At 39.6% G+C, this 57,671-nt stretch carries 49 protein-coding genes (2 of these 49 only partly in view); 26 read left to right on the top strand and 23 right to left on the bottom strand.

The window, feature by feature from the left end:
- Positions 1–783 carry the 3' portion of an insulinase family protein gene (locus WA256_RS05960; RefSeq protein WP_335989720.1) on the top strand. It extends 2,103 nt beyond the left edge of the window, so 783 of the gene's 2,886 nt are visible here — the last part of the coding sequence; the start codon falls outside the window, past its left edge; its stop codon occupies positions 781–783.
- A 49-nt stretch (positions 784–832) separates the two neighbouring features.
- Here WA256_RS05960 and WA256_RS05955 read toward each other — a convergent pair whose 3' ends face one another.
- Positions 833–2,215 (bottom strand): Na+/H+ antiporter NhaC family protein, encoded by a 1,383-nt coding sequence (locus WA256_RS05955; RefSeq protein WP_335989718.1) that lies wholly within the window; start codon positions 2,213–2,215, stop codon positions 833–835.
- Between the two features lie 285 nt (positions 2,216–2,500).
- Between WA256_RS05955 and WA256_RS05950 the strand changes: the two genes are divergently transcribed.
- Together WA256_RS05950 and WA256_RS05945 are read left to right on the top strand one after the other, a co-directional pair.
- Entirely contained in the window at positions 2,501–2,905 is a 405-nt protein-coding gene (locus WA256_RS05950; protein ID WP_269408214.1) for an NUDIX hydrolase, read from the top strand.
- 3 nt (positions 2,906–2,908) lie between these two features.
- The gene (locus tag WA256_RS05945; RefSeq protein WP_335989715.1) at positions 2,909–3,400 is read left to right on the top strand and encodes a GNAT family N-acetyltransferase; all 492 of its coding nucleotides are present in this window, start codon (positions 2,909–2,911) and stop codon (positions 3,398–3,400) included.
- Here WA256_RS05945 and WA256_RS05940 read toward each other — a convergent pair.
- The 3 genes from WA256_RS05940 to WA256_RS05930 are packed head-to-tail and all read right to left on the bottom strand — an operon-like array spanning position 3,383 to position 6,884.
- A complete protein-coding gene (locus WA256_RS05940; protein ID WP_335989714.1) occupies positions 3,383–3,994 on the bottom strand; it encodes a PqiC family protein in 612 nt (203 codons plus the stop codon). The genes WA256_RS05945 and WA256_RS05940 overlap by 18 nt on opposite strands.
- On the bottom strand, positions 3,994–5,649 hold the full coding sequence (gene pqiB / locus WA256_RS05935; protein WP_251602308.1) for an intermembrane transport protein PqiB: 1,656 nt from the start codon (positions 5,647–5,649) through the stop codon (positions 3,994–3,996). Before pqiB ends, WA256_RS05940 begins: the two co-directional genes overlap by 1 nt.
- Entirely contained in the window at positions 5,646–6,884 is a 1,239-nt protein-coding gene (locus WA256_RS05930) for a PqiA/YebS family transporter subunit (RefSeq protein ID WP_335989711.1), read from the bottom strand. The genes pqiB and WA256_RS05930 overlap by 4 nt, the downstream gene beginning before the upstream one ends.
- Positions 6,885–7,024: 140 nt before the next feature.
- On the opposite strand from WA256_RS05930, the gene WA256_RS05925 reads away from it, so the two are divergent.
- Positions 7,025–7,801 carry a transporter substrate-binding domain-containing protein gene (locus WA256_RS05925; RefSeq protein WP_063529896.1) on the top strand — a complete coding sequence of 259 codons (777 nt, stop codon included), beginning with the start codon at positions 7,025–7,027 and terminating at the stop codon, positions 7,799–7,801.
- Here the strand turns inward: WA256_RS05925 and WA256_RS05920 are convergent.
- Positions 7,790–8,590 (bottom strand): thioesterase family protein, encoded by an 801-nt coding sequence (locus tag WA256_RS05920; protein ID WP_063529897.1) that lies wholly within the window; start codon positions 8,588–8,590, stop codon positions 7,790–7,792. The two genes, WA256_RS05925 and WA256_RS05920, sit on opposite strands and share 12 nt — an antisense overlap.
- A gap of 239 nt (positions 8,591–8,829) precedes the next feature.
- Between WA256_RS05920 and dnaK the strand changes: the two genes are divergently transcribed.
- Both dnaK and dnaJ read left to right on the top strand, forming a co-directional pair.
- Positions 8,830–10,752: a molecular chaperone DnaK gene (dnaK, locus tag WA256_RS05915; protein WP_055021216.1), complete on the top strand. Its 1,923-nt coding sequence runs from the start codon at positions 8,830–8,832 to the stop codon at positions 10,750–10,752.
- Positions 10,753–10,985: 233 nt separating this feature from the next.
- Positions 10,986–12,125, top strand: a complete 1,140-nt coding sequence (gene dnaJ, locus WA256_RS05910) for a molecular chaperone DnaJ (RefSeq protein ID WP_054563084.1) — start codon at positions 10,986–10,988, stop codon at positions 12,123–12,125.
- Positions 12,126–12,199: 74 nt separating this feature from the next.
- On the opposite strand, the gene WA256_RS05905 is transcribed toward dnaJ, so the two are convergent.
- The 3 genes from WA256_RS05905 to WA256_RS05895 all read right to left on the bottom strand — a co-directional run bounded on the left by WA256_RS05905 (position 12,200) and on the right by WA256_RS05895 (position 13,884).
- Positions 12,200–13,330 carry an HlyD family secretion protein gene (locus WA256_RS05905; protein ID WP_335989702.1) on the bottom strand — a complete coding sequence of 377 codons (1,131 nt, stop codon included), beginning with the start codon at positions 13,328–13,330 and terminating at the stop codon, positions 12,200–12,202.
- A 3-nt stretch (positions 13,331–13,333) separates the two neighbouring features.
- Positions 13,334–13,678 carry a DUF3302 domain-containing protein gene (locus WA256_RS05900; protein ID WP_054552213.1) on the bottom strand — a complete coding sequence of 115 codons (345 nt, stop codon included), beginning with the start codon at positions 13,676–13,678 and terminating at the stop codon, positions 13,334–13,336.
- A 77-nt stretch (positions 13,679–13,755) separates the two neighbouring features.
- The gene (locus WA256_RS05895; protein ID WP_335989697.1) at positions 13,756–13,884 is read right to left on the bottom strand and encodes a hypothetical protein; all 129 of its coding nucleotides are present in this window, start codon (positions 13,882–13,884) and stop codon (positions 13,756–13,758) included.
- Positions 13,885–14,126: 242 nt separating this feature from the next.
- Here WA256_RS05895 and ybaK point away from each other — a divergent pair, with 242 nt between their 5' ends.
- Positions 14,127–14,588: a Cys-tRNA(Pro) deacylase gene (gene ybaK, locus WA256_RS05890; RefSeq protein WP_062565479.1), complete on the top strand. Its 462-nt coding sequence runs from the start codon at positions 14,127–14,129 to the stop codon at positions 14,586–14,588.
- On the opposite strand, the gene WA256_RS05885 is transcribed toward ybaK, so the two are convergent.
- The 3 genes from WA256_RS05885 to WA256_RS05875 all read right to left on the bottom strand — a co-directional run bounded on the left by WA256_RS05885 (position 14,585) and on the right by WA256_RS05875 (position 16,740).
- Positions 14,585–15,841 carry a Y-family DNA polymerase gene (locus tag WA256_RS05885; protein ID WP_335989693.1) on the bottom strand — a complete coding sequence of 419 codons (1,257 nt, stop codon included), beginning with the start codon at positions 15,839–15,841 and terminating at the stop codon, positions 14,585–14,587. The genes ybaK and WA256_RS05885 overlap by 4 nt on opposite strands.
- Positions 15,829–16,242 carry a LexA family protein gene (locus WA256_RS05880; RefSeq protein WP_054552219.1) on the bottom strand — a complete coding sequence of 138 codons (414 nt, stop codon included), beginning with the start codon at positions 16,240–16,242 and terminating at the stop codon, positions 15,829–15,831. The genes WA256_RS05885 and WA256_RS05880 overlap by 13 nt, the downstream gene beginning before the upstream one ends.
- A gap of 63 nt (positions 16,243–16,305) precedes the next feature.
- Positions 16,306–16,740, bottom strand: a complete 435-nt coding sequence (locus WA256_RS05875; protein ID WP_054563088.1) for a MarR family winged helix-turn-helix transcriptional regulator — start codon at positions 16,738–16,740, stop codon at positions 16,306–16,308.
- Positions 16,741–16,852: 112 nt separating this feature from the next.
- Here WA256_RS05875 and WA256_RS05870 point away from each other — a divergent pair, with 112 nt between their 5' ends.
- The 5 genes from WA256_RS05870 to WA256_RS05850 all read left to right on the top strand — a co-directional run bounded on the left by WA256_RS05870 (position 16,853) and on the right by WA256_RS05850 (position 22,428).
- A complete protein-coding gene (locus WA256_RS05870; protein WP_335989687.1) occupies positions 16,853–17,626 on the top strand; it encodes a siderophore-interacting protein in 774 nt (257 codons plus the stop codon).
- A gap of 67 nt (positions 17,627–17,693) precedes the next feature.
- A complete protein-coding gene (locus WA256_RS05865; RefSeq protein WP_335989684.1) occupies positions 17,694–18,689 on the top strand; it encodes an LLM class flavin-dependent oxidoreductase in 996 nt (331 codons plus the stop codon).
- A gap of 175 nt (positions 18,690–18,864) precedes the next feature.
- On the top strand, positions 18,865–19,821 hold the full coding sequence (locus tag WA256_RS05860) for a patatin-like phospholipase family protein (protein WP_062565476.1): 957 nt from the start codon (positions 18,865–18,867) through the stop codon (positions 19,819–19,821).
- Positions 19,822–19,941: 120 nt separating this feature from the next.
- The gene (locus tag WA256_RS05855) at positions 19,942–21,351 is read left to right on the top strand and encodes an alanine/glycine:cation symporter family protein (protein ID WP_335989682.1); all 1,410 of its coding nucleotides are present in this window, start codon (positions 19,942–19,944) and stop codon (positions 21,349–21,351) included.
- 27 nt (positions 21,352–21,378) lie between these two features.
- Positions 21,379–22,428: a patatin-like phospholipase family protein gene (locus tag WA256_RS05850; RefSeq protein WP_335989681.1), complete on the top strand. Its 1,050-nt coding sequence runs from the start codon at positions 21,379–21,381 to the stop codon at positions 22,426–22,428.
- Positions 22,429–22,439: 11 nt separating this feature from the next.
- Here WA256_RS05850 and WA256_RS05845 read toward each other — a convergent pair whose 3' ends face one another.
- From WA256_RS05845 to WA256_RS05835, 3 genes are all read right to left on the bottom strand, one after another.
- On the bottom strand, positions 22,440–23,999 hold the full coding sequence (locus WA256_RS05845) for a methyl-accepting chemotaxis protein (RefSeq protein ID WP_335989679.1): 1,560 nt from the start codon (positions 23,997–23,999) through the stop codon (positions 22,440–22,442).
- Positions 24,000–24,254: 255 nt separating this feature from the next.
- A complete protein-coding gene (locus WA256_RS21040; protein WP_442961420.1) occupies positions 24,255–24,572 on the bottom strand; it encodes a hypothetical protein in 318 nt (105 codons plus the stop codon).
- A 370-nt stretch (positions 24,573–24,942) separates the two neighbouring features.
- Positions 24,943–25,506: a YSC84-related protein gene (locus WA256_RS05835; protein ID WP_054563096.1), complete on the bottom strand. Its 564-nt coding sequence runs from the start codon at positions 25,504–25,506 to the stop codon at positions 24,943–24,945.
- Positions 25,507–25,640: 134 nt separating this feature from the next.
- On the opposite strand from WA256_RS05835, the gene WA256_RS05830 reads away from it, so the two are divergent.
- Positions 25,641–26,852, top strand: coding sequence for a tyrosine-type recombinase/integrase (locus tag WA256_RS05830; RefSeq protein ID WP_063530343.1), 1,212 nt, complete (start codon positions 25,641–25,643; stop codon positions 26,850–26,852).
- Positions 26,852–28,039: a cation:proton antiporter gene (locus WA256_RS05825; RefSeq protein ID WP_335989673.1), complete on the top strand. Its 1,188-nt coding sequence runs from the start codon at positions 26,852–26,854 to the stop codon at positions 28,037–28,039. Before WA256_RS05830 ends, WA256_RS05825 begins: the two co-directional genes overlap by 1 nt.
- Positions 28,040–28,075: 36 nt before the next feature.
- Here WA256_RS05825 and ydiJ read toward each other — a convergent pair whose 3' ends face one another.
- A complete protein-coding gene (gene ydiJ, locus WA256_RS05820) occupies positions 28,076–31,120 on the bottom strand; it encodes a D-2-hydroxyglutarate dehydrogenase YdiJ (protein ID WP_335989671.1) in 3,045 nt (1,014 codons plus the stop codon).
- Between the two features lie 147 nt (positions 31,121–31,267).
- Here ydiJ and WA256_RS05815 point away from each other — a divergent pair, with 147 nt between their 5' ends.
- Positions 31,268–31,477, top strand: coding sequence for a PGPGW domain-containing protein (locus WA256_RS05815; RefSeq protein ID WP_054553331.1), 210 nt, complete (start codon positions 31,268–31,270; stop codon positions 31,475–31,477).
- Positions 31,478–31,571: 94 nt separating this feature from the next.
- Here WA256_RS05815 and ppsA read toward each other — a convergent pair whose 3' ends face one another.
- Positions 31,572–33,947, bottom strand: a complete 2,376-nt coding sequence (ppsA, locus tag WA256_RS05810; protein WP_250660682.1) for a phosphoenolpyruvate synthase — start codon at positions 33,945–33,947, stop codon at positions 31,572–31,574.
- A gap of 152 nt (positions 33,948–34,099) precedes the next feature.
- Between ppsA and ppsR the strand changes: the two genes are divergently transcribed.
- Positions 34,100–34,909 (top strand): posphoenolpyruvate synthetase regulatory kinase/phosphorylase PpsR, encoded by an 810-nt coding sequence (gene ppsR, locus WA256_RS05805; RefSeq protein ID WP_335989667.1) that lies wholly within the window; start codon positions 34,100–34,102, stop codon positions 34,907–34,909.
- A gap of 62 nt (positions 34,910–34,971) precedes the next feature.
- Here ppsR and WA256_RS05800 read toward each other — a convergent pair whose 3' ends face one another.
- Entirely contained in the window at positions 34,972–36,321 is a 1,350-nt protein-coding gene (locus WA256_RS05800; protein ID WP_062565467.1) for a class II 3-deoxy-7-phosphoheptulonate synthase, read from the bottom strand.
- Positions 36,322–36,754: 433 nt separating this feature from the next.
- Here WA256_RS05800 and WA256_RS05795 point away from each other — a divergent pair, with 433 nt between their 5' ends.
- A complete protein-coding gene (locus tag WA256_RS05795) occupies positions 36,755–37,630 on the top strand; it encodes a DNA replication terminus site-binding protein (RefSeq protein ID WP_062565466.1) in 876 nt (291 codons plus the stop codon).
- A gap of 58 nt (positions 37,631–37,688) precedes the next feature.
- On the opposite strand, the gene WA256_RS05790 is transcribed toward WA256_RS05795, so the two are convergent.
- Positions 37,689–38,903 (bottom strand): hypothetical protein, encoded by a 1,215-nt coding sequence (locus WA256_RS05790; RefSeq protein ID WP_054563104.1) that lies wholly within the window; start codon positions 38,901–38,903, stop codon positions 37,689–37,691.
- Between the two features lie 769 nt (positions 38,904–39,672).
- On the opposite strand from WA256_RS05790, the gene WA256_RS05785 reads away from it, so the two are divergent.
- The 4 genes from WA256_RS05785 to rmuC all read left to right on the top strand — a co-directional run bounded on the left by WA256_RS05785 (position 39,673) and on the right by rmuC (position 47,143).
- Positions 39,673–40,911 (top strand): AAA family ATPase, encoded by a 1,239-nt coding sequence (locus WA256_RS05785; RefSeq protein ID WP_175081417.1) that lies wholly within the window; start codon positions 39,673–39,675, stop codon positions 40,909–40,911.
- A 14-nt stretch (positions 40,912–40,925) separates the two neighbouring features.
- Positions 40,926–41,888, top strand: a complete 963-nt coding sequence (locus WA256_RS05780; protein WP_062565464.1) for a hypothetical protein — start codon at positions 40,926–40,928, stop codon at positions 41,886–41,888.
- Positions 41,889–42,303: 415 nt separating this feature from the next.
- Complete coding sequence (locus WA256_RS05775; RefSeq protein ID WP_335989659.1) at positions 42,304–45,447, top strand: DEAD/DEAH box helicase; 3,144 nt, start codon at positions 42,304–42,306, stop codon at positions 45,445–45,447.
- A gap of 229 nt (positions 45,448–45,676) precedes the next feature.
- Entirely contained in the window at positions 45,677–47,143 is a 1,467-nt protein-coding gene (rmuC, locus tag WA256_RS05770) for a DNA recombination protein RmuC (protein WP_269408229.1), read from the top strand.
- Positions 47,144–47,223: 80 nt separating this feature from the next.
- Here rmuC and WA256_RS05765 read toward each other — a convergent pair whose 3' ends face one another.
- On the bottom strand, positions 47,224–47,928 hold the full coding sequence (locus tag WA256_RS05765; protein ID WP_335989657.1) for a hypothetical protein: 705 nt from the start codon (positions 47,926–47,928) through the stop codon (positions 47,224–47,226).
- 126 nt (positions 47,929–48,054) lie between these two features.
- Between WA256_RS05765 and WA256_RS05760 the strand changes: the two genes are divergently transcribed.
- On the top strand, positions 48,055–48,630 hold the full coding sequence (locus WA256_RS05760) for a DJ-1/PfpI family protein (RefSeq protein WP_335989655.1): 576 nt from the start codon (positions 48,055–48,057) through the stop codon (positions 48,628–48,630).
- Here the strand turns inward: WA256_RS05760 and WA256_RS05755 are convergent.
- Complete coding sequence (locus WA256_RS05755; RefSeq protein WP_063527529.1) at positions 48,625–49,506, bottom strand: LysR family transcriptional regulator; 882 nt, start codon at positions 49,504–49,506, stop codon at positions 48,625–48,627. The two genes, WA256_RS05760 and WA256_RS05755, sit on opposite strands and share 6 nt — an antisense overlap.
- Positions 49,507–49,603: 97 nt before the next feature.
- Between WA256_RS05755 and tmpT the strand changes: the two genes are divergently transcribed.
- The 3 genes from tmpT (at position 49,604) to WA256_RS05740 (ending at position 53,574) form a co-directional block, all read left to right on the top strand.
- Positions 49,604–50,236, top strand: a complete 633-nt coding sequence (tmpT, locus tag WA256_RS05750) for a thiopurine S-methyltransferase (protein WP_063530204.1) — start codon at positions 49,604–49,606, stop codon at positions 50,234–50,236.
- 112 nt (positions 50,237–50,348) lie between these two features.
- On the top strand, positions 50,349–51,149 hold the full coding sequence (locus WA256_RS05745; protein WP_063530203.1) for a DODA-type extradiol aromatic ring-opening family dioxygenase: 801 nt from the start codon (positions 50,349–50,351) through the stop codon (positions 51,147–51,149).
- Between the two features lie 94 nt (positions 51,150–51,243).
- Positions 51,244–53,574, top strand: coding sequence for a S9 family peptidase (locus tag WA256_RS05740; protein ID WP_335989651.1), 2,331 nt, complete (start codon positions 51,244–51,246; stop codon positions 53,572–53,574).
- A gap of 158 nt (positions 53,575–53,732) precedes the next feature.
- Here the strand turns inward: WA256_RS05740 and WA256_RS05735 are convergent, their stop codons facing one another.
- The 3 genes from WA256_RS05735 to WA256_RS05725 all read right to left on the bottom strand — a co-directional run bounded on the left by WA256_RS05735 (position 53,733) and on the right by WA256_RS05725 (position 56,966).
- Positions 53,733–54,809: a hypothetical protein gene (locus WA256_RS05735; RefSeq protein WP_335989649.1), complete on the bottom strand. Its 1,077-nt coding sequence runs from the start codon at positions 54,807–54,809 to the stop codon at positions 53,733–53,735.
- Positions 54,810–55,036: 227 nt separating this feature from the next.
- Positions 55,037–56,047, bottom strand: coding sequence for an alpha/beta hydrolase family protein (locus tag WA256_RS05730; RefSeq protein WP_335989648.1), 1,011 nt, complete (start codon positions 56,045–56,047; stop codon positions 55,037–55,039).
- 70 nt (positions 56,048–56,117) lie between these two features.
- Positions 56,118–56,966, bottom strand: coding sequence for a LysR family transcriptional regulator (locus WA256_RS05725; RefSeq protein WP_335989646.1), 849 nt, complete (start codon positions 56,964–56,966; stop codon positions 56,118–56,120).
- A 119-nt stretch (positions 56,967–57,085) separates the two neighbouring features.
- On the opposite strand from WA256_RS05725, the gene WA256_RS05720 reads away from it, so the two are divergent.
- Positions 57,086–57,671, top strand: the 5' portion of a protein-coding gene (locus WA256_RS05720) for an FMN-dependent NADH-azoreductase (RefSeq protein ID WP_335989644.1). It continues 77 nt past the right edge of the window; the window shows 586 of its 663 coding nt (coding positions 1–586); the start codon lies at positions 57,086–57,088; the stop codon falls past the right edge of the window.

Below are 57,671 nucleotides of genomic sequence, written 5' to 3'. Positions count from 1 at the left end.
CTACGCGTATTCACGTTTGGTAACTATAACCAAAACGATGTTGAATCTATTGCGAGTAAGCTAACTGCAATTTTACCTAAAGGTCATAAAGCGACTGAGTTTGCCAGAAGCAAAGCCTGGTTACCTCAGCCTGGTGAACGTATTGTACTGCAAAAAGATATTGATGTAGCGGATGTAGCAATTATTGATATGGTTGTTCACCCAACCCCAGGTTATAAGCAAAAAGCACAGGCACAAATTTTACAAAGTCACTTTAGAACCGTAGCGTTTGATAAGTTACGTACAGAAGAGCAGTTAGCTTATGCGGTTGGTGCTCTAGCACGTCCTATCGAAGACTACTCAGCATTGGGTCTTTATATTCAAACACCGGTTAAAGGCCCTAAAGAAATGCAAGCGCGTTTTGATGAGTTCAAAAAGCAATACGCTGTTGAGCTTGATAACATGACAGAAGAAACATTTGCACAACTTAAAAATGCAACGCTTGTGTCTTTAAAAGAGCAACCTAAGAATTTAAGTGATGAAATGTCACCGCTCATTTCTGATTGGTACCGTGAAAACTTCAACTTTGACTCTAAAGAAAAGCTTATCGCTGAAGTTGAAAAAGTGACATTGGCTGATCTGAAAGATTACTACAAGAAAACCATGCTCAATAGTGAAGCTGCACGTTTAAATATTCAAATGCGTGGTAGTAAGTTTGCAGATAAGCCATTTGCTGATCTGAAAGACCAAACAAAAGTTGAAAACTTAGAGAGTTATTACAAAGGCATTAAATTCCAAAAGTAACCTAATAGTTGATAAACAAAAGCCCAAGCAATTGCTTGGGCTTTTTAATTTATGCGATAAGCAAAAATCCTATAAATGCAGCCGTTGCAGCAAGTAAGGTATAAGGCAGTTGCGTGATAGCATGGCTGACTAAATCACACCCTGAGCCTTGTGCAGCAAGTACCGTGGAGTCAGAATAAAAACAGGCTTGACTACCAAACGATGACGCCGACAACAAAGCACCAATCACTAAAGGAATATTGGCATCAATTGCGTAAGCCAGTGGCATTACTATAGGAATAGTTACTGCGAAAATCCCCCAGCTTGAACCCGTTGCAAAAGCAAGGACTGCCATTGCTAAAAACACCACGGCAGGTAAGTACTGTGCTGTCATATAAGGGCTTAATGTATTAATGACATATTGCGGAAGCATTAATTGGTCACACACATCTTTAAATATAAATGCAGCAACCACAGTCCCAATAGCGGGGATCATGCTTTTAAAACCATCGAGCATACGCTCAACGAGTTCTGACAATGTCATTAACTTTTGTAACATGTAAAAAGGTAAAACAACGGCAAAGGTTGCAAGCAACCCTTTAAATACGTCAATGTCAAAGTAAACAGTAAACGCAACAAGTAAAACTATCGGCACTAAAAAGTTATAGAGTTTACCGTTTGATGCTGCTGTTTCAAAGTTTTCTTCCGCTGCTTTCACTGCGTATTCATCTGCTGTTTGAATATCTGTGTATTGGCTATTCGTGATCTCGATTTGATTATTCATGGCACGTAGTTGTGCTTTTTTCATCGGACCAAAAGCAGGGATCACATTTAAGCTAACCAGTAATACCACAATGACTGCAAACCAAGCGTATAACATATAAGGGATTGCTTGAATGTAGACGGCAATACCTTGGCCTTCTGGTGCAACATTATTATCAACTAACAAGCCGCCAAAAAAAACGGCCCATGTAGAGAGTGGTACAAGCACACAGATAGGCGCAGCCGTTGAGTCAACAACATAAGCGAGCATTTCACGGCTAATTTTAAACTTATCGGTGATACGTTTCATGGTTTCACCGACGGTTAACGCATTTAAGTAATCATCAATAAAAATAATCACACCTAGCACAAAGGTCATCACTAACGATGAGCGCTGGCCTTTGGCAAACTTTAACGCTAATTCGGCGAAAGCACTTGCCCCCCCGGTTCTTACTAATAAAGCGATTAATGCACCAAATCCACCACAGACTAAAATTAGCCAGGCAATGGTTTCGTCTTGCATTACTTTTAATGAAATATCAGCAAAATTGGCTAACACAGCGGCTGGACCTAGCATGGCTAAACCAAACAAAGCACCAATTAGTAAAGATAAAATAGGGCGGCGTAAAAATACGGCCAAAACCACCACCAATACTGGCGGCAGTAAACTTAACGCAGAAGGTTCTTGCATTATATTTTTCACACAGTTAAGCAATGCGAGATTGCTTACAGAAATCAAAAGTCTATAGACTCAAGTAACTGCTTTACGCGAACACACTTTTATGGACCCATTAGGGAAAGTGCCTGCGTTGGCTGGCGCCAGACAGTATAGAGGGTATACTGCTTTTGTTTTGCCCAAAACATCGCAAGAAAAATAATCCTGAATATTAATTTAGTCAATAACAATTTTTTTTGCGATGATAATTATTTTACACTCATCAATAACGTCACTTTTTATTAATTGAGCAAAGGGATTATGGCATTTTCAGATACTTACAGACTCAGTAGCCATGCGGTTATCACCAACAACCAAGGTCAGGTGTTATTACTAAAAGCTGATTACGGTCAAAAAAGTTGGGGGTTACCTGGCGGCGCTTTAGATAAAGGTGAAACCATTCATCAAGCGTTACTTCGCGAATGCCAAGAAGAACTTAATTGTGACGTAGAAATAGCTTATTTAAGTGGTGTTTATTATCACACAGCGTTTAACTCTCATGCGTTTATTTTCCGTGCTCATATGGCTGAGGACGCTGAGATAATGTTGAGCGATGAGCACACAGAGTTCGGCTACTTCGATTTAGATGAGTTATCTAAAGTACAAAAAGAGCGTGTTCTTGATTGCCTTAATTTCACCAATGATGTCGTTAGTAAGGTGTTTTAATAAATGTTAGATATATATTTACGTGCCGGACAGCCTGATGATGCCGCGTTTATCGTAGAGCTTTTAAATCAAGCAACATTCTTAGAACATATCGGTAATAAAAATATTAATACGCCCGTACAAGCTGAGCATTATATTCAACAAACCTTTATAAATAGCCACCAGCAATTGGGCTTTGGCAGTTATATTGTTTGTTTAGCTGATGATACACCGGTTGGAATGGTGGGGCTCTTTCAGCGCGATGCGTTAGCTATCCCCGATTTAGGATTTGCCTTGTTAGCTAAATATGAAGGCAAGGGTATCATTACAGCTGCTGCTCGGTTATTGATGGCCAAAAAACACGTATTAGAGCTTGGTGTGCTTGCTGCAATAACCTCGCAAACAAATATTGGTTCACAGAAGGTGTTACAGAAACTTGGTTTTGAGTTTATAGGCGATGTCATCATTAACGATAACAATCAGCCTCTAAAACTCTTATTAAAGAGCAAGCTTTGATACTTCGTTTGCAACTTGTTTGTTAACCTTCAGCCAGGTTGACTCAAGTGTTGCAACAAGCCCTTCGTAATCACTGTCTTGTAATGGCGTAAGCTCATTGAAGTAATTGACTGCTTTTAACTTTCGGCCCGACTCAGGGTTTGTATAGTACAAACGCCAAAGCCCGGCAATGTTGGCATTGCCTTGCTCATCGCCGTTGAAGTGATGTAGCTCATATTCTAATTCATAGAAACTTTGCTGATCTAAATCAGTTATCACCGGCAAGCCCTTTATTACCATCCAATTATCAAGCTCAGTGTAAAGCTTTTGATGGGCACTGGCGGTTAACATTAAATCAGGTGATTCGCTCCATAAATGGTAGTTAGCAGCATTGACTCGGTTGTTGTCGAGAACCATAGCAATGCCACGATTATTAAGCGCACCACGTAGCTGTACGGTGTTAATTCTGAGCTGAGCTTGCGTATTTTCTGCTAAGCGTTGCATCGCAGTAATTGGCTGCGAAAATTGATAATACTCAATGGTTGAGAACGAAGTCTGACTGCAGGCCGAAAGTAACAGCACTGATGCCACTGAAGCACAGAGTTTATAGTTCATTATTGTTTCCTCGGCGTTGGGTCTGCTGGTAGCTCTTTATCAAAGATCAACATATTAGGTTGCTGGTTTAAGCCTCGTGTGAATGGCTGTAGCTCTTCACTTAAACGTTTAAATTCAGATAAAGTTGTTTGCAACTGCTGGTGGAATGTTGAACCTTGCTCATAACTTGCCATGGTCTTTTCAAATTGTTTCATGGTTTTATCGAACTGTTGCATGCTCTTAGTCATTTCTGCAAAGTTGCGATTAATATCACCCGGTAAGTCTTGCGTATCTTGTTTATTTAGTAGCTCTCTCATGTCATGAGCAAGCGCTTGGTACTCGGCAAAGGTGGTCTGCATTTGTGCCAAGCTATCTTCAATTTTAAGGTTATTTACTTTATTTAATACATCAGAGACTTGGTCGGCTATGACTGTAATACCGCTTGATACACTCGGGAATACAGTGTACTCGGCTATTGTCTTTAATTCGGCAGGCTCTGCATTATCGTAAATATCTAAGTCAACGTACACGGCGCCAGTGAGTAAGTTACCCGGCTTTAAAGAAGCACGAAGACCATTTTTGATCCAGCCATTTAAACTCGAATGCCAAAACTCGCGTGCTGCTGTACTGTCGTGGTAGAGGCGCCCATACTCAATCTTTATCAGGGCAGGTACTGCGGTGTTATCAGTTCTAAAGTGTGCAGGCTTACCGTCTATTATGACACTTGCAGGTGCTTCAACTACACTACCGATACGCATACCTCGGTATTCTACAGGAGCGCCAGCGCGTAAGCCGCGAATTGATTGCTCAAAGTCGATTAAGTAGTAGTCAAAATCATAAAAGCGTTCTTCTAAGGCGGCTTTGTAGCTATTACTTAAAGAAAAACTATGGCCGTTACTGGCAACTTCACCGGGCGCTTGTTGCTCAGGAATACCAACAGAAATACCGCCTTTGAGCAATTTACTTAACGAGCCTGTATTAACATTAATACCATCTGCAGAGAGGTCTATTTCGATGCCTGAGTTTACCCAGAAAATAGAGTTTAAGGTGATCAAGTTTTGATATGGCTCATTTATAAAAATGCCATATTTCATCGCTTGGTTCTTCCAATCAAAGGTGGCGGTTTCTATTTGGCCTATTTTGTAATCTTTAAAGTAAATACCGGTACTCACATCAAGCACTTCTGCGTTATAACTTAACAGTGTGAAGCGCCCACCTTTTACATCTTTACCAATTAAAGCCGGTTCATCTTGTAGCTCAAATCTTTCGGCTAGCTTTTTACTCTCACCCGGTGCAAATTCTAAATACACACCAGATAGAAGGGTACTCATGCCGCTTATGCCGGTATCGTCAATCCGTGGTTTTACAACCCAAATTTTCGCATCATCTGTGAGTAAATCGTCGTAATGTTTATCGATTTGCGCCCGTGCGATAACGCTATTTTGTTTATCTGATAAACGAACATGGTCGATTTGGCCAATCTTCACGCTACGAACTTTTATCTCTGTTTTACCAGCCACAATACCTTCTGCATGAGGCATTTTGATGAAGATGGTGGTGCCTTTATTTGCTTGATACTGGTACAACATCCATGCGCCAATTAATAAGGCAATAACTGGAATGATCCAGATGGCCGATATATTTGGCGCTGTTTTTATTTTAGCGGTTTCGCTCATGCCAAGGTCTCTTGTTTCGCAGTACTTAAGTTATCTGGGTTATCCCACAATAAACGGGGATCAAACGCATGGGCTGCCAACATCTGGCAAATAACCATGGTTGTAAAAAATATTGTGCCAATGCCAGGTGTTACTGACATTAAGTTTCCGAGTTGCACTAAGGCTACTAGAATCGCCACAACAAATACATCGATCATTGACCATTTACCAATAAATTCAGTCAATTGATAGATACGCGTATAGCTTTTAGTTTGTCTGTTTGCTGGCCTCATCACCATAAAGCATAAAAAACTTAATATTAGCGCTTTGGCAAGGGGAACAACCACACTCGCTAAAAAGATGATCATTGCGATAGGGTACGAACCACTATTCCATAAAATCATTACCCCACCAATAATAGTCGATGGATTTTCATCGCCAAGGCTTGTGGTGTACATAATAGGATAGACATTAGCAGGAATATAACAGGCCACTGAGGTTAATAACCATGCTGCGGCTTTTTGCACACTAAAAGGATTACGACTGTAAGTTTTAGAGTCGCAGCGTGAACAGATTTCGGTCGCACACAGTTGTCCACAAACATGACATGCTCTTAATCCTTGATCAATAGCACGCGTATTTGGCTGTGTTTGCTCTATATATTCTGGTTCTTTTAATTGTTTCCATAAGGTGTGCTTATTTAATTTTGCTGTGGCTGCCACATAACAGATAACAAAAGCGCTATAGGCCCAAAAGCTTACACCAAATTCAATATCGGCCATCGACATGATTTTAACCATACTGACCATCACGCCAATTAAAAAAATCTCAGACATGATCCAAGGTTCTAACGCAAAGGTGGTTTTTAACAGTCTTTTTCCCCATTGATATGGTAACGCTTTTAGTAAGCCTAAATGCAGAGGAATTATGAGTACTAATAAAAGAAGGGGCAGACCAATAATACTGGTGTCGATGAACAAACCTAAAAAGTCGTTGTCGTAATTAAAGAGAATACGAGCGGCATCGGGTAAGGTGATTGTTTGGGTAATACCACTACTGGTAAAAGACAGAAATGGGTAAAACATACTACTCAGTAGCATAACAATAGCACTTAAGCTTAGTGCGACCACCATACTATCTTGGTTAGCTTGCGATGCCGAAAGCTTTGTATTGCAATGAGGGCATATTGCCACTTGTTTTGCACTTAAGTGTGGGATCTCAATGACAAGATCGCAGCTAGGACAGGCTGTTTGCAAACTTAGGGTCTCTTAAACAAGAACTTAGTTAAGTTTGCATCAAATAGTGTATAAATTCAAATGCACCTTTGTTTAATATAAGCTAATATTTGTACAAAGCGATTACGCTTTTTAATACATTTAATTCTTTAAGGTGAGCAGTGAAGCAATTATTTATCCTTTTAATGTTGTTTGTTAGTGTTAAAGGTGAGTGTTTATCTGAGCCAAATACGCAAAAGCCTATAGTTGTTGCTGCAAGCGCCTCTTTGCCTCCTTACGTCATTCAAGACACTAACAGCGGTATTCAACTCGAAATATTGAAAGCTGCTTTCAAATCGCAAGGCATTTCTAATATCGATATCCATTACATGTCTAATAAGCGTGCTGAGCAGCAGCTTATGCAGGGCAAGGTAGATATTGCATTAAATTTTCCACCCGTACTCACGTCGCATGTTTATAAAAGTGACGAGCTACTGAGCTACCAAAATGTGGCGGTTAGCCTTGCCAATAAAGAGCTGAAAATTAATAGTATTTACGATTTAGCAGGTAAAAGCGTGCTTGCCTTTCAAAATGCGACGAATTTCATTGAAGCACCTTTTAAATCGGTTACCAATATTTTGCGTTCTTACGAAGAAGTAGTTAACCAAGAAGCACAAGTTGATCACCTTATGAAAGGCTGGGTCGATGTAATCATTTTAGAGCGCCGAGTGTTTTTATATTATTTAGAAAAATACAAACAAAGCGCTGAGGTAAAACCTTTTATTGTGCATGCAATCTTTAAAGAAGCACCAAGACCTGCGTTTTTTTACAGTAAAACTTTAAAAAACACCTTTAATTTGGGTCTTGGTGAGATCATTGAGTCAGGCCAGTACCAAGCAATTATTCGCCTTGATGGTACTGAGTACGCGCAACTTTCAGAGCCCGAGTTACGCGAATAACGCGACGGTTTGGCGGCTTAGCGCAATTAGCTTACCGTCTTCACTCCAAATGCAGCCATCTTCTAGCCCATAGCCATCCTTACTATGGTGTGTAACCGCTTCGTAGCCAATCCAAGCATCATGGGCAATTGCAGGCTCTTCTACAAATTCTATGTACCACGACATACTACTTGCTGGTGCAGGTTGCTTATACATTTGTAATAAGGTTGGTGGCCATGCATCTGTTAGGGCGATGATATGGGCTTCAGTCATTTGCTCTGGCACATGTTTGAATTTCATCCAGCCACCTAAATGTGAGGTATCTGCTCCAGAGAAAGGCATATTGCCGTCTTGTAAACACAATGCCACATGCTGGAAAAATGCCGGCATGACGCCTTCCTTATAAGGTAGAGTGAAACGCTCATCAACCGGTTTTAGCTGCATGGTCTTAGTGACATCTACACGAACATCGGACTGTCTCTGTGCACCAAAACAGGCTTGTGTTATAACACAAACATCGCCATTTTGAATCACTTTTGCTAGTACCTGCGCACTGTTTTTTCCTTCACGTAAGATTTCAACGTCGATTGAAAAATCATTGTCAGCGATTAAAGGGCCAACAAAGTTAGTGCTTAAAGATAATAAACGACGAGAGCTATCGATATGCTGACGTATAGCTTGATATAATAAAGCTGCAGATAATCCACCAAACGCTGTGCGGCCTTGGCACCAGTTTTCTGGAAACTGCATAACTTTTGTTTTGTCTTTGCCTAGTTCAGCTGCCATGGCGAGTAATTGTTCAAAATGCATAATTTTCCTTAACATTTATTGTTATGGTGTTTGTTATAGCATAGCTAAAGTCGTCAGACCAGTTTGTTTATCCTGCAAGCAGGCTGAGAAAACAGCGCTTTTTGTGGAAAAAACGCCCATTTCGAAAATATTTCAAAAAAAAGTAAATTTTTTTCATTTTTACAGTTGAATTCAGTTTCCTGCACCCCTATCTACTAGTCATCGAACGTTTTAACGAATTTTGAAGTTGGAGAAGATTCATGGGTAGAATTATTGGAATCGATTTAGGTACTACTAACTCTTGTGTAGCAGTACTAGACGGTGATAAAGCACGCGTTATCGAAAACGCGGAAGGCGATCGCACAACACCATCGATCATTGCATATACGCAAGACGGTGAAACATTAGTTGGTCAACCTGCAAAACGCCAAGCAGTAACTAACCCAACTAACACATTATTTGCAATCAAGCGTCTAATTGGTCGTCGTTTTGAAGACGAAGAAGTACAACGCGATATCGGTATCATGCCTTTTAAAATTGTAAAAGCTGATAACGGTGATGCATGGGTTGAAGCACGTGGCGAGAAACGTGCTGCACCACAAATTTCAGCAGAAGTGCTGAAAAAAATGAAGAAAACAGCAGAAGACTTCCTAGGTGAAGCGGTTACTGAAGCAGTAATCACAGTACCTGCATACTTCAATGACTCACAACGTCAAGCAACTAAAGATGCTGGTCGTATTGCTGGTCTTGAAGTTAAACGTATCATCAATGAGCCAACTGCCGCTGCACTTGCATACGGCATGGACAAAAATAAAGGTGAAAACGTTGTTGCAGTATATGACTTAGGTGGTGGTACTTTCGATATCTCTATCATCGAGATTGATGAAGTTGAAGGCGAGCACACGTTTGAAGTTCTAGCAACTAACGGTGACACTCACTTAGGTGGTGAAGACTTCGATAACCGTGTTATCAACTACTTAGTTGAAGAGTTTAAGAAAGATCAAGGTATCGACCTTAAAACTGATCCACTTGCAATGCAACGTGTTAAAGAAGCTGCTGAAAAAGCGAAGATTGAACTTTCTTCTGCTCAACAAACAGAAGTTAACTTACCGTACGTGACTGCTGACGCAACTGGTCCTAAGCACATGAACGTTAAAGTTACTCGTGCAAAACTTGAGTCACTTGTTGAAGACTTAGTAACTAAGTCAATCGAGCCACTTAAGCGCGCACTAGCTGATGCTGACTTATCAGTAAGCGACGTAAATGACATCATCCTTGTTGGTGGTCAAACACGTATGCCTTTAGTACAAAAAACAGTTGCTGAGTTCTTTGGTAAAGAGCCTCGTAAAGATGTGAACCCAGATGAAGCAGTTGCAGTAGGTGCAGCGATTCAAGGTGGTGTACTAGCTGGTGACGTTAAAGACGTACTACTACTTGACGTATCTCCGTTATCACTAGGTATCGAGACTATGGGTCAAGTAATGACAGCGCTAATTGAGAAAAACACGACGATTCCTACTAAGAAATCACAAGTTTTCTCAACAGCAGAAGACAACCAATCAGCGGTAACGATTCACGTACTACAAGGTGAGCGTAAGCGTGCAAGCGATAACAAATCACTAGGTCAATTTAACCTAGAAGGTATTCGCCCAGCACAACGTGGTACTCCACAAATCGAAGTAACATTCGACGTAGATGCGGACGGTATCTTACATGTATCTGCTAAAGATAAAGATACAGGTAAAGAGCAGAAGATCACAATCCAAGCTTCTTCAGGTCTAAGCGACGATGAAGTAGAAAAAATGGTTCGTGATGCTGAAGCGCACGCTGAAGAAGATAAGAAATTCGAAGAGCTAGTAGCAACTCGTAACCAAGCTGATGCAATGGTTCACGGTACACGTAAGCAAATCGAAGAAGCGGGTGATGCATTACCTGCAGAAGATAAAGAAGCAATCGAAGCTGCGCTTACAGAGCTAGAAGCGGCGATTAAAGGTGACAACAAAGAAGAGATTGAAGCGAAAACGCAAGCTCTTGCTGAGAAGTCACAAAAGCTAATGGAAATTGCACAAGCTAAAGCACAGCAACAACAAGGCGGTGCGGATGCAGGTGCTGAGCAATCTTCTGCAAAACAAGACGACGATGTTGTTGATGCAGAGTTCGAAGAAGTGAAAGACGACAAGTAATTGCTTGTTTCGCTTCTGCCTAACACAATAATGGCTGCTTTGTTTAGCCAATTAAGTTAGGATGAAATGATTGAGGCGCGCCAGCGATTTCGCTTGACGCGCCTTTTGCATGTATATAAACGGTAAATTGATAAGTTGCTAATCCTCTTAAATGGTTATGACCATAATACGATTTGTATCAGTCGATTTACCTTACGCAGTGTAGCTGCAGTAAAAAGAGTAGTGTGATAGATATGTCAAAAAGCGATTATTATGAAGTTCTCGGCGTGAGCAAAGATGCCAGCGAACGAGACATAAAAAAAGCGTATAAGCGCTTAGCGATGAAATATCATCCAGACCGTACCGCAGGCGATAAAGACCTTGAAGCTAAATTTAAGGAAGTAAAAGATGCCTACGAAGTACTAACTGATCCACAAAAGCGTCAAATGTATGATCAGTACGGCCATGCAGCCTTTGAACAAGGTGGTGGCGGTCATGGCGGTGGCTTCGGCGGCGGTCATGGTGATTTTGGTGATATTTTCGGTGATGTGTTTGGAGATATCTTTGGTGGTGGCGGTGGTCGTCGTCAATCGCGTCAACAACGTGGTTCGGACTTACGTTACAACATGGACTTAAGCCTTGAAGAGGCTGTTCGTGGTAAAGATGTCGAAATTAAAGTACCAACCTGGGTTAGCTGTAAGCCATGTGACGGTAGCGGTGCAAAAGCGGGTTCTAAACCAAAAACATGTACTACCTGTCATGGTGCAGGCCAAGTACAAATGCGCCAAGGTTTCTTCGCGGTTCAGCAAACTTGTCCTACGTGTCAGGGCACAGGTCAAATTATTTCTGATCCATGTGACAGCTGTCATGGTCAAGGTCGCGTAGAAAAAACTAAGACCTTATCAGTTAAGATCCCAGCAGGTGTTGATACAGGTGACCGTATTCGTCTATCGGGCGAAGGTGAAGCGGGCATGCATGGAGCACCAGCAGGTGATTTATACGTTCAGGTTTCTGTACGTGAACATCCGATTTTCCAACGTGATGGTAATAACCTGTATTGTGAAGTGCCTATTGGCTTCACAACAGCAGCACTGGGCGGTGAAATTGAAGTACCGACACTGGATGGCCGTGCAAAACTGAAGATCCCATCAGAAAGCCAAACGGGCAAGATGTTCCGTATGCGTGGTAAAGGCGTTAAGTCTGTACGTAGTGGCGCTCAAGGTGACTTGATCTGTAAAGTGGTTATTGAAACGCCGGTTAATCTTAATGATCGTCAACGTGAATTGCTTGAAGAACTTGAGCAAAGCATGGGTAAAGATGGCTCTAAAAACCGTCCAAAAGAAAAAGGTTTCTTTGACGGTGTTAAGAAGTTTTTCGATGACCTAACTAAGTAACTCTAGTTAAGTAACTTTAGTTAGAGAGTAAAAAAGGCGCTAGTAAGCGCCTTTTTTATTGGTAATTGCCTACTTTAGTGATCTAAGAATAGGTAGTTTTGCCAACTTTTCATTCTGATCAATACTTTACGCATTACTGATACGTGCTCGAAGTGTTCTGAATAAACAGCGACTTCTGTGCTTGTCCCCTGTGGTAGGTGATATTCACTCATGTCGTCTGTGATTTTTAAGGTGACAATTGCGCGGCCTTGGCGAGCAAAAAACTCAGTGCCCATCAGTGTGCCTTGTGCTTGTACTTGCCCTTCACCAATAGCAGGTAATACATCGAGTACTTCACCCGCAAAGGTTTTGCCAGGAATAGCTTTAAAGATAAAGTCTGCTTTGTAGCCTGGTTCGAGTCTTAATAGTGAATTTTGTCTAAATGCAGCGACGTAAACGGTATCTTCTTTGTGCACAAAGGTCATTACTGGGCGTAGTGGCATTGGTACTGCAATCATCCCAGGGCGTAATGTTAGTTGTGTAACATAGCCATCGGTAGGTGCATAAACGCTTGTGCTGTCTAAGTTAAATTGAGCTTGCTCTAAATTAGCGCGAGCTGCGGCAATTTTAGTTTGTTCGCCGTTTATTTCAGACTCAAATGCAAGTTTTTGACGTAACTCTTCGGCCTGTGCTGCTTCGTAACTTGCCTTTGCTGCTAAGTATACACCTAATTTATTATCAACTTGACCTTTTGAGTAAGCACCGCTTTTTGCGCCTTTTTCATAACGTTCGTATTCTTTTTTACTACGATCATATTCAGCTTTAGCCATTAGGGCACTGGCTTGTGCTGATTTATAGGCCGCTTCTAAACCGAGCACTGACTGTTTTGCATCTTGCAAAGCGGCAATCGCTTGATTTAGTTTGGCTCGATATAAGGTATCGTCTAGGCGAAACAATAAGTCACCTTTTTTAACAGGCTGATTTGGTTTTACTGCAACTTCTTCAACGGTACCGCGTACATTTGGCACAATAGGTGTTGTGACATAGGCACTGCTGGCCATATTTGAATGTGGGTGGTTATAGTTCATTAACAGGATCAAAGCGCCGATCAGCACTACACCACCAAGTACCGCGGTGGGTACCGTCCATTTATTAAGTGGGATTTTAAAAACTTTAAAGATACCAATGCACAATGCGGTATAAGTAAGTATTAATAACAAATCCATATTCTATTTCTCTTTATTATTCGATTGAGCATTTATTTGTGCTTGTAGTGCTGCCACTGTGGCTGTCAGGCTTGCTACTTTCTCTGCTAAGTCTTCCTGTTCCTTTTGGATCTGGTTAAAACCCCAACCGCGGTCATCACGCCATAATGTCGCCCAAACCCATAAAAATGGCCACAGCACGTGTAGGGTAAATAGGCTAACCCAGCCTGCATAATGGATGGCATCTTGATGAGGGTGATTACGCTTTTTGGCAATTTCGTAGGGAATATCGTGAATGGCAATAACACCATAAAATATTACTACCGTTACAAACACTAGCATGACCAGTGCAAAGTAGTCTAAAAACATGTACTTTCCTTTGTTTAACTTATAATCAATTTAATAATACGTGAAATTTCCCTAATTCCTAGTCGGTATTTTCAGATTTAGTTCAGCACAACGTAGTAGTCGGTATCAGCAAGACAACGACATAAAGTCACATCCTCTGAAAATGTGGTGTTTTGTATTCGGCCTTTTTCTAAGCCAAGCGTATGGCATTTGCTTTGACAATCCATGTAGGCATTCCACGCGAGGTATTCGTTGCATACAATAGGGTGAGTATGATAAATAACTGTTTGGCTAGATAGAGCCCTGTGTGTCTAGACATGCTTGTTACCCTGCCCAGGATTCATTACTTTAGTGTAGTCGAATTAGGTCTATTTAGTGTGTTTTGTAGCGGTTTTTCTATTGCCTTATATTCCTTGTTCACGGTATGTTTTATAAAGTGACTGCTAATTCATTAGTTATAGGAAAATCAATGACGCCGGCTATAAACTTACTGAAGAAGAAAGGTATTAGCTTTGATGTGCTCAGCTATCAGCATGAGCCTTCGCAACAACAGTTTGGCCTTGAAGCGGTTGAAAAGCTTAAGCTACCAGCTGAGCAAGTATTTAAAACCTTAGTACTTGAAGATGCTGACCACCAGCTTTTGGTTGCTATTGTGCCAGTTAGCCAACAAGTTAACCTGAAAATGCTGGCAAAGGCGGCAAAGGTTAAAAAAGTACAAATGGCTCCACAACAAAAAGTTGAAAATACCACAGGTTATATTTTAGGTGGGGTGAGCCCGCTAGGTCAGAAAAAGCGCCTTAATACCTATGTGCATCAATCTGCAGATAGCTTTGACTTGATGTATGTTTCAGCTGGTAAGCGAGGCCTTGAGATTTCGTTGGCACCTAAGGATTTATGCAGTTTACTAAATGCTAAGCTGGCAGATTTTTAGCAATGTATTTTTGGTAGGTTATGCCAGCGGGTTGTGTAATGAGGTGATAAGTACGCGCGTTTCATATGCCAACGGGTTGTTGGAGTTTCGCTGGCTATGGCAAGGGTACCCACGCCATAACGGGTGTTAATGCTATCAAGACACTTCATCAGTTTTGGGTTATCGATAGGCGCTTGAAATAGATCAGGTTGCTGGAACATTTGGCTTGATAACTCAAGAGCACCTACACCACATTTATAAAATCGTACCCCAGGTTTATAGAGATGATCAAATACCTCGCTGATAGCATTGGCAAACACGCAACTATCGGCAGTGGCGACACTAAATTCATAAATATAGGACTTTTTATAATAGCCATCTTGGTGAGGAGAGCTGGCCACAAACATTAATAAACGTTGAGTCTGTGAGCCTTGCGCACGTAGTTTTCTTGCTACAATCACACAATGATTGATCAGTGCCGTTTTCAGCGCGGTGGCGTCAGTGATACGCTCTCCAAAACTACGGGTCGAAAAAATCTCTTTTTTGTCTTGGCGTACTTCATCCCAGGCTAAACAGCTTTTGCCACGTAGCTCGTTCACTGTACGCTCTAATACAATACTAAAAAGGCGTTTTATTTTTCGTGGGTCTTGCTCGGCTAAATCAAAGGCTGTATTAATATTCATTGCTTTGAGTTTTTTAGCTAAGCGTCGACCAACGCCCCAAACATCTTGTACGTCCATGGCTTTTAGAATGGCTACCCGTGAAGTTTCTGAGTCAATCACTGCAACGCCATCAAAGCCGGGGAGTTTTTTCGCTGCATGATTGGCGGCTTTGGCTAGGGTTGCTGTTGGGCCAAACCCAACCCCAACAGGTAGCTTTGTTTCGCGCCATACGGTACGGCGAATATCATGGCCATAACGATGCCAATCGTGAATAAGTTTTTTGAAACCAGTAAAGTTTAAAAATGATTCATCAATAGAGTATATGTGCTGATTATCGCAAAAGCGGCCAATCACGTTCATCATCCGCTCGCTTAAATCCGCATACAGCTCATAGTTAGATGAGCGGATCACCACTTGGTTATCTTCGAGTATTTTCTTTACTTGAAAATAAGGCTGAAATTTTGGAATAGCCAGCTTTCGTGCAATAGGGCACACGGCACAAATACAACCATCGTTGTTAGTAAGAACCACAACCGGTTTACTACGAATAGCCGGATCAAATACTTTTTCGGCGCTGGCATAAAAGGCCACCGCATCGACTAAGGCGTACATGCTAATAGCTCTTTACTACTGCGATGTAAGCGAATTGAGCGAGTGACCACGCCTTCTAATTGAAATTCATCAGATTGACGTAGTTGCACTGCGGGGTATTTAGGTGAGGCTGATAATAACTGTGCATTGTGTTTATCTAATAGCTTACAAACAAATAAACCATTTAGATTCGCGACAATGACATCGCCATTTTTAACGTCTTCGGCGCGATCAACCAGTAATAAGTCACCATCAAAAATCCCCACACCTTGCATTGATTCGCCAGAGGCAATACCAATAAATGTTGCATCAGGGTGTTTAATTAATAGCTGATCTAATGATAGACCTAGCTCTTTGTATTGTGCTGCCGGTGATTCAAAACCACATACGCCAGCTTCGATATAAATAGGAATAACACGCATAACAAAACCACTATACTGTACGTTTGTACAGTATAGTGGTTTGTGGTTATCTTGCCAATAAGATCACGGGGTGTTGTGATTGATATTTTCGATCATGGTTGTGGCAATAGCGATAAAATCACGTACTTGCTGATCAGTTAAACCGTGGCAAAGTTTGGCATCAACCTCTTGCTCTGCAACTTCTAAACGCGAGAACAGGGCGTTACCTTGATCAGTAAAGGATAAAATTAAACAGCGCTTATCGTTTTCGTCAGCACATTTAGAAACCAGTTCAAGCTTTATAAGCTCTTTTACTAAGCGTGCTATTTGTGCTTTATCACGACCGGTTTTGGCAACAATATCATTGGCAGTACAGTGCTGTGTTTCGGCAATAATATGTAAACAGCGTACATGCAGTGCGTTAAGACCAAGCTCGTTGGCGTTAATGGCTTCGCGTACAGTGACACGGTAACTTTGTGCCAATGTAAATAAAGCTGAAGAAAGAGAGGTTTGTGGCATGGTTCACCTAAGTTAAGCAAGTTTGCATTAGTTGACAAAGTCAATTAAAAGCGTATAGTTGACTATATCAACTATTGGGGCGTTGTGCAATTTAACCAGCTAGGAGACCAAGATGGCTAGAAAAGTTCGTCGTGCAAACGTATTAAGTACTACACGTATTTCCCCGCATCTACAAAGAATTGTTGTTGGCTCAGAGGAGTTTGCCGATTTTCCACAAGATGCAAAAGGTGCGTACGTAAAGGTATTACTCCCGCATGCCGGTGAATCTAAGGTTGAACTTGATTTACACGCTGAGCACCCAGTATTAATGCGCTCTTACACTATTCGCGATATCAACCCTGTTAACGGTGCAATTACCCTCGACTTTGTGGTTAACCAACATCAAGGCGTGGCAACTAACTGGGCACAAAATGCATGTGTAGGCGACGAGGTAGGTATAGCAGGCCCAGGCCCTAAAAAACTCACTGATTTTACGCAAACACATTATTTAATGCTGGCAGATTTAACTTCTGTAAATGCAATCAATGGCTACTTACAAGCCCTGCCACAAGATGCCACTGTCGATGTCATTATTCATGTTGCTGATAAAGCCGACATCATTGAGCTTGAGCAAATTAAAGCACACAGCCAACATAGTGTTGAATGGTTAGTTACAGATGAGCCAGAAACAGATCTACTCGACCAAATAACACGCTTATGTGCTGGCTATAACACGCAACCTATGGTGTTTATGGCGCTAGAAGCAAATTTGGTGAAGGCAATTCGCCGTTTAATTACAAGCAGTTTTGAAATTGACCGTGAACACATTGTTGCATCCGCCTATTGGAAGCGTGGTATTGATGCCGATGGCCTAAAGGTGGAAAAACAGCAACAAAGCCGTGCCTAATTAGCATTTGAAAAATAGCCATTCGCTCTCATTAACTAATTATAAAGAGTTAAACTTTGGAGAGCGAATGTCAGATCTTAGCAACACACCTTTTTCATTGCTTGAATTGAGCCCAATGAAAGAGCACGAAACCGTTTCGCAAACACTAGCAAATAGTGTTACCTATGCACAAACAGCCGACAAACTTGGTTTTAATCGGTTTTGGATGGCAGAGCATCACAATATGCGCGGTATCGTGTGTGCCGCAACTTCAGTACTGATAGGCCATATCGCAGGTAAAACTCAGAATATCCGTGTAGGTGCAGGCGGGGTGATGTTACCTAACCACCCACCGCTGGTGGTTGCTGAGCAATTTGGCACCCTAGAGAGTTTATACCCCGGTCGCATTGATTTAGGTTTAGGCCGAGCACCAGGTAGTGACCCAATTACCAGCCGTGCTTTGCGCCGTGACGAACAACGCGCTGAACACTTCAATGATGAGGTAACGGAGCTGCAAGCTTTACTTGGCCCATATAAAGGTGACTCTCCAGTACGCGCAATCCCAGGTGAAGATACAAATGTACCAATCTGGTTACTGGGCTCAAGCCTTTATAGTGCTGGGCTTGCTGCTAAAAAAGGTTTGCCATACGCATTTGCAGGTCATTTTGCGCCGCGCTTTGTTGAAGGTGCCATTGCATTGTATCGCAGAGAATTTCAACCATCTGAGGTATTAGATAAGCCATACGTCATGCTTGGCTTACCTGTTGTTGCAGCTGACACCGACGAACAAGCACAGTTTTTAGCAACCACAGCGAAACAACGTATCTTAGCACTTATGCGCGGCAAGCCACTGTGGCTTAAAGAGCCTGTTGCAACAATGGAAGGATTGTGGACAGCGCAAGAAAAAATGCAAGTAGAAAACTTTTTAGGGCTTTCTGTTGTGGGCGGTCAAGCGAGCGTTAAGCATAAGCTGAGTATGATTAAACAAACGCTACAGGTTGATGAGTTTATTTTTACAAATGACCTGTATGAATTGAGTGACAGACAACATGCGCTGGAAATATTAGCAAGCATCATGCACTAATACGGTTTGGCAAATAGTGAATGCGCGAAATGAGTTTTTTATGCGCATTGCTTAAGCCCTGACACTCATTTATTAAACGGTTTTATAGATTAAATCAATTTATATAATCCGTTTTAGGGATTGAAATTAACTTAATACAATACATTTATTAACCATAACCCTAGGAAGGTGCACCGTGAAATCTCAAACAATTGCCGCAGTAGAACCACAAACAAAAACAGCATTAATCGCTGAGGGTGGTGGGCAACGAGGGATTTTTACCGCAGGTGTGCTCGATGCATGGTTAGAAAATAATTACGATCCATTCGATTTATTCATTGGCACATCGGCAGGCTCACAAAACTTAACAAGTTATTTAGCGCGTCAAAAAGGCTATGCAAAACGTTTGATCAGAGGCCTTTCTCGTCATAAACGTTTTTTCCAACTTGGCCGCGGGCTGTTTGGTAAAAGCATTGTTGACCTTGATTGGTATTTTGATAAAACCAAAGAGGTAAACCGTGCCCTTGATTTTAAAACAGCAACACAAAGCCTAGGTAAACGCGAACTGTTGATCACAACCACTAACGCAGCTGATCGTAAACCGTATTATTTGAGCCCAAATGGTGAAGATACGCAATGGTTGGCATTATTAAAAGCATCAAGCGCACTGCCATTTTTATATAAAGATGGAGTGAACTTAACGCCTTGGCTAACAACAAAGGCCGCAAACGATGCCATTATTCAAAGCTCTAATACTGATTTAGTGCATGATATGTATTTAGATGGTGGTTTAGCCGCACCTTTACCTGTGAAAGAAGCTTATAACCGTGGTGCTCGTGATATTGTGGTCATTCGTACTGTTGATGAAAACTTTCAAGTACAATCTGAATGGGTAAATAAGTTAAAGTCACTAGTTTGCGTATCAGGTTATTGCCCTAAAACCATTGATTACTTGGTTCAACACGAACAAGCTTATCAAGAAGAACTCGATTTCATTGCCAACCCACCAAGTGATGCCCGTATCACGCAAATTTTTGCAGGCGATAAATTACGCAGTAAGCTACTGGGTAGTACAGATTCAGATCTGCGCTATGATCACAAATTAGGTTTAGCGGCAGGTCGTGCCTTTTTACAGCAACAACTGCTAAATTAGTTGGGAGCAGGCTCGGGCAATTAATCCCATTGCCTACTTGAGATATTTGTAAATAGAGTTAAAGTGGTTAGCTATTCACTTTTTGTGATTTTTTATCTATAAGAACAATAAAGGCTTGCCATGTTTAACAGTGCTGTATCGACAATCAATGGTCTTCTTTGGGGAGAAGGCCAAATTCTTATCTATATTCTTCTGTTTGCTGGTATCTGGTTTTCGGTAAGGCTAAAAGCGATTCAATTGGTTAAGTTTCGCCATATGTTTAGCCTGTTAAAGTCGAGTAGCAGCACAGATAAAAACTCAATTAGCTCGTTTCAAGCTTTATGTACTGGTCTTTCAGCTCGCGTGGGCACAGGTAACCTTGCGGGGGTTGCCGTTGCTATTTCGTTAGGGGGCAGCGGTGCAATATTTTGGATGTGGGTGATTGCCATTTTGGGCATGGCCACTGGTTTTGCCGAGAGCGTACTTGGGCAAGTCTATAAAGTTAGGGATGCCAACGGCGAGTTTAGAGGCGGTCCTGCTTATTATATTCAGCAAGGGTTAGGCAGTAGAGCGCTTGCAGTGTGTTTTGCTTTTTGCTTGTTTCTTGGTTATGGCTTTACGTTTAGTGCCATGCAAACGAATACCATTACCGATGCCCTCAATTACGCATTTGAAATTCCTACTTTGTATTCAGGTATTGTGATCACGATACTGGCAGGCTCTATTATTTTAGGTGGCTTTAAAGCTATTGCCCGCTTTGCTGAACGAATTGTGCCAGTTATGGGCATTTTATTTGTACTAGTCGCCATTATTATTACTTTATTGAATATCGGTAAAGTGCCTGCGATGATTGAAGATATTTTACTTTCAGCCTTTGGCTTACAAGAAGCAGGCGCAGGAGCAATGGGTGCCGCAATTAAAAATGGTATTCAGCGGGGGCTTTATTCGAATGAAGCTGGAGCGGGGAGTGTGCCACATGCATCTGGCTGTGCATCACCAGTACCAAATCACCCAGTCACTCAAGGCTATATTCAAATGCTAGGGGTGTTTTTCGATACCATTGTGCTGTGTAGTTGTACGGCGGTGATTATTTTATTGGCTGATATTGATATTAGCAGCGAAATGGAAGGGATCCGCTTAACTCAATCTGCGATGACAGCGCATATGGCCGCTGGTGGCATTTACTTTGTAGCGGCTGCAATTTGTTTATTCGCGTTTACTTCAGTGGTTGCAAACTATGCCTACGCAGAAAGTAACCTACATTTATTTAAACTAGATAATAAACTCGGCCGTGGAATTTACACCTGTTTATATTTATCCATGATGATTTGGGGCGCATCGGCCACCATTAAACAAGTGTGGGATCTTGCAGACATTGCTTTAGGTTTAATGACAGTGGTGAACGTTATCGCTATCATACGCTTAACGCCAACCATCTTATCTGTGACAAAAGACTACCATAGTCAACGTGAAGCAGGGCAAGAACCGAGTTTTGATTCTGAAAAAGTGCAGGTTCAAGGTCAAACAGAACAAGGGATTTGGCGCAAATAATCTAAAACAATAACGAGAAAAGTAACCATGATAGATATTTACGCAGGGCCAAGTGCTGCAAAAGTAATTCAAGAGCAAGGCCTGTCTGCCGATTTGTTTAATACCTTTTTAGGAGCAAGCGGCGGACCCAAATGGTTTACCTTATTTGGTTTGGATAAATATCTATTTGGTGAATTTTTTAAAGACCGTACTACGCCTTTAAACTTATTAGGGTCAAGTGCTGGGGCATTTAGAGCTGCCTGTTTTGCACAAAATGATCCTGTTGCTGCAATATCTCGATTAGCAAAGTCTTACTCTGAAACACGTTATTCATCAAATAAAGCAAAACCAGCAGAAATAACAACAAAAGCGCGACAGTTATTAAGCACGGTTTTTGCTGAAAATGGTATTCAAGAAATCATTAACAACCCTATTTTTAAAGCCCACTTTATAGTTGCAAAATCGAATGGCTTTACAGCATCAGAAAACAAAGTGATGCAGTTAATGGGGTTATCTAAAAGCTACTTATTCAATCGAATGAATAGGCGTTTGTTAAGCAAGCAATATGAGCGTTATGTATTTCAGCCTGCAGATAGTCAGTTATCTTTTTCCGATAATAATACCTTTAATACCCATACTATTGAGCTTAGCGAAGATAATTTAGCCGATGCATTACTTGCTTCAGGCTCTATTCCATTAGTCATGCAGGGCATTAAAAATATCAAAGGAACACCACCAGGTATGTATCGCGATGGCGGTATCATCGATTATCACTTTGACTTAAGTATTCATAATGACGGGCTTATTTTATATCCGCATTTTAATAACAGCCCTAAAGCGGGTTGGTTTGATAAGAGCCTAAAGCGCGGTGTTACTCCAAGTAACTATGATAACGTGGTAATGATCACTCCATCAGCTGACTTTGTTGCTTCATTACCTTATGGCAAAATCCCTGATCGCAAAGACTTTACTGAACTTGATGCTGATACACGAATAAAATATTGGCAGCAGGTATTCAAAGAAACAGAACGGCTAGCAGAAGCATTCGATGCGGTGTGTACTAATAAGTACACACCGAAAATAAACCTTATCAAATAGTATTGCTTTCGCTACTTAAACTGATTAATCAAGGAAGTTTGCTCAGTCACTTTACTGAGGAGCGCTTCGCAAAGTTGCTGCGAAGTATGGCCAAGCTCTGTACACTCATGAGCAAAGTCTTGCGCTGACGTTAAGTTGGTAGCAATAACTTGGCTTGCTGTTAGTTGTTCGTTCATTGCATGCGCTATGATGCTATTGAGTTCACTTAGTTTGATAGACTGGGCTTTAATATGGTCTAAACTATCGCCGCTTTGATGTGCAAGCTCAACACTTTTAGCCGACAAGTTAAGTCCGTCTTTCATGGCAAGTTGTGCTTGTTTCGAGGCGTGTGTGAGCTGATTTAACACATTGTTTATTTCTTCAGTTGATTGCTGTGTACGTGATGCCAATGCACGAACTTCACCTGCAACAACAGCAAAACCACGGCCATGGTCGCCTGCTCGGGCAGCTTCGATAGCCGCATTTAAAGCAAGTAAATTAGTTTGATCAGCAATGGCGTTTATCTCAGATAAAATTGCCACAATGTGTTGATTGCCTTCTATTAAGTTTTCTACTTGGCTACTCGCTGCTTTGAGTTTTTCATCAAGCTCACTAATTGAAGTTATCGTTTGCTTGACCGCAAGTGAGCCTTCTTCGGTTGCTTGGTTTGACTCTTCGGCAGCTTGATTAGATTGCATTGTGCTTGATGAAAGCTCATTGATTGAGGCCGTCATTTGCTCAGTGGCAACAACAATTTGTGAGACTTCATCTGTTTGCTTATTTAAAAGCTCAGTCACGTTATGACCAGACTCTGCACATTGTTGCGCGTTATGATTAACGCCCATGGTCACATCATTTACACGACCAACAACAGCTTTTAATTTAGCTTGTTGCATCTCAAGGGCAAGATGTAAAAAGCCAGATTGATCATTAGTACCAGAGTAGAGGTAGGCCATTAAAGGATTATCGTAGACTTGTTTTGCTTTGCTTATAAGCGCTAAATATTTTTGACGCCAAAAATACATAAGCCCATTAGCTGATGCTAAAAATAGAACTAGTAGACAATTAAAAATATCAAACCCAGAACTAAAAGCGGCAGCCAGCGAACCTAAAAAACTAATGAATAATAGGGCACTTATGTAAAGAGTGGCATCAAACTTTGCTGCAGTGGCATGAGATTTTTGATTATTGTTTATTTTAGCGTATTCAGCGGTCGCTCTTTGTACGACATCATCACTTTGTTTAGTTCTGACTGATTGAAACTCAACAGTACGACCACTTTTATCTTTAATCGGTGTTACAAAGGCATTAACCCAATAATAATCACCATTTTTACAGCGATTTTTAACAGGCCCCATCCAAGATTGACCATTTTTTAGATGTTGCCACAAATCTGCAAAAGCCAGTTTCGGCATATCAGAGTGGCGAACAAGGTTATGAGGCTTACCTACCATTTCGTCTAGCGTGAAACCAGCTATTTTGCAAAATTCATCATTGGCATAGGTAATATGGCTTTGCAAATCAGTAGTCGATAGGAGGATGTCAGATTCAGAAAATTTAACTTCGGTATCGGTATTAATTCTATGTTTCACGTTAAAATCACCCAAGTACAGCTTTAAGTTCAGAAAGTAAATTAGCGGAGTAAAAACAGTCTGAACCAGAAAGAGGTAGTGTTAATTTGAACACTAGTGTTTATAAACAATTTAGCGATAAATTCGTGATAAAGAACTAGGAAAATTCCGGTTTTATGTTACAAAAGTTAATATTATTTAACTAAGAAAAGTTGGGGAGATGGGTTAAAAGTTAGCTAAATTGTAAAATTTAGCCAACTTGATTTTTAAAATACATTAATCTCGCAAAATAAAATCACTCTGGCAGGGGGCTTCACCAGGGCTTTGATCTAACTTTGTGTTAGGGCAATTTTTAGTAAAAAATAACGCTTCTTCTAGAGAGTTCATTTGGCTGCAATATTGTCGGCCATCACATTCATACTCTGGCTTTTCATAATCAGATATTGTGATATCTCGATTATGGCTGTAATTTGATTTTACGGGATCAATAATTTTTGTTTGAAGCGTTTGTGTTGGTGACATACCCCCATAATTAACTGCATAATAATCCCATGCGAAATAGCTAATTATGATGATTAGAAAAAACTTCCTCATGATGAATCCTTGTTATTATTGTTTAGACTAATGTGATTCGTGAGCGGTATTGAGGCCTAAGCCTTCTGTCCCAACCTGAAAGTCTTACTATAATAAGATGAAGAAATAATATTAAGTAAAATTAGTGGCTTATGAATTAAATACGAAATTTCTGATAGCATAGATAAATCAAAAGTTTGAAATGAATAGCAGTTTTAAGTATTAAATTATTAGAAATGTGGATTTAGAAAACTAGACAATTTAATAGCCTATACATAAAGATTAAAATTCAACAATTGCCCATAAATTACGTTATGTTAAATAAACTAAAGTAATTAAAAGTGGGAGTTAGGTTGCTAACTAGCCCACTTTTAGAAGGGTTTTAAATAGCTTAATTAAGCTCAGAATCTACCCAAAACTTAGTGCCTTTAAGTACCGCTTGTAACGCAAGGCCATTTTCGGTTAAAGAGTAAACAGTTACTTGGTCTGCAATTGCTTCGGCAACTAAAGCGCCACCCTTATCTTCATATTTTGCCGCTGCATCAGCGTTTCCACCGAATGCCCAACCATGTTCAATAAAGCGATTTACTGCTGCTTGGTTATGAAAAACCATCACAACATTAAAGTCTTTAACACCTAAACCTAGACCTAAACCCGCTTCACCCATATTCATGTAAGTTGATTTACCGGTTAGGTTGTTTTTAACAACACCATAGCCACCGCCAAAACTGGCTAAAACAACATTTACATTGGCATTATCAAAAACCGCATAACCAGCAGAGTTAGCAATTTGTTGTTTAACATCAGGTTTTTGAGTGTAAAGCTCACTTAATGTATTGTTTTTCATGCTTTGTACTAAAGCTCGTTTTTCATCGGGAGATGCACTGCCTGTTGTAGCACAACCGGTTAAAATTGTAGTGATTAAAACTAAACTAATAGCGATAAACTTTTTCATACATATTCCTTGAATATTAGTATGGCAATCTAGTTAATGTTGCAAATACTAAAGATATATTAAGTCCAATACTAGACAGTATCGGACTTTATGGTAATCTTATAACTAGCTATTTTACAAGATATTACATCATTATGCTCGTTGCTCTCGTCGATACACTAAAACAACTGCGTTACCAAATTGCCCATCTTGAAGATGATACTCTTGCAACAGAATATCCAGAACTTGATAACTTTATACATCAAGTTGGATTGACTGTTGCTGAATCAAAAAATGACTTAGTTTTTCTTTATCAGTTTTTGTATGTGTATGGCCGAAAATCAGAAGCCACATTTAATCGTTTTCGAAATGAGCTTGAGCGTTTTTGTTTATGGTCGTGGTTGGTTGCTGAAAAATCGGTATTCGATCTAAAGCGTGACGATATTGAAGCTTATGTTGATTTTATGGTTGAACCAGATTCAGCCTGGTTATCAAATTCAGTGCAATGGCGTTATAAAGATGAACAAGGCATAAGACGACTCAATACAAATTGGCGCCCTTTCATAAATAAAGAAAATATTGCTAGCCAACAAACACTCGCAGCTATGTTTACAGCACTCAATGTTTTTTATAAGTTCGCAATTTTAGAAGAAAAAACCTTTGCTAACTTTGTACCGGTTGTTAAAAAGAATAGCCCTTACTTAGTTGTGCAATCGCAAATTAAAATCCCCGATACACTCAGTGATATTCAATGGGAATATGTTTTTGGTGTTACTCGAGATTTATGTGAGCAACAACCTGATTTAGAGAGAAATTTATTCACTCTTGCTTGCTTAAAAGGATTGTACTTACGAATATCTGAGTTATCAGAACGCCCTCAGTGGTCGCCGGTTATGTCACATTTTTGGCAAGATAATGATGGTTTTTGGTTTTTAAGAATTATGGGTAAAGGTAACAAGTTACGTGATGTTACCTTAAGTGAAGATTTTATATCATATCTAAAACGTTATAGGCTTTACCGAGGTTTACCTGCCCTGCCCCGTGTTGATGAAGCTGAGCCGCTAGTTCATAAAATTCGTGGCAAAGGTGGAATGACTGTTCGTCAAATTCGTCGTTTGGTACAACAAAGTTTTGACTTAGCAAAACAATCTCTTTTACAAGACGGCTTTAAAGATGATGCGGAACAACTTGAAGCAGCTACTGCTCACTGGTTAAGGCATACTGGTGCAACACACGATGCTCAAACAAGACCGCTAAAACATTTATCTGAAGATTTAGGTCATGCAAAAATTGCTACGACAGATCAAATTTATATTCAAACAAATATAAAAGAACGTGCAAAGTCTGGAATAAAAAGGAAAGTTTAATGGAATATACAATACTGGCGTTAGTCGGTTTAGCTTTATTATTTTACTCACTGACGATTCGGCAATTAGAGCGAACAGAAATTACTGGGCCGATGTTTTTTGTGTTGGTCGGAATTGCAATGTCTTACTTTTTGCCGAGTGAGTTTAAGTTAGGCGAAGCCGGACTCAGCGACATTTTACCTTTGGTAGAATTAACCTTAAGTATTTTTTTATTTACCGATGCAGCAAAATCAAAACTCCCCGTATTAAAACATAGTTATCAGTACCCTAGCCTGCTACTTTTTGTGGCTTTGCCGATGACATTACTGTTAGGTGTTGCCGGTGGATTGTTTTTCTTTTCGGAGTTATCACTTTTTCAATCTGCCTTGATCGCGATTATTTTAACACCAACGGATGCTGCGCTTAGCAAAGGAATTTTAGAATGTACATCGGTACCAGAAAAAGTTCGCGAAGGAATCAATACGGAAAGTGGTTTGAACGATGGCCTTTGCGTACCCATCTTTTTAGTTTTACTTTTATTAGCTCAAAATCCAGAAAGTGCTGTAACGACAATTGATACTTTACTTGTTTTTACAAGAGAGTTAGGTGTTGCACTGATTATTGCAGGTGTGTCGATGGCAGTATTTATTCCACTTTTAAAAATTGCATTAGCACGTCATTACTTTGCAAATAATAGCAGTCCATTTTTATTGATTGGTTTAGTGATGGCCATTTTCTCTTTAACACAAAATTTTCATGGCAGTGGTTTTATAGCTGTTTTTGTTGCGGGACTTTTATTTGATTACTTAGCACCCAAAAAAATTCGTATAACATTAGTTAAAGACTCAGAGCATATCGCTGAATTCGTTGCCCTACTTATTTGGTGTTTATTCGGTTTTGTATGTGGTCACTTAATTGTGAATGATATTACCTGGCCAATTGTTTTTTATGCGTTATTAAGTGTGACGATTTTTAGAATTGTGCCGGTACTACTTTCACTTATGTTTACTAATTTAAATTTCAAAGACAAATTGACTTTTGCGTGGTTTGGTCCTCGAGGTTTGGCGTCTATCGTTTTCACTTTAATGGTTATGGATACAGCAATTGCAAACAAAGAACAAATTGCCACAGTAACATTAACAACCATTTTATTTAGTGTGTTCATTCATGGCATGAGCACCAAGCCCATCGCAAAAAGTTACCAATAAAAAAGGCGCGTTGAGCGCCTTTTTTATTTTTACAACTTAAAGTAGCTCTGCAATTAATTGCAGTGGATGCTTTGGTTTAAACTTTTCATAGCGCTTCACTTGGCTACGACAAGAAAAGCCAGTTGCTAAAATAGTTTCAGGCTCATTACTTGAAATAATTGGTTGCCAACTCATTTCATAAAGTGCGCGTGAATTTTCTTGGTTTTGTTTTTCATGGCCGTACGTTCCTGCCATACCACAACAACCCGTACTGGTAGTTTCAAGCTGTAAATTTAGATCAGCAAAAATGGTTTGCCAAACTTTAGATGAATTCGGCATTGCTGTTGTTTCAGTACAATGACTTAATAATTTAAATGGCGAATTCGTTGTAGTGGCAAGATTAACTTGTTTAAAGTTTTGCGTTTGAAGCCATTCATGAGCTAATTCAACTTTAAAGTCACCACGCTCATCTTTTAATATTGAGACATACTCATCTCTGTAACACATAACCAAAGATGCATCGAGCCCAACTAAAGGAGCGTTGATTTCACTCAGTGAATTTAAAAACTCAGCTGCATTTTTTGCTGTTGTTTTAAATTCATTTAAAAAACCTTTTACATGCTGAGCTTTACCATTTGGTTTAAACGGTAATAGCATTGGTTTTTTGCCTAACGCTTTAATCACTTTAATAAAGCTTTCGACTAATTCGGCTTCGTAAAAACTAGTGAATGGATCTTGTACTATCAGTACATATTCTGCTTGTTGTTCTTTTGAAAGCGAATTAAGTAATTCAAAATTAAATTGCTGATCTTTAGAAATACGTTTAGAAAGTTGCGGTACACTTAAGCTTGGCGTATCAACATAACCAATGGTATTTTTAATTAAACCTGAAACAAGCTTTGTATTTACAATTGGATTTACCACTTTAGCAAACTTTGCCATCACCGGCGCAGTTTGCTCGATACCTGCTACTAAGTAATCTTTAGCGGGACGAGCGTAATAACTGTGGTAGAAATTTAAAAAGCGTGAACGAAATGTTGGTACATCAACTTTTATTGGGCATGCAGTAGTACATGCTTTACAAGCTAAACATTCATCCATTGATTCTTTCACTTCGTGAGAGAAATCATAAACACCTTTTTTCTTATCGCGACTATGTTGATAGCGCTCCCACCAAGTGATTACTTCACCATTAACTAATTCTTTTTCAACATTGAGTAAATCAATATTTTCAGACTCTTGAAGTCGCAACCATTCGCGCATTAAACTTGCGCGACCCTTAGGTGAATATCGGCGGTCACCTGTTACTTTATAAGATGGACACATTGGTGATTTTTCATCGTAGTTAAAACACAGACCATTACCATTACAGGTCATCGCGTTATTAAATTCTGTTTTAACATCGATAGAAATTTGTTTGTCGAACCAGGCACGTTTTTGATCATCAACAGAAACGAGTGACTCTTTACTTTCAATTGGCGTACAGATTTTACCTGGGTTTACTCTGTTATTTGGATCAAATGCCGCTTTGATTTTTCGAAGTTGTGTAAATAAATGCTCGCCGAAAAATTCAGGGCCATATTCACTTCGATATCCTTTGCCGTGCTCACCCCACATCAAGCCGCCATATTTTGCAGTCAGTTTAACGACTTCATCTGAAATATGACGAAGTAATTTTTCTTGCTCAGGGTCACACATATCTAGTGCAGGTCTTACGTGTAATACGCCGGCATCAACATGACCGAACATACCATATTGTAGGTTGTGGTTATCGAGAAGTTCACGAAACTCCACTATAAAATCTGCTAGGTTTTCTGGAGGTACTGCAGTATCTTCAGCAAAAGCTAACGGTTTTTGACTGCCTTTTACATTACCTAAAAGGCCTACTGATTTTTTACGCATTGCATAAATTTTTAAAATATCAGCTTTGTCATTCGTTAACTGATAACCGATCACCCCATTAGTTTGTTTTTCAACACATTCATCGAGTAGCTTACAAAGAGTGTATACTTTATCTTTAATGTCTTCTGGTGAAACCGCATTAAACTCAACCATGTTGAGCCCTTGCATATCTTTGTTTTCAACATCGGTTATTAAGTCCGATACTGAGTGCCAAATAATATCTTCTCGAGCAAGGTTAAGTACTTTGCTATCGACTGTTTCTACAGAAGTTGCATTTGCGGCAACTAGAAATGGTGAATGACGAAGTGCAGAATCAAAGCTATCGTATTTAATATTGATTAATGTTTTAAATTCAGCAATGGGCGTAATATTTAGTTTTGCTTCAGTTACAATACCTAATGAACCTTCGGAGCCTGTAATTAATCGGCTCATATCAAAGGTTTGTAAATCATCAGAAAAAATATGTTCTAAATCGTAGCCGGTAAGAAAACGGTTTAAGCGTGGGAATTTTTCTAAAATAGCGTCTCGATTCTCAAGGCCAATATCAAGAACTGTTTTATATAACTTACCTACAGTGGTGTTTTGTTCAGCAATTAATTTTGCCTTTTCAACAGGCATAGGGGTTGTTGACATTTCAGTGCCATCAACAAGATAAGTTGTCAGTCCTAAAACGTGATCACTTGTTTTGCCATAAACCAAAGAGCCTTGACCTGATGCATCTGTATTTATCATTCCACCGATTGTTGCACGGTTACTTGTTGATAAATCTGGCGCAAAGAAAAAACCATAAGGACGCAAAAAGTCGTTTAATTGGTCTTTTATTACACCCGTTTGCACGCGCACCCAGTTTTCTTCGACATTGATTTCTAAGATTTCACGCATGTAGCGAGATAAATCAACAACTATACCCGGGGTTAGCGATTGTCCATTAGTACCTGTACCGCCTCCGCGTGGACCAAAAGTCAGTGATAAAAATGGATCACGTGAAGCAATTTGCATAGCAAGTTGTATGTCTTTTGCTGACTTTGGAAAGATGACACCTTGAGGTACCTGTTGGTAAACGCTGTTATCGGTCGATAAACTTAAACGTGTAGAAAAGCTTGCATCGGTATCACCACTAAAACCTTGTTTTTGTATTGTATCTAAGTAATTAGAAACGAGTTCTGTGGCGGCTTGTTGTTGGCTTATTGTTGCTATCATGACGGTGATAAATTAAGGCATTTTGCAAATTATATCATGCTAATAGCTAAGTTAAATTGAAGATTTTACAGTTTGTAACACTCTTTTTATCGATTTCGGGGGCAATACTTTTATACTGTGTATTAAAGCAGCAAATGAGATAGTCAGATGAAAAAAATTGCATTAATCAGTTTAGGTGCCTTGTGCATGTTATTGGGTTTAGTTTTTGTCATTATTCCCGGACCGTCGCTGATCTTCTTTATTGCAGGACTTTTCTGTTTATCTTTTTACTATCCTAAAGCGCGTGATTATTTAACCTTGTGCCAAAAGGCTCTGACTAAGTCATGTGCTTATATTGATAAAAAACTTGCTCGCTGATTTAAAGGACAACACGCCCTTCGAAGTAACAAAAATGCCAGCTAAGTGCTGGCATTTTTTATATCAGAATCTTTATTTTAATTAAATAAAGTACTTAGTCGGCTAATTTCTTAGCAAGATATAACCAAGTTTCTAATACTGTATCTGGGTTTAGAGAAACAGAATCAATGCCCTGCTCAACTAACCAAGCTGCAAAGTCTTCATGATCTGAAGGACCTTGACCACAAATACCTACGTATTTGCCTTTTGCTTTAGCAGTTTGAATAGCCATTGATAATAGTTTCTTGATTGCAGGGTTACGCTCATCAAATAGATGCGCAATTAAACCTGAGTCACGGTCAAGACCTAATGTTAACTGAGTTAAGTCGTTTGAACCGATAGAGAAACCATCAAAATATTCTAAGAACTCATCTGCAAGTAACGCGTTTGATGGTAATTCACACATCATGATTACTTTCAGACCATTTTCGCCACGTTTAAGGCCATGTTCTTCAAGTAATTCAATAACGCGCTTACCTTCTTCAAGCGTACGAACAAATGGGATCATGATTTCAATATTAGTCATACCCATTTCGTTGCGAACACGTTTAATCGCTTCACATTCTAACGCGAAACAGTCACGGAAATCTTCAGAGATATAACGTGCTGCACCACGGAAACCAATCATTGGGTTTTCTTCTTCCGGCTCATATTGCTGGCCGCCAACAAGGTTTGCATATTCGTTTGACTTAAAGTCAGACATACGAACAATGACACGCTCAGGTGCAAACGCACAACCTAGTGTTGCAATACCTTCAACAAGCTTAGAAATATAGAATTCTACAGGTGATTCATAACCTGCCATCATTTCTGAGATTTCAGCTTTTAGCTCGTCAGATTGAGCATCAAAGTTAAGAAGTGCTTTAGGGTGAACACCAATCATACGGTTGATTACGAATTCAACACGCGCAAGGCCAACACCTGCATGAGGTAAGCGTGCAAAGTCAAATGCACGATCAGGGTTACCTACGTTCATCATAACTTTCATTGGTAACTCTGGCATTTCATCAACACGTGAAGTAAGTACTTCGTAATCTAAAATACCTTCGTAGATATAACCTGTGTCACCTTCGGCACACGATACAGTTACATCTTGGCCTGCTTTAATTAAATCAGTTGCATTACCACAACCAACAACTGCAGGAATACCTAATTCACGAGCAATGATTGCCGCGTGACAAGTACGACCGCCACGGTTTGTAACAATCGCAGCGGCACGTTTCATGATTGGCTCCCAGTCTGGGTCAGTCATGTCAGTAACTAGAATGTCACCTTGTTGTACTTTGTCCATTTCATCAATTGAATCTAGTACGCGTACTGTACCTGAACCAATCTTGTGACCAATTGCACGGCCTTCAGCAACAACAGTGCTTGTACCATTTAATTGGAAACGCTCCATAACGTTAGCGTCTTCGTTTGAACGAACTGTTTCTGGACGAGCTTGAACAATATAAAGCTTACCGTCGTTACCGTCTTTTGCCCACTCGATGTCCATTGGACGACCGTAGTGTTTTTCGATGATCACAGCTTGCTTTGCAAGTTCTTGAACTTCAGCATCTGTGATTGAGAATTTGTTTGAAAGTGACGAATCAACGTCAACAATTTCAACTTGCTTACCATGTGATTCATCCGCAGAGTAAATCATTTGGATTGCTTTTGAACCAATATTACGGCGAACTACTGAAGGCTTACCGTTAGCAAGTGTTGGTTTATGAACATAAAATTCATCTGGGTTTACAGCACCCTGTACAACCATTTCACCAAGACCATAGCTTGAAGTTACAAATACAACATCTTCAAAGCCAGATTCAGTATCAATACTGAACATAACACCTGAAGCTGCTTTATCTGAACGAACCATGCGTTGGATGCCAGCTGAAAGTGCAACACCACGATGGTCATAACCTTGGTGAACACGGTAAGAAATAGCGCGATCATTAAATAGTGAGGCAAACACGTGTTTGATTGCAGTCATTACTGAATCAATACCACGTACGTTTAAAAACGTTTCTTGTTGTCCTGCGAATGAAGCGTCTGGCATGTCTTCTGCTGTAGCAGATGAGCGAACTGCAAATGAAACATCTTGTGATGCGTCGCCGTGTAGTTGGCTATATGCGTCGCGGATGGCTTGGTCTAGGTTTGGTTGGAATGGTGTATCGATAATCCATTGGCGGATTTCGGCACCGACTTTAGCGAGTGTATTTACATCATCCACATCCAATGTGTCTAAAATATCGTGGATTTTTGAGTTTAAACCAGATTGCTCTAGAAACTCATTGAATGCATCAGCGGTTGTAGCGAAACCACCTGGCACTTGAACACCAGCGTTAGCTAGGTTTGAGATCATTTCACCTAGTGAAGCGTTTTTACCGCCAACACGAGGAACATCTTGCATACCAAGCTCTTGATACCAGAGAACGTATTCTTGCACGGATCTTTCTCCATAAACAAATTGTAGTACTAACTGTGAGAGTTAAGAAAGAAAACCTTCTAAAAAGGTCGTAGTCATTCTACACTGGCAACAGACCTCACGTAAACCGTGAAGCCCCTATTTTGCAGATAAAGGTAATAAAAAGGTTAAATATGAGAACTGCATTTTATATCTCTGATGGAACAGCAATCACCTCTGAAGTGTTTGGTCATGCGACCTTATCTATGTTTCCTGTTGAGTTTAATCACAAAACAATTCCTTTTGTTGAAACAGAAAAAAAAGCGAATGAAGTTAAAAACTTAATTAATTTAACGGCGCAACGTGATGGTGAACAGCCGCTAGTGTTCTTCACTTTTGTAAACCACGAGCTAAGTGAAATTATTAAATCGTCTTGCGCGGTGTGTTATGACTTTTTATCACAATACAGTGATAAAATTTCTCAAGAGTTAAAAGTTGCGCCAGTACCTAAGGTTCATAGAACGCATTCAATGCACGAGAAAAGTTATGATTTTCGTATTGATGCGGTTAACTATGCGTTGACCAATGATGATGGCGCTAACATTAAAAACTACTCTGAAGCCGATATTATTTTAGTGGGTGTTAGCCGAAGCGGTAAAACACCTACTAGTTTATACTTGGCATTACAGTATGGCATTAAAGCAGCCAATTACCCGCTAACAGAAGATGATTTAGAAAGTGGCACCCTGCCTGAGTGTTTAAAAGCTTACAAACATAAACTTTTTGGTTTAACGATTGACCCTGTTCGCCTTGCCGATATTCGACAGCGTCGTATGGCAAATTCAAAATATGCGTCTTTAAAACAATGTCGTATCGAAGTACGTGAAGTAGAAATGCTTTATAAAAAGCAGAAGATTCAATTTTTAAATTCAACTCATCATTCAGTAGAAGAAATTTCTGCAAAGATTATATCTGATACAGGACTTGAAAGACGTAAGTACTAACTTATTTTAGTATCGGACATTAAAAAGGCTGCAATGTGCAGCCTTTTTTGAATAACTTAGTGTTACTTACGTGCGTCTTTTAATAAGTCAGCAACTAAGAAACCTAGTTCTAAAACTTGATCCGCATTTAAGCGTGGGTCGCACTGTGTGCGGTAGCGTTGTGCTAAATCTTCATCAGATAATCCATACGCACCACCAGTACATTCAGTAACGTGCTGACCAGTCATTTCAAGGTGAACACCACCTGGGTATGAACCTTCAGCTTTGTGTACTGCGAAGAACTGGCTAATTTCACGAAGAATATTATTAAAGCTACGTGTTTTATAACCTGAGCTCGCTTTCTCAGTATTACCATGCATTGGATCTGAGCTCCAAATAACTTTACGGCCTTCTTGTTGTACTTTACGTACTAGTGCCGGTAGTTTCTCTGGAAGAACATCAGCGCCCATTCGTGTAATTAACGTTAAGCGACCTGGAATGTTATCAGGGTTAACTGCATCAATAAGTTTGATTAGCTCATCTGGGTCCATGCTCGGGCCAACTTTCACACCGATAGGGTTTTTAATACCTTTAAAGAATTCGATGTGTGCATGATCAAGTTGACGTGTACGTTCACCAATCCAAACAAAGTGTGCAGAACAATCGTACCAATCACCTGATAAGTGGTCACGGCGTGTTAGTGCTTCTTCATAACCTAATAACAACGCTTCGTGTGATGTAAATAAGTCTGTTTCTTTTAAGCTCGGTGCAACGGTTGAGTCGATACCACACACTTCCATAAATTCAAGCGCATCTTGAATTCTGTCAGCTAGCTGTTGGTATTTTTCTTTAAGCGGATTTGCTGCTACAAAACCCATGTTCCAACGGTTTACTTGGTGTAAATCGGCTAAACCACCTTGTGCGAATGCGCGTAATAAATTTAGCGTTGCAGCACTGTGATGATATGCCGTCATCAATCGCTGTGGATCAGGTACACGGGCTTGCTCTGTGAATTCAAAATTATTGATGATATCACCACGGTACGAAGGTAATGAAACACCATCGATTGTTTCATAATCTGATGAGCGAGGCTTAGCGTACTGACCTGCCATACGCGCAATTTTAACTACAGGGCATTTACCACCATAAGTTAAAACAACGGCCATTTGTAAAAGTGTTTTAAATGTATCGCGGATATTTGCGGCATTAAAGTCACTAAATGACTCTGCACAATCACCCCCCTGTAATAAGAAGGCTCTACCTTCACATACAGCTTCTAGTTGTTTGTATAAGCTACGCGTCTCTTCGGCAAATACCAAAGGTGGTGCGCTTTTTAATTGCCCTTCAACAGATTTAAGGGCTTCTTGATCTGGGTACTCTGGCTGCTGAAGTATCGGCAGTTTTCTCCAGCTGTCTGGGTTCCACGATTGCATGTTCTTTCCTCATTCCTAACATAGACCGTTAACGAAAACTAACTTATTGCACGTACTAAGTTCAAGGACAATATTCAGCTATTTACGATTATTTCGTTATTTGATAAATAGTTTCTATATTAACAATTAGGGTTACAACATTTTATTGTTTCAAACCAGTCAGTTACACATCTTTGACACCTTATTCGTTACCGCACAGCACAAGAACACATCTTACCTAGTTAAAGCCTTACTGTAACCTCAGCTTTACATGCTTAAAATATACTTTTTAAGTTCTACATTGATCAAATTAAAAACTTGTACTAATAAAATGGGGGGAACACATCATACTAAATTTAATTAAGATGTAAGGTCAGCTACGTAAAAAATTTAAACTACAAAATGTCAAAGGATAAGGTTACAATTGAACTAACAATAAGTAAGATGTGTTCCTATGAGTACGAAGTTAGAAATACGCAGTCAGTTTGATTTAGTAAGTGAGTTAACTCATTTGTTTTGTGAAGAATTAAAGGAAGTGGGTTTTCATAAGGCATCATATTATCAATTGCCAGATATCGACATAAACGACGAAAAGAAAGTCCCTTCTTCAATTAGTGTACAAAAAATTGAAGGCGATGATGCTCATAAGTTAATTCTAAATTCCTTTGGTGATTTTTATAAAAAGACAGGATTAAGTAGTCGAGTATTAAAAAGACATCCAGGTTTATTAGTTTTAAAAGATGTCGATAAGCAACATTTCATTGCAAGGATAAATCAGTTAAATAAAGCCAAAGCTGATTTTAAAAATAGTGTAATAGCTATCGATAATAATGATGCGCGATTTGAAGCGGTTCACAATGCTGTGCCTAATCTCATTACACTTGCTGCATATCGTAAGATCCATTTTGAAACTGAATCGCCCTACTCTGTTCGTTTTACTTGGATGCACAAACACGCAACTAAAACGCTAACTAAAAAAATGGCCTTAGCAATGCTCGATAAATCGGCTAGTTATTCTAATCCAAGAATGATCGACCAACACTCTTGGCAAGCGCTAGTTGCACAAGAACAAAGTCGTGTTGCAAGTTTAGGTGATAAAGAAAAATTACGAATTCGTAGACCAACAAGAGTTAGTCCACAAGTTAATGTGAGGTATACAGCTCAAAACCGATATCATGTTAGTGCTGCTTTACCTTTTATTTTGATAAACCCAGAACCAGATGTAAAACTGGGTACATTAACTGATTATCAAAAACCAGAAAGTCATCCTCGAAAAAGAGAATATGATTTCTTAGTTGATAGACTTTACTTAGAACAAGTAACAGATTGATTATGTTAAAAAGGCCACATCAGTGGCCTTTTATTTGTAGTTAGTAGTATTAAAGAAATTAGTCTTCGACTATTTCTTCAATTTTATCTTCATCGATTAAAACTGCATTTTCAACAATGCGTTTCCCACCTTGAATTTCGATTCGTTTGTTATGCTTATTAAGCGTAAGAATCTCATCACAAAATTGATCAGATGGATGCATCTCATATGTGTAATCAATAATATTACCCGTTTTGTCATCTTTGACATTGGTAATGTTATATTCAGAGATTGCACCTTTCTCAATTAAGTCTTTCATTGTCGTAGTCATATCACGACGCAAAGCTTTTAATTTATTCTCGGTAATTTCGTCTGTTGAATAAATAGAGCCATATTTTTCCATAATAGATAATAGTCGGAAATGGTAGGTCTTACCCGGTGCCGCATAACGCCATAGATGATATAAACGAAGCATCATCCAACGAGATAAACCACGTTTTAATTCTTGAGCACTATTAAAATAGTAACCTTTGTATTCAAGGTTGTCGATCATGTTATGAACGAAGGCATTCAAACAAGCTACACATTTTACGTTACCACCCTGACCTTTTTTGCCACTAAAATGAAGCGACGATAAAAAGTTCATGTTCGATTCGTAAAATGAGTCATCAATATCAGAGTTACGAGTATCTGTTGCTGAATATTTAAAAGAAAGTTTAGAACCTTGTAATGCTTCTAATGATTCTTTGATTTGCGGATAAGGCATCGACTGACCAACAGCTTTCAGCTCTTGCGCTAATTCATTCATTGAAAAAACAACCGCGTATTGAATACCAGACTTAAAATTGATTTTTACAATTTTACCTTTAGAGGCTAAACGAATTAAGGCACGTTCGACCTTTTCTTCACGATCAGATGGCCAAACAAGATATTCAACATCTTCACCATCTTTTCTTGTGCTTACTACCGCTGGTGTAATTTTGATTTCACCATCATAAAGAATGCCGTCTACTTTTTCAGAGATTTTTCGTGTAACGATGGTTTTCTTTGGTGCTTCTTCAACCGGAAGCTTCTTATGACCAGAACGGACAAATCGTCCCCATAGATCATAATGATTAAATGTATTTGAGTAAGCTCTCAAACCATGTGCAGCATTTTCAATTGAAACACGCACATCTTTGTTGTCTGTAAATAGTGCAAGACTTTCATTATCTATTGCACTTTCCACCCCGTGGATCTGCCCGCGTAATGTATCGGGTAAGTTATCTACCGAGATGTTGACCTTTCGGCTCATTGTTCTTATTTCCAATTTTTCTTCGACAGTTAATAACAACACATAAAACTTCAAAAGTTAAATGTTTAAGTTAGTATAAACTTGATCCGATCATAATTAATTTCTTCGGATCAAGTTTATACTAACTGTTTCGTAATTGCTGATTTTCAGATCAGATTTTTACTAAGTTATAGTTGATAGGTCGCGATTTTACTAACTCAGTTCAAATTATGTCCTGTTAATCACCTTTTTAAAGCGATTTAACACGACATAAATCGCTTTTTTAAAACTCCATGTGGATAAACAGCTCTTAAGTTAGCATAGATCTGATCTGTACCAACTATAGATCAGATCCATACCAACTTATTGTGCATTTTAGTCATACTCTCGGTGCATAACTTTATAATTTAGTTAGTAAAAAGTTGATCTACACCACTATTTTTGTGAGTAAACCAGTGGTTAAACTGTGCATAAGTCGAAAGCTCATTTTTTGCTTAGTAATTGGCTGATCTGCGAGTCATTAAAGATCTGATCTTTACCAAGTAAAATTACGATCTGGCTTTTTAGTAAATATTCAATGAAATCAGTCATATATTTCACTATTTTAGCATCTTAACCTTATATACCTATATACTTAACCGATATTAAACTTACTTATTTATACTTAGCATCAGTAAAGTTACAAATTTTTATTAAATGTCTTATAAATAAAAGGCATGTCGCCTTAAATACTTGTTTACAGCAATTTGAATGGACATTATACTTGAAGCATAACTTTGAGGAAGAAAGTATGTCTATCAATAATAATGCGCTAGCCACTTATAGGTTACTAAAAGCGACAGCAGAAGTTGCTGAAAAATCGCTAGAAGGACGTATTCAACATTATCGTGCCCATTTAAAGTCTGAAGAAAAAGAGCTTCGTACTTATACGCAAAAAGCAGCCGCTGACTTATTAGGCTGTAATAATCGTACCTTAAAACGACGTCATGATAATGGTGACTTTGATGCACTTGATATCAAACGTGGTGCAAATGGTCACTACGCTTATACCTTGGTAAATATCTTTGCTATGGCTGATATCATGGATATTAAGCCTGATCACCGTACAGTTGATGATAAATTACAAGTTATCGTTATTAACTCGTTAAAAGGTGGTTGTGGTAAAACGACCAGCATGGTGAACATTGCCGCTGCACTTGCTACTACAAACATTAAACGATACAGAATTGGTATTATTGACCTTGATCCACAAGGTTCTTCATCAAGCTTTTTCCCACCTAGTGAGCCTGACCCAATTACTGTGGGCGATTTAATGCGTGACTGCATTGAACTCGATGAAAACGAAACCTGGGATGAATTAGTATCGAACTCTTTCTTACCTACCCATATACCTAATATTCGTATTTTGCCTTCTGGTATGGATGATTTTTACTTCGAGCATGAAACAGCAACTTTATTAAAAGATAGCTCTAGTTATGATAAAACTCGTCACTATCATAAATTGCTCGAAAAAGTTATTGAACCGGTAAAAGATCAATTTGATATTATTCTAATTGATACAGCTCCATCACTTAACTTTATGTTTTATAATGCATTAATGGCCTCTACGTCGATGCTTATCCCTGTTCATCCTGAAGCTGTAGACTTCGATGCAAATAATAAATACTTAAAGCGATTAGGCGAGATTTACCATACAGTTGCTGCGCTTGGCCACCAAGGTTGGGACTTCATGCAATTCTTAGTAACTAACTATGTTAAAGGGAACCATTCACAGCGCGACATCGTTAAAGATGTTCGTAGTGCATTTGGTCGTCAAGTAATGAGTTACCCAATTAATCATAGCTCGGCAATTACCGCCAGCTCATCTTCTTTTAATACCATTTTTGATCAAAAAACGTCAGATAGCTTAGCTAGTCGTGAGTCACTACTTCGTGCGCAAGAAAATATCAAAGATGTAGTTGATGAACTTGAAATGCTGATCCGTTCTAATTGGCAGTCAACTCAATCGTCTCTAAATACAGCTAAGTAAGGTAATTAATAAAAATGGCTAAAAAACGTAAAAACGATACCAGCTTAGACCCTTTTTCAACGTCTATCGAAAGTAGCAGTTTAGATGCTTTGCTAGAGCAAGCTTCTGCTGGTGATGTTATCAGTATGCCTGCTCCAAGCGATCCTACACGTCAAATTACTTTGGTGTGTAAGGTTATTCCAAGCTCAGAAATTGAAGCTAAAACAAAGGTCTATGGTAAAAACCGCCGTGTACAATCATTACTAAATGAAAAGTCAGTTGCCGATATCCTTCCTGCAATTGCCGAAGACGGCCGTAACCAGCACCCTGCCCTATGTTGGGATAAAGGTGACGAAATGCTTGTATTAGCAGGTTCTCGTCGTCGAAAAGCATGTATCTTAAGTAACTCTGATTACTTAGTTTTAAGCTCTGAAGATTTCACAGATCAAGATGCTAAAATTCTTGCTGTATCATCTGATCAATACATTGCCCCAAGTCTATGGGAGCTAGGTCAAGCATATCAACAGACCCGTGATGAGCTTATTGCTGAGGGGAAAAAAGGCTCTTATCGTGAGATTGCGGCAATTGAAGGTGTATCACACACTGCTATTGCTGATGCTATTAAAGCGTTTGAGAATCTACCTTCTGAGGTTTTAAGTCTTTACCCAACTGCGAATCATGTTGGCCGTGAAGTAGCTAAAAAGCTTATTAGTGCCAAAGAGCGTGATGAGCAGCTGTTTACCAAGCTTGTAAATGACGTAAGTAGTGATAGCGAAATAGCGCAAATCAGCAGCGATGATAAACGTGCTCTTGCAATTACCAAGCTATTAACTGCTGAGCCAGCAGCGCCAAGCCGTCGTGAAGCCCTTATTGATAGTGAGTTTGTCAGCGTACAACGTAACATAAAAAGCGGTGATTTATCTGTGAAAATCGATAATAAAGTGATGACAGACAAACGCTTAGAGCAGCTAACTAAGCTATTAAATAGCTTTAATTAGTTAGTAAAAGAATGATCTCTCACGCTTTTACTGTTAGTAAAAGCGTGATCTCCCCTTCCCTTTCGTTAGTAAAATATTGATCTATTACCAGTAAAATTGGTACTTATTACACTCTCAGATCAGTTTTTTACCAACTAATAACCCCTTTACAGGTTTTTTACTCTCATAATTAGATTGCTTAGTAAAAAATTGATCTGTAAAGCCCCTGCCTTGTTACTAACCTGTTTATATCTTGTGCGATTGTTGTTTGTTAAATACTCAGCATGTCAGTTTTCAGCTTTGATTTTATTTTAAAGCAGATTTTTACCAAGTTATCAGCTCCAACCAGTCCAATATTGCTCAATAGTGCTTTAGCTCTGGTCCGATAGATCATATACTGGCAGAATTATTTTTTGTTTTTACTGCCAAAAGCGTTATGTCTGCTAACTTATCCAAAAATGACTTATTAGCTATCTTTGAAGAAATCAAACAAGAGCAAGAAACTCAGTTTCCCCTGTCTGAGCGCTTCATTAAACAGCTATTTAAGCCGCATGTGTTAAGTAAAGCAAAAGAGTATCACCAGAACGGCCAAATCAACTGGTTAGAACATAACAGTGATTTTAGCGTTATTGATGCATCTATGTTTGGTAACGAAGGGAATACCTTTACTCAGCATATTGAGATCAGTAAATTACCAAGTGGCTTTTCTGTTGATTCGCATTGTACTTGTGGCTCTAAAACTAAATGCCGTCATATTGCAGCTGTGCTCCTAAAACTCAAAATTGAACATTCAGGTGACTACGGTGAAGACTACATTATTAACGATTGGTTTAGTGAGCTAAAAACCCTTAAGCAAGTTGCTAGTGACAATGCCAAACAGGTTTTATTATTTGTTCTTGATGTAGAGAAATCAGTTGTAACCCTTACCCCTAAAATAGCTAATTATGACGCTGAGCATAACTATACTCTAGGTCGTAACCTTACCGAGCAGCAATTAAATAGTTTTGTAACCCCCACTGATTTATTAGAATCGGATTTTCGGTTATATAGCTGGATCCGTTCTCAAAATGCCCTTGGTAAACTAGAGCTTAAAGGCCAATGGGGGGTTGCAGCACTACAGCAATTAATTGCCACCCAGCGTTTGTTTTTAGGCCGTTCGCGCCAAGCAATTAAAGCTGACAGTATGCAAGCGTTAGAGTTTGATTGGAAACAAAACAAAGACTTAACCTCATTGAGCATGACGCTTGCTGGGCAAGATAATTGGTTATTGTTAAAAACAACACCCCCTACTTACCTTGACCCTGAAAAGCTAAAAGTAGGCCGAATTCGTACTCCGTTAACGGCTGATGAAATAGCGCTACTTGCCAATATGCCTGCTATTCACACAGAGAACTTTGACCGCGTTTATCAACAGCTCAATGATAATTTTGGTGAAGGTGTGATCCCTCATGCATTTAAGGAAAGCAAAAAAAGCCTAGCTCGAACTGTATTCCCTGTCATCAGGATTAATAATGACGAGGGCACAATCCGCTTAGGATTGCAGTTTAATTATCAAAACTCTTTGTATGATTTAAGCCAGGCGCCAGCTGATATATTAAACCAGTCATTAGAAAACACCGTTGTAAATGAATTAACTAACCTTGGCTTTGAATTATGTAAAGGGGCTTTACAAACAGAGTTTATCTTTAATAAACAATCGGTTATTCATGAGCACTGGTTAAAGTTTGAAATAATTCCAAACTTATTAAAACGCGGTTGGAAAATTAATGATGAGTTAGCCGTCGGCAAAGTCCTTAAACAGCTTTCACTGCAAGTTGAGCGTGGTAAAGGTCATCAGATAGTTAGTAAAATCGTGATCTCTGGTGTTAAAACTCAACAGTTGTTTGTCACTGATAACAATACTTATCAATCGCTTAATCGACAAAGTGAGCGTTTTTATTACTTTACTGTAGGAAAACGCTTTGCTGTGGTTGAAAAGGCCGCGATGATGCAGCTTAATGATTATCGTGAACGTTTTGAGCATATTAAAACCCGTGACGAAATCTTAATGCCTTTGTCGTTTTTGCCTAAGCTCATCGAGCAAAAAGCAATTAAGGTTAATATTGTTGACGATGCTCTAGATGCTTACCTAGCTGAATTAAATAGCTCACAACAGCTTATTAAAAAGTCCGATATTCAAGGCTTAAACCAGGGTGTGCAATTGCGTGAGTATCAACAACATGGTGTTGATTGGCTTAACTTTTTAAAACGTCACCAGCTTGGTGGTATTTTGGCTGATGACATGGGGCTAGGTAAAACTCTACAAGTTATTGCCTTTTTAGCTAATGCCAAGCAATCACCACAAGCAGGCCCCACGTTAATTGTTTGCCCAACCAGCTTGGTTGGTAACTGGCAAAGTGAAATTAATAAATTTGCGAGTAACTTAAAAATTACCACCGTCTTCGGTGCTGCGCGCAGCGACCAATTACAACAGTTGTCGCAAGCAGATTGTATTTTAACAACTTATCCTCTATTGAAGCGTGATATTGCCTTTTATTCGCCGCTGTATTTTGAAAACATCATTCTTGATGAAGGGCAATATATTAAAAACGACGCTGCGCAGGTTTCACGCTTGGTTAAGCGCCTTAATGCTGACTTTAAGCTCTGCTTAAGCGGCACGCCTATCGAAAATAACTTATTTGAGCTTAAATCTTTGCTCGACTTTGCAATGCCTTCTTTACTTGGTTCGCAAGCACATTTTAAGAGCTATTTTCAAACGCCAATTGAGCGTGATAACGACGTTGCCCGAGCTGATGAACTTAAGTCGTTGATCATGCCATTTATCTTGCGTCGTACTAAAGCACAGGTAACGCAAGAGCTACCAGAGAAGACTGAGCTAGTTAAAGAGTTTGAATTTGAGAGCAAACAAAAAGAAATTTACAACGGTATAACTGAATCTTTAGAGCAGAAATTAGTCGACCTATTTGCACAGCAAGGAGTACAAAAAAGTAAGCTAGCCTTTTTAGATGCATTATTAAAGCTCAGACAAATCTGTTGTCATCCAAAATTGATCGACCCTAGTTCACAGGCTGGTAGCGCTAAACTTGAATGGTTATCTAAGCATTTGCCTATCATGCTTAGCGAAGGTCGTAAGGTGATTATTTTCAGTCAATTCACCATGGCACTTGATGTGATAGCAGAGCGATTAAATGAATTAGGCATCAGTTTTAGTATGCTTACCGGGCAAACAAGACACCGCGACCGTGTTATCGAAGAGTTTACTCAAGGTGATACATCCGTGTTTTTAATTAGCTTAAAAGCCGGCGGTACAGGGTTAAACCTAACTCAAGCCGATACTGTGATTCATTTTGATCCTTGGTGGAACCCTGCTGTTGAGAAACAAGCGACAGATCGTGCCTACCGTATTGGCCAAACTAACCCAGTGTTTGTTTATAAATTGATTATGGCTAACTCAATTGAACAAAAAGTATTTAAAATGCAGCAGCATAAGCAAGCCCTTGTTGATGCATTATTTACCGAAAAATCAATGAGTTTCACTCAGTTTGATGAAGAGCAAATGCTTGCTCTGATAAAAAATTAAATTTTTTTAAAGTTTTTTTGAACTAATCAAATTTTGGGGCGTCTATTATTATGCTTGTTGTTAAATTGCAGTTTACATAAGCATTATGTTGATTTCCCATTTGGTTACTAAATTTTAGTAATGTTAGAGCCAGCTCACTTTGAGCTGGCTTTTTTTATGCCTAAACCCCCTACTCTGCTGAGCACTAATTCGTTATGATGATGTGTCTTTAAGTTATTGAGTTTTCGTTATGATTACAGAGCTGATTGCACAGATTAATTGGCAAAGTGGTGTGCTTGGTGCTGCTGTAGGTGCTGTTGCAAGTGGTGTTATTTTTGCCTTACAAAAAAGTCGCTTAAAAAATCAGTTAACCGAACTGCAAAATAGTCAGCAAATCCAGCAAAATCATTTAGAACAAAAGCAGCTGCAACTTGAACAAAGCCAACTTACGCTTTCGCAGTTACAGCAAGATTACGCTGAGCAACGTGATGAGTCTCAACACTTTAAAACCCGCTTTGTAGAACAAGAAAAGCAGGCACAACAATACAACCAGTTTTGGCGTCAAGTTGAAGCTGAGCTTGCTGATACTAAAGCTGCACTTAATCAGCGCGATGTTGATTTAAGTACCTTAAGAAGCACAGTAGAGCAAAAAGAACTGCATTTTAAAGAGCAGCTTAGTCATATCAAAGAAAGCAAAGAGCAACTCAAAAAAGAGTTTGAAAACCTCGCTAATCAAATCCTTGAAGAAAAATCGCAACGTTTTAAAACCTTAAACCAAGAGAGTATTGAGCAACTTTTAAAACCGGTTCAGGGAGAGCTAAAAGGCTTTCGCGATAAGATGGAATTGATCCACGTTGAAGATCTAAAGCAGCGTGCAGCACTAAAAACTGAGCTATTGCATTTACAGGCTAAAAGCCAAGCTATCACCGAACAAGCTGATAGGCTGAGCACCGCATTACAAGGGCAAAAGAAAACCCAAGGTAATTGGGGGGAGTTAATGCTTGAAAATGTACTAGACAGCGCAGGGCTGCGTGCTGGAGTAGATTATCAGCGAGAAGTATCGTTTAACACAGAAGATGGCCGTCTACGCCCAGATGTTGTGGTGTATTTACCTCAGCAACGTCATTTAGTTATCGATGCTAAAACCTCTTTAAACGCGTATACACGCTATGTAAATGCCGATACAGAGCTTGAAGCGCAGCAAGCGCTTAAAGAGCATGTCACGGCGGTGCAATCACGTATAAACGAGTTAGCAAGCAAAGCCTACGACAGACTACCTGGTATTAACTCCCCCGAAGTGGTGATCATGTTTGTACCCATAGAGTCTGCATTTGTTGAAGCGCTTAAGTACCAGAGTGATATTTATCAGCAAGCAATCGAAAAAAACATTTTAGTTGCAACTCCAACGACCTTATTGACTAGCTTGAATATCGTAAAACAATTGTGGCGTTTTGAAGAGCAAACTAAATACTCAAAAGAGCTTGCCGCTCGTGCAGAGCGTTTTTACAACAAACTCAATGGTTTCCTAACCAGTATGGAAGGGGTTGGTAAGCAATTAGATCGCGCCAAAGAAAGCTATGATAAAGCGTTTTCTCAGCTGTATCGTGGTAAAGGAAACTTGATTAAGCAGGCCTCAGAGTTCAAAGAATTGGGGGTTTCTGTTCAAAAAGAGTTACCCGCGGAAACTGTTGAAAAAGCACAATTAGAGTTAGATTAAATGGGATACAAAAAAGCCAACGTCATGTTGGCTTTTTTGTTATACCAATTCGCTTAATTAAGTATTATTGCGGATTGGTATTAGTTAACAAGTTCAGCTGACACTATATCGTTGAGCATCAAAAAGTGGTTAAGTACAGACTCTTCAAGTTCGAATACCTGCGCGATTTTTTCGCCACTTGCTGACATCCCTGTTTGCGCACCAGCAAACTCAATATGCAACCCTAAACGCTTCAGGGTTTGGGCGTCGTAACTATAAATAGCAGAATCACGTTTCTCTGTAATACCAGGCATCATACCTATGATAGTAACCGCCTGTTCAACATTAATGATATCGAAGAATTGTCGCTCTGCGGCTTGCCATTTTGCTATATAGCTAGCGACCTCAGGCGGTTGCTCCATGGGCACGTATAATGGCTGTAATGAGCCCCCATGCCAGCCGATAACGGCTTGCTCTTCAACTAGGACATGTGGGCTTGCGGTAAGTACATAGTTGGCACAAGACGATGCACAAAGCTCGTGTACCACAACATCGAGTTGATATTCATGAACTAAGCCACCTAAATGTAAACCCGCCATCACATCACCACCTTGGCTATTAATAACCAAGGTGTTGATTTGTTGATCGCTACTTACTAATAACTGTTCGAACTTTTCAACATTTTGCTTTGATGTTTCGCCCTGAAAATAAATAGTGCCCGGCGATACTTCACTAATTTCAGCAACGCTTTGCTGTGTTGTTTTACAACCAACCAGCAGCACGCTCAATAAGAATAAAAAACGCATTAACAATGCCTTGAAGTTTTGTTTGTATACAGTGCGCAATTTAATAATATGTTATTAACGAACTGCAAAAATGGCATAGTACGTTTTTTTACTTGAGAAATAAATCCACATAATAGGAATAATTGTATGAATATTGGAATTTACATCTATGATGATGCCGAAGTAATCGATTTCTCAGGTCCGTTTGAGGTGTTTAGTACTGCTAAGTGCCTAGCGAATAATGATTGGCAAGTGAGTTTAATTGCCAAAAGTGATAGTCCTGTACTTGCCCGCGGTGGTTATAGTGTAAACCCCCATTACAGCTTTGCTGACTGCCCTTTGCTAGATCTACTTGTTGTGGTTGGTGGCGACCATACACGAGAGCTAGAAAAAGCAGAGGTTATTGCTTGGTTAAAAAACACAGCCACTAACACCAAGCGTGTTGCGAGTGTTTGTACAGGGGCGTTTTTGCTTGCTAAAACGGGGCTTTTAAGTGGTAAAAATGTCACGACACATTGGCAAGATCAACCTGAGCTGGCTGCTATGTTTTCTGATCTCAATGTGATTGCAGATACTCGTTGGGTCACTGATGGTAAGTTTACCAGCTCTGGGGGAATTTCTGCTGGCATTGATATGAGCTTGGCTTTAGTCGCTGAGTTTATTAGCTACGAACACGCCTTGTTGACTGCTAAACAGATGGAGTATCAATGGCAGACTTTATAATTTTTCAGCAATGTAGTCGGTTATAAACTGTTTTAAACAGGCAGCCTTTTTACTCAGCAAACGTGCGCTTGGCCAAATCGCATAAATGTCGCGGTTTTCGCCTCGCCAGTGCGGCAATACTTGAACTAGTTGCTGAGATTTTAATTCATCTATTACCTCAAACCGAGGTAACAAAGCGATACCTTGCTCATCACAAACTAAGTATTTTACAAATCCAGTGTCGTTAAAAGTGCTCGCAAATCGGCACATATGGTTATAAGTTGCATTCGTTTGTGTATTGGTCAACTGCCATTTACTTCTTAGTGTGGTGCCAATTAACCTATGCTGTTTTAAATCAGCTGGCTCTTCTAAGGCAGGTGCCGAATCAAGGTATGCTTTAGTGCTTACAAATAAAGTATCAACACTGCCTAACTTTTTTTGATGAAGCATAGAATCGGCCTGTGGCCCTACTCTTATCGCTATATCAGCTTGGCTTTTACTCAGATCCTCAAGTTGATTATTAAGTAGCAGCTCAAGTTGAATATCGGGGTACTGTTTAGTAAATGCGAGCCACATTGGCTTTAAGAAACCATGACTAATATTCAGAGGTGCTAAAACTTTAAGCTTTCCTGACAATTTTGCTTTTTGCTCATTAAGCTGGCGATGGGTTTGTTCAAATTGCTCAATTAATTCAACATAACTTTGAAAATACACCTCCCCTGCTTGCGTTAACGTGCATTGCCTTGCTGAGCGGTTTAATAGCTGCTCCCCTAGGTGTTGCTCAAGTCGTTGCAAGCGTCTCGATACAGTTGCGGTAGGTAGCGACAAACTTTCAGCTGCGCTACTCAGGCCACCTTGTTTAACAATCTGTATGAATAGAGCGATATCGTCAATCATGTTCTCATTTATGCAATCATAGTTTGTTTATCTTGCTATTTTTATCACTTTTGTAATTAGTTATCATGTTTTTATTGAAACATTTTAGGAGCAACTAATGGACGCAACGCATTGGCATCAACGTTGGGAAAATAACGAAATAGGTTTTCACGAGGGAGACGTTAATCGTTATCTAGATCAGTATTTTACTAACTTAAATTTACAGCAAGGCGATACTGTTTTTGTGCCACTGTGCGGAAAAACTCACGACATTCATTATTTGCTAGCGCAAGGTATGCGTGTTGTAGGGGCTGAGCTTAGTGAAATTGCCATTAAGCAGTTATTTGATGAGTTAAAGCTTGAACCCGAAATTAGCCAACATGGCGAACTATTACGTTACCAAGGTGCAAATCTAACCGTTTGGGTGGGTGATATTTTTACGCTTACCGCGAATGAACTTGGCACTATCAACGCGGTTTATGACCGTGCCGCTTTAGTTGCGCTGCCAAAGCCGATGCGCATTCGATATACCCAACATTTACTAGAGTTGACCAATAGGGCAAAGCAGTTAGTGGTGGTATTTGAGTATCAGCAAAGTGAGTTTTCGGGCCCGCCGTTTAGTGTGGTCGCCGATGAGCTACATCAGCACTACGATGCTTTTTATCAACTAACATTACTGTGCAAAGAGCCTCTAGAAGGTGGCTTAAGAGGGCAAGTCCCTGCCATGAACGTAGCTTGGAGTCTAAGTTAGTGCTTACAAACTCATAATGTGTAAATTCACACTCTAGCTGTGCGTTTTTCTGGCTAGTTTTTGTATCTCTGTGCGTGCACTATAGTGATTAGTGTATTTAAGGAGCACATTTATGCAAAAGCCACGCGTTTTCTTTGTTTCACATGGCGGCGGTCCTATGCCTTTACTTGGCGATCCAAGTCATGCCGATATGGTCACTTGTTTGCAGTCTATTGCTGCAAAAATTCAAAAGCCGTCAGCTATTTTGATGGTGAGTGCGCACTGGGAAGCGAACCCAATTAGCATCACTTCGAGCGCTGCTCCTGAGCTAATTTATGATTACTATGGTTTTCCTGAGCCTGCTTACAGTATTGAGTACCCAAGCCCTGGCGAACCAGCCCTTGCCGAAAAAGTGCATCAGGCATTGGCAAAAGCTAATATCGATAGCACATTAAACCCATCTCGTGGCTTTGATCACGGTATGTATGTACCTTTGAAAATTATGTATCCAGAAGCAGATATACCTTGTGTGCAATTGTCGTTACATCCAAGCCTTGAGCCGAGCTTACACCTAGCGATAGGTGAGGCTTTACAACAGCTTGATTACGATAATTTATTGATCATTGGTTCTGGCTTTACTTTTCATAATATGCGCGCATTTTTCACCCCTGAAACCGCTGAAATTAAAGCGCAAAATATGGCTTTTGAGCAATGGTTAGTTGATGTCTGTGGCAATACTGAGCTGAGTGAACAGCAGCGACAAGCTAAGCTATTAGAATGGCAAATGGCCCCTGCAGCGCGTTTTAGTCATCCTCGAGAAGAGCACTTATTGCCGTTACATGTTTGCTATGGTGCGGCGATGCGCCCTTGTAGTGGTATCTACGAACTACGTATTGCCAACAAGCAAGCCAGTATGTTCTTGTGGGACGATTGAGTTTAAGTTCAACCCCCCAGATAACACGATAAAGGCTCAGATTTTATTCATCTAATTTGGTACGCTAGGTAAGTTAAAACCTAGGAACAACAAAATGAACTTAATAAAAACATCAACCCTTGCGTTTGCTGTGGTTGCGGCTTTAGGTTTGCAAGCATGCTCAAGTACAGAGCAAGTAAGCACGCCATCAGCAACAGTGAACGCGACGGCTAATCCGCTCTCGCTTGAACAAATTTATAAAGAAAAAGACTTTAAAGCTGAGCGTAGCACCTATTTTACGTGGCTCGATGATGGTACTGGTTATACGGTACTTGAAGAGCGCGAAAGCGATAAAAACAACCAAGACGATAAAGCTAAAGACGACGAGCACGGCGTAAAAGGCAATGATATTGTGTTTTATAACGCTGATGGCACGGGTCGTAAGGTACTTGTTAGCTACGAAAAATTAATTCCCAAAGGTGAGAAAGAGCCACTCACTGTTGAAAGCTATCAATGGTCTAAAGATGGTAAATGGCTGATGGTTTTTACCAATGGCGAGCAAGTGTGGCGCTCGCGTAGCCGTGGTGATTTTTGGCTTTTAAACCTTGAAACTGATTCGCTATATCAGTTAGGTGGCGAAAACATCGAAGCGAAAAAGCTGATGTTTGCTAAGTTCTCACCAGATAGCTCAAAAGTAGCTTACGTGCGTGATAACAACATCTACATGGAAAAAGTCGGCAGCAAGGCTGTGACTGCTTTAACCACTGACGGTAACGACACCATTGTTAATGGTAATTTTGACTGGGTGTACGAAGAAGAATTTACTATTCGTGATGGTTTCCGCTGGAGTCCAGACAACAAATCAATTGCCTATTGGCAGCTTGATACCAGTGGCGTGAAATACTTCACCATGATCAATAACACCGATGATCTCTACCCTACCCTTAAAGAATTTCCGTATCCAAAAGCCGGCGAGATGAACTCTGCGGTTAAAGTCGGTGTGGTAAGTCTTAGCGACAAGAAAACTCGCTGGGCTGAACTAGGTGGCGATAATCGCGATCGTTATATTCCACGTATTAGCTGGGCAGGCACTGGTGAATCTTTGATGATCCAAGATCTTAACCGCCCGCAAAGCCACAATAAGGTTTGGTTATTCGACTGGCAAAAACAACAGCTGACTAAAATTCTTGAAGATAAAGACGATGCCTTTATTGAATGGTTTTATAAAGCAAACTGGTCAAAAGACGGTAAGTTCTTTATTTGGCACAGTGAGCGTGATGGCTGGCGCCATTTGTACCGTGTATCTCGCGATGGTAAAACGATAGTCGATTTAACACCGGGCGAGTACGACATCATTGATATGTTAGCGCTCAACGAAGATAAAAACGTTATGTATTTTACTGCATCACCGGATGATCCGGGCCAGCGTTACTTATTCCGTACCTCGCTTGATGGCAGCTCTAAACCGGTGCGCGTAACGCCTGCGTCATTTGATGGTTCAAACAGCTATTACATGTCTAAAGATACCTCTTGGGCAATGCATACTTTCTCTAAATTTGGTACCCCACCAATGAAAGAGATCATCAAAGTAAGCGATCACAGTAATGTGAAAACCTTAGTTGAGAACAAAGCATTAAAAGAGAAATTAGCGACTGAGCAATTACCGACTCACGAGTTCTTTACGGTTAATGCTCGCGATGGTGTTGAGCTTGATGGCTACATCATGTTCCCAGCGAATATGGATAAAAGCAAAAAATACCCAATCGTTTTCTATGTTTACGGTGAGCCATGGGGCTCAACAGTACAAGATCGCTGGGAAGGTAACAGTTACTTATACAAGTCGTATCTAACTCAGCAAGGCTTTATTGTTGCTTCAGTTGATAACCGCGGCACGCGCGCACCAAAGGGCAGAGATTGGCGTAAGTCTATCTACAAAAAAATAGGCTCTATAACCGTGCGTGACCAAGTTGACGCCCTAGATGCAATGGTAAAACGTTGGGATGTCATTGATAGCGACCGTGTTGGTGTATGGGGTCACTCAGGTGGTGGTAGTTCAACGCTTAATTTGTTATTCCGCCATGGTGATAAATATAAAGTTGGGATTGCCTCTGCCCCAGTGCCTGATATTCGCTTGTACGATACTATCTACCAAGAGCGCTATGCGGGTAACCCAAATACCGATCCTGAAAGTTACGACAACACGTCTCCGATCACCTTTGCAAAAGACCTGCAAGGTAAGTTGCTACTGATCCACGGTACCGGAGATGATAATGTACACTACCAAGGTTCAGAGCGTTTAATTAACGAATTAGTTAAGCACAATAAACAGTTCGAGTTTTTCTCTTACCCGAACCGTTCTCACAGCCTCCGAGAAGGTAAAGGCACTACCCTTCACTATCACACTATGATGGCTAACTTCTTCGAAAAGCATCTACTAAATAAGTAATTATGCTTTAGTTAAAAACCGCGGCTTAGATGCTAAGCTGCGGTATTTTTATGCAAACTGTAAACCCCCGTTACACGAAAAAATTACGAGGGTTATGTATAAATTTGATAAGGAAAAAGTTTTATCTATTGTAATTCTATAGTGACATGGTCTCTCTTTTAATCTGCCATACTTTGTTGGTGTAGGCGGTTGATGGTATATTTTTCTGCAGCACATTGTTCAGGGTCTAAATTTGATACGTAGTTTAAAATTTGACTCAATGCTGTGCTATCTCTTCGTACTTTTAACGCAAATTCCTCTGCGCCAATACAGCGTCTATTGTCATCATACATAATATCTAACGCTGGCTGTAATTCTTCAATCGTTTTAGCCTTACTAAAAAGAGATAAATACTTTTCTCGGCCATTATTAACTATATTTTTTGAATCTAGTTTTATTTTTGCTATTTTATCGAGCCATTTATCATCAAAACCAAGTAAAACATAGTTAAGCAAATATTCACTGTCTTCATCACAGACACCTGGTTTATCCGTATGAGTTGCTAATTTTGCTCTCAGTTCTGAAGCTGTATCTAGCCAAAAAGATGTTGATTTATGAGTCTCTATGCCTATTGTATTAAGGATTGCTAATCGGCGTGCTGAAAACAGTCCTGCACACATCCAACGTATACCGGTATTTATTGTTTTGGAATGCCAATAGACTGCTTTATCAAGATCTTGCTCCACAACAAATTCACCACTTTCGTAGCTAGATGCTAATATATTCATGCACCCAGCATGACCTGATTCCCCACACGTTGACCAATAACGATAAGCTAAGCTGTAATTATCTAATTGATGAGCTGAAATTTGTCCCGCAGTATATTCAAGGTCACCTAGATATGAGTCAGTTACTTCTTTTAAGTCATCTAAGTTATTAAGTAGTTTTTGTACTTGAGAAACATCGATAGGAAGGTTATTAAATTTGTACTTTCTATTAATAGCTTCGGCGGCATTTAACTGAGCGCGTAGTATGATTGCAAAATCTTCAGGAGAAAATGTCATTTCTCGAGGGCCTGACTCAAGGATATCAATATTATTTTGAAGGCGTTTTTCATCGATCTCTGTGATAGATTTATTAGAATGTAAATAATTGAAAGTATCATTAATTGCTACATTCACATCCTCAATAGTTACCGCAACGACTGAGCTTGAAAAAATACTGCAGCATAATGCAAAAAGCCATTTCCTTGTCATTTTTAGTTTCCTTAATAGAGACCCATTTATTCTTTTAGCTTGTTGATAGATAATATGTAATTGTCTATAAAGCCTGATTTAGTAGTATTAAAAAATACTCACCATAACACCTTACTTGATAATAATCTTATCAAGATAAAATTTATTCAAGATTTTACCTTTTGATTCATAATGGCTTTAAAAACTTTGTTAGCTAGTTCGTTAGAGAGGGTTTTGACCCTTTAAACTTACAAATAGTTTTTAAACCAATTAACTAGCTCTGTTTCTAGTTGTTCTTTATGGTTCATTAAAAAATGGTTATCACCTTCATACACCACAAGTTTATGGGGTATTTGATGCTTATCTAGCGCTTTGGCAAATTGAATTGAGTTCTCGACCGATACTCGTTTATCGTCACTGCCATGAATAAGTAATATGGGCACTTTAGGTGATAGCTTATCAACCCAGTTCATCACAGAGCGTGCTTCAAGTTCTGCTTGTTTGTTCTCTTTATAGTTGGGGATACGACGCACATACACGTGTTTTTCCATGTTAGGTCTAAACGTAAGCTCTTTGACTAAATCAGTCGCCCCCGCAATGGTTGCAATGGCTTTTATCTTGTTTGTGTGTTGCATCGCAAGGTGGGTTTGCATGCCGCCTCTACTTGCTCCTAACATACCAATACGGTTTTCATCTGCACCTGCTATGTGAGGAATAAAACCGATAAGCGCAAGTACGTCGTTAACATCTTTACCACCAAACTCATCTAAATCATCATTTTTAGTTAGTGTTCCGCGGTATTGGCTGCCGATAACCACAAAGCCTTGCTCTGCTAAAGGAAATAAATTGCGCATCATTGCTGCAAAATAAACACTGCCAAAATTACCGTTACCGCCGCGGTTATAAATTAATACCGGGAGCTTATTCTTGATGACTTTAGGTTTGATGATATAACCAAGCACCTCAACATTATCGACCTGATATTTAAAATTATGGCAGGTTAAATTAGCTTTAAAGTTATCGAACATATCTTGTGGAAAGGTTTCTTCAAAGGCTTTAATGCGCTTTAAGTATGCTTCTTCGTTTTTAGCTTTGCGTTTATTCTTTTGCGCAATAAATTGATGCCACGAATCATAGTCAGCAAAGATACCTGTGAAGCAGTCTGTTTCTTTTGTGACGTGTTCATCATCGATAATTTTCGCTGCGCTGGTAGAAAAAACAGCGAGAAATAGGCTGGCAAAGAGTAGTAATTTATACACAACAACATCCTTATTGGTGACTAAAAGTTACTAAACCACAGTAACTTAAATGATGGTTATTTGTACATCATTAATTCAGTAACAGCTCAAGCCATTCAATCACAACGTTATGTGTTGCTGTTTCAAAGCGAGATTTCTCGGGAATGTAGTAACACAGTTTTGACTCAACATTTTGGCTATTAAACGATGTTAGTAACCCTGCATCTAGGTAAGGTTGTACTAAGGTTTTTGAGCAAAACACTACACCTTTATTGGCGAGCACCTGATTTATACCAAACAGCTCTTGATCGAATGTTTTTACCTTGAAACATGAATCACTTAGGTTATTTACTTTGAGCCACTGCGTTAATGGTGGGGCTGGAAGGGCATTATTTTTCCATTGGCTGGTGTATAAATTAACCTGTTTATCAAGCCAAGGAGCGCTTTGTTGTGCGTTTGCCGCATACATATCAAAGCGCTCATATTTGATGATATCTGCTTTGTTTACTTCCTCACTATTTCCTAGCCTAACAGGCAAGGTATGCAGTTGCTTATCTAAAGTTTCACTGGTTGATATATCGAGCTTTAAATGTGGATTTTCGCTATAAAGCTCATCTAAAGCGGGTATTAACCTTAGGGCTGCTAGAGACGATGTTGTGGTGATGCGTACTTGATTATTTGCTTGGCTTAATTGTTCTATTGCCGCAAAAATAAGTTTAAAGCCGCTAGTTGTGTTTTGACTCAGGTACTCGCCTGATGGAGTTAAGGTAATCTTTCTCACTTCGCGATGAAATAAATCAGTATTCAACCGGTTTTCTAGATTAGCAATGTGGTGCGATACCGCTGTAGGCGTAATCGCAAGTTCAGCGGCGGCTGCTTTAAAGCTACCTAATCGTGCAGCTGATTCAAAGGTTTTTAAAGCTTGTAATGATATATGCATAGTTGAACCCACCTAAATTTATAGATGAGTATAACTTACTTATGGTAAATAATAACTCGTTTGTTAAATAGCCCTTATTTATTGATGATACCAACTCATTAACTAATGAGGCATTTACTATGACTACTCTGCTACACATTGATGCTAGTGTGCGTTCAGCTAAAAATGCAAACCCTAATCACGATTCAATCTCTAAAAATATTGCTAAGCAATTTGTAAATCATTTACAGCAAAACAATGCTATAGCTGAGTATATTTATCGTGATGTTGGAATGAATCCACCTTCATTTATTAATCAATCTTGGATTGCTGCTGTGTTTACGCCAGCCAACAAGTTAACACTTGAGCAAAGAGAAGTACTGGCCGAATCAGATGAATTGATAAATGAGTTGGTTAAGGCTGATACCATCGTGATATCAACGCCTATGTATAACTATGGCATGCCTGCGCAATTAAAAGCATGGTTTGATCAAATCGTTAGGATAAATAAAACGTTTGATTTTGATTTGCAGCGGGGGGATTTTCCTTTGCAACCATTGTTAACAGGTAAACGTTTGCTGGTTATTACTTCAACGGGTGAGTTTGGCTTTGAGGTAGGTGGTATACGAGAGAGTATGAGCCATTTAGTGCCGCACATTAAAACCTTGAGTAAGTATTTAGGTGCTGAGCACATTGATGAAATTGCCTGTGAGTATCAAGAATTTA

This window comes from Pseudoalteromonas sp. CH_XMU1449-3, assembly GCF_037027245.1.
GTDB classification, from domain to species: Bacteria; Pseudomonadota; Gammaproteobacteria; order Enterobacterales; family Alteromonadaceae; genus Pseudoalteromonas; species Pseudoalteromonas shioyasakiensis.
The sequence above is the reverse complement of the archived record's forward strand: the minus strand, read 5'-3'. Positions and strand labels throughout refer to the sequence as shown.

Excerpts from the sequence above, each read along its gene's own strand:
- WA256_RS05870 (WP_335989687.1), top strand. The coding sequence starts at position 16,853 with ATGGCTAGAAAAGTTCGTCGTGCAAACGTATTAAGTACTACACGTATT.
- ydiJ (WP_335989671.1), bottom strand. The coding sequence starts at position 31,120 with ATGATAGCAACAATAAGCCAACAACAAGCCGCCACAGAACTCGTTTCT.
- WA256_RS05885 (WP_335989693.1), bottom strand. The coding sequence starts at position 15,841 with ATGTACGCCTTAGTCGATGCGGTGGCCTTTTATGCCAGCGCCGAAAAA.
- WA256_RS21040 (WP_442961420.1), bottom strand. The coding sequence starts at position 24,572 with ATGAGGAAGTTTTTTCTAATCATCATAATTAGCTATTTCGCATGGGAT.
- WA256_RS05725 (WP_335989646.1), bottom strand. The coding sequence starts at position 56,966 with ATGCATATATCATTACAAGCTTTAAAAACCTTTGAATCAGCTGCACGA.
- WA256_RS05950 (WP_269408214.1), top strand. The coding sequence starts at position 2,501 with ATGGCATTTTCAGATACTTACAGACTCAGTAGCCATGCGGTTATCACC.
- WA256_RS05920 (WP_063529897.1), bottom strand. The coding sequence starts at position 8,590 with ATGCATTTTGAACAATTACTCGCCATGGCAGCTGAACTAGGCAAAGAC.
- WA256_RS05825 (WP_335989673.1), top strand. The coding sequence starts at position 26,852 with ATGGAATATACAATACTGGCGTTAGTCGGTTTAGCTTTATTATTTTAC.
- WA256_RS05800 (WP_062565467.1), bottom strand. The coding sequence starts at position 36,321 with ATGCAATCGTGGAACCCAGACAGCTGGAGAAAACTGCCGATACTTCAG.
- WA256_RS05945 (WP_335989715.1), top strand. The coding sequence starts at position 2,909 with ATGTTAGATATATATTTACGTGCCGGACAGCCTGATGATGCCGCGTTT.
- WA256_RS05880 (WP_054552219.1), bottom strand. The coding sequence starts at position 16,242 with ATGCGTGTTATTCCTATTTATATCGAAGCTGGCGTATGTGGTTTTGAA.
- WA256_RS05790 (WP_054563104.1), bottom strand. The coding sequence starts at position 38,903 with ATGAGCCGAAAGGTCAACATCTCGGTAGATAACTTACCCGATACATTA.
- tmpT (WP_063530204.1), top strand. The coding sequence starts at position 49,604 with ATGGACGCAACGCATTGGCATCAACGTTGGGAAAATAACGAAATAGGT.
- WA256_RS05760 (WP_335989655.1), top strand. The coding sequence starts at position 48,055 with ATGAATATTGGAATTTACATCTATGATGATGCCGAAGTAATCGATTTC.
- WA256_RS05865 (WP_335989684.1), top strand. The coding sequence starts at position 17,694 with ATGTCAGATCTTAGCAACACACCTTTTTCATTGCTTGAATTGAGCCCA.
- WA256_RS05815 (WP_054553331.1), top strand. The coding sequence starts at position 31,268 with ATGAAAAAAATTGCATTAATCAGTTTAGGTGCCTTGTGCATGTTATTG.
- WA256_RS05940 (WP_335989714.1), bottom strand. The coding sequence starts at position 3,994 with ATGAACTATAAACTCTGTGCTTCAGTGGCATCAGTGCTGTTACTTTCG.
- WA256_RS05775 (WP_335989659.1), top strand. The coding sequence starts at position 42,304 with ATGTCTGCTAACTTATCCAAAAATGACTTATTAGCTATCTTTGAAGAA.
- WA256_RS05895 (WP_335989697.1), bottom strand. The coding sequence starts at position 13,884 with ATGGATTGTCAAAGCAAATGCCATACGCTTGGCTTAGAAAAAGGCCGA.
- pqiB (WP_251602308.1), bottom strand. The coding sequence starts at position 5,649 with ATGAGCGAAACCGCTAAAATAAAAACAGCGCCAAATATATCGGCCATC.
- WA256_RS05855 (WP_335989682.1), top strand. The coding sequence starts at position 19,942 with ATGTTTAACAGTGCTGTATCGACAATCAATGGTCTTCTTTGGGGAGAA.
- rmuC (WP_269408229.1), top strand. The coding sequence starts at position 45,677 with ATGATTACAGAGCTGATTGCACAGATTAATTGGCAAAGTGGTGTGCTT.
- dnaK (WP_055021216.1), top strand. The coding sequence starts at position 8,830 with ATGGGTAGAATTATTGGAATCGATTTAGGTACTACTAACTCTTGTGTA.
- WA256_RS05900 (WP_054552213.1), bottom strand. The coding sequence starts at position 13,678 with ATGTTTTTAGACTACTTTGCACTGGTCATGCTAGTGTTTGTAACGGTA.
- WA256_RS05905 (WP_335989702.1), bottom strand. The coding sequence starts at position 13,330 with ATGGATTTGTTATTAATACTTACTTATACCGCATTGTGCATTGGTATC.
- ybaK (WP_062565479.1), top strand. The coding sequence starts at position 14,127 with ATGACGCCGGCTATAAACTTACTGAAGAAGAAAGGTATTAGCTTTGAT.
- WA256_RS05735 (WP_335989649.1), bottom strand. The coding sequence starts at position 54,809 with ATGACAAGGAAATGGCTTTTTGCATTATGCTGCAGTATTTTTTCAAGC.
- WA256_RS05740 (WP_335989651.1), top strand. The coding sequence starts at position 51,244 with ATGAACTTAATAAAAACATCAACCCTTGCGTTTGCTGTGGTTGCGGCT.
- WA256_RS05780 (WP_062565464.1), top strand. The coding sequence starts at position 40,926 with ATGGCTAAAAAACGTAAAAACGATACCAGCTTAGACCCTTTTTCAACG.
- WA256_RS05850 (WP_335989681.1), top strand. The coding sequence starts at position 21,379 with ATGATAGATATTTACGCAGGGCCAAGTGCTGCAAAAGTAATTCAAGAG.
- WA256_RS05830 (WP_063530343.1), top strand. The coding sequence starts at position 25,641 with ATGCTCGTTGCTCTCGTCGATACACTAAAACAACTGCGTTACCAAATT.
- ppsR (WP_335989667.1), top strand. The coding sequence starts at position 34,100 with ATGAGAACTGCATTTTATATCTCTGATGGAACAGCAATCACCTCTGAA.
- WA256_RS05785 (WP_175081417.1), top strand. The coding sequence starts at position 39,673 with ATGTCTATCAATAATAATGCGCTAGCCACTTATAGGTTACTAAAAGCG.
- WA256_RS05765 (WP_335989657.1), bottom strand. The coding sequence starts at position 47,928 with ATGCGTTTTTTATTCTTATTGAGCGTGCTGCTGGTTGGTTGTAAAACA.
- WA256_RS05835 (WP_054563096.1), bottom strand. The coding sequence starts at position 25,506 with ATGAAAAAGTTTATCGCTATTAGTTTAGTTTTAATCACTACAATTTTA.
- WA256_RS05795 (WP_062565466.1), top strand. The coding sequence starts at position 36,755 with ATGAGTACGAAGTTAGAAATACGCAGTCAGTTTGATTTAGTAAGTGAG.
- WA256_RS05755 (WP_063527529.1), bottom strand. The coding sequence starts at position 49,506 with ATGATTGACGATATCGCTCTATTCATACAGATTGTTAAACAAGGTGGC.
- WA256_RS05875 (WP_054563088.1), bottom strand. The coding sequence starts at position 16,740 with ATGCCACAAACCTCTCTTTCTTCAGCTTTATTTACATTGGCACAAAGT.
- WA256_RS05745 (WP_063530203.1), top strand. The coding sequence starts at position 50,349 with ATGCAAAAGCCACGCGTTTTCTTTGTTTCACATGGCGGCGGTCCTATG.
- WA256_RS05955 (WP_335989718.1), bottom strand. The coding sequence starts at position 2,215 with ATGCAAGAACCTTCTGCGTTAAGTTTACTGCCGCCAGTATTGGTGGTG.
- dnaJ (WP_054563084.1), top strand. The coding sequence starts at position 10,986 with ATGTCAAAAAGCGATTATTATGAAGTTCTCGGCGTGAGCAAAGATGCC.